General features: G+C 72.0%; 54 protein-coding genes (2 of these 54 only partly in view). 30 read left to right on the top strand and 24 right to left on the bottom strand.

From position 1 onward, the window contains the following. The 3 genes in view from BMZ18_RS03465 to rfbD are tightly spaced (at most 10 nt apart) and all read right to left on the bottom strand, a layout consistent with a single transcriptional unit that may run on beyond the window. Positions 1-380, bottom strand: partial view of a mannose-1-phosphate guanylyltransferase ManB gene (locus BMZ18_RS03465; RefSeq protein WP_068362464.1) — the 5' end (the start) only. Its footprint begins 697 nt before the window's first position; 380 of the gene's 1077 nt are visible here — the first part of the coding sequence; it begins with the start codon at positions 378-380; its stop codon lies beyond the left edge, outside the window. Positions 381-386: 6 nt separating this feature from the next. Beyond that, on the bottom strand, positions 387-1319 hold the full coding sequence (locus tag BMZ18_RS03460; protein ID WP_068362498.1) for a glycosyltransferase family 2 protein: 933 nt from the start codon (positions 1317-1319) through the stop codon (positions 387-389). A 10-nt stretch (positions 1320-1329) separates the two neighbouring features. After that, positions 1330-2214, bottom strand: a complete 885-nt coding sequence (gene rfbD, locus BMZ18_RS03455) for a dTDP-4-dehydrorhamnose reductase (RefSeq protein ID WP_068362466.1) — start codon at positions 2212-2214, stop codon at positions 1330-1332. A gap of 260 nt (positions 2215-2474) precedes the next feature. Here rfbD and BMZ18_RS03450 point away from each other — a divergent pair, with 260 nt between their 5' ends. Further along, the gene (locus tag BMZ18_RS03450; protein WP_068105847.1) at positions 2475-3911 is read left to right on the top strand and encodes an LCP family protein; all 1437 of its coding nucleotides are present in this window, start codon (positions 2475-2477) and stop codon (positions 3909-3911) included. A 52-nt stretch (positions 3912-3963) separates the two neighbouring features. Further along, entirely contained in the window at positions 3964-4677 is a 714-nt protein-coding gene (locus BMZ18_RS03445; RefSeq protein ID WP_068362499.1) for a TIGR03089 family protein, read from the top strand. Between the two features lie 13 nt (positions 4678-4690). Here the strand turns inward: BMZ18_RS03445 and BMZ18_RS03440 are convergent, their stop codons facing one another. Genes BMZ18_RS03440 through BMZ18_RS03430 form a run of 3 tightly spaced genes read right to left on the bottom strand, consistent with a single transcriptional unit; the run spans position 4691 to position 6886 of the window. After that, positions 4691-5107 (bottom strand): hypothetical protein, encoded by a 417-nt coding sequence (locus BMZ18_RS03440; RefSeq protein ID WP_170851436.1) that lies wholly within the window; start codon positions 5105-5107, stop codon positions 4691-4693. Beyond that, positions 5104-5619 (bottom strand): 5-(carboxyamino)imidazole ribonucleotide mutase, encoded by a 516-nt coding sequence (gene purE, locus BMZ18_RS03435; RefSeq protein ID WP_169817715.1) that lies wholly within the window; start codon positions 5617-5619, stop codon positions 5104-5106. Before purE ends, BMZ18_RS03440 begins: the two co-directional genes overlap by 4 nt. After that, positions 5612-6886, bottom strand: coding sequence for a 5-(carboxyamino)imidazole ribonucleotide synthase (locus tag BMZ18_RS03430; RefSeq protein ID WP_371828477.1), 1275 nt, complete (start codon positions 6884-6886; stop codon positions 5612-5614). Before BMZ18_RS03430 ends, purE begins: the two co-directional genes overlap by 8 nt. A gap of 93 nt (positions 6887-6979) precedes the next feature. Here BMZ18_RS03430 and BMZ18_RS03425 point away from each other — a divergent pair, with 93 nt between their 5' ends. Beyond that, positions 6980-7585: a GtrA family protein gene (locus BMZ18_RS03425; protein WP_139203809.1), complete on the top strand. Its 606-nt coding sequence runs from the start codon at positions 6980-6982 to the stop codon at positions 7583-7585. Between the two features lie 91 nt (positions 7586-7676). Here the strand turns inward: BMZ18_RS03425 and BMZ18_RS03420 are convergent, their stop codons facing one another. Genes BMZ18_RS03420 through BMZ18_RS03405 form a run of 4 tightly spaced genes read right to left on the bottom strand, consistent with a single transcriptional unit; the run spans position 7677 to position 11098 of the window. After that, a complete protein-coding gene (locus BMZ18_RS03420) occupies positions 7677-8981 on the bottom strand; it encodes a sensor histidine kinase (RefSeq protein ID WP_068362468.1) in 1305 nt (434 codons plus the stop codon). Between the two features lie 4 nt (positions 8982-8985). Continuing rightward, positions 8986-9669, bottom strand: a complete 684-nt coding sequence (locus tag BMZ18_RS03415; RefSeq protein WP_068101942.1) for a response regulator transcription factor — start codon at positions 9667-9669, stop codon at positions 8986-8988. Beyond that, positions 9666-10205, bottom strand: coding sequence for a PH domain-containing protein (locus BMZ18_RS03410; RefSeq protein ID WP_068362508.1), 540 nt, complete (start codon positions 10203-10205; stop codon positions 9666-9668). Before BMZ18_RS03410 ends, BMZ18_RS03415 begins: the two co-directional genes overlap by 4 nt. A 2-nt stretch (positions 10206-10207) precedes the next feature. After that, positions 10208-11098 carry a biotin--[acetyl-CoA-carboxylase] ligase gene (locus BMZ18_RS03405; RefSeq protein ID WP_068362471.1) on the bottom strand — a complete coding sequence of 297 codons (891 nt, stop codon included), beginning with the start codon at positions 11096-11098 and terminating at the stop codon, positions 10208-10210. Between the two features lie 121 nt (positions 11099-11219). On the opposite strand from BMZ18_RS03405, the gene BMZ18_RS03400 reads away from it, so the two are divergent. Continuing rightward, a complete protein-coding gene (locus tag BMZ18_RS03400; RefSeq protein ID WP_068101944.1) occupies positions 11220-12890 on the top strand; it encodes an acyl-CoA carboxylase subunit beta in 1671 nt (556 codons plus the stop codon). A gap of 29 nt (positions 12891-12919) precedes the next feature. On the opposite strand, the gene BMZ18_RS03395 is transcribed toward BMZ18_RS03400, so the two are convergent. Genes BMZ18_RS03395 through BMZ18_RS03385 form a run of 3 tightly spaced genes read right to left on the bottom strand, consistent with a single transcriptional unit; the run spans position 12920 to position 16954 of the window. After that, on the bottom strand, positions 12920-14344 hold the full coding sequence (locus BMZ18_RS03395) for a hypothetical protein (RefSeq protein WP_074921775.1): 1425 nt from the start codon (positions 14342-14344) through the stop codon (positions 12920-12922). Beyond that, a complete protein-coding gene (locus tag BMZ18_RS03390) occupies positions 14331-15689 on the bottom strand; it encodes a hypothetical protein (protein ID WP_074921773.1) in 1359 nt (452 codons plus the stop codon). The genes BMZ18_RS03395 and BMZ18_RS03390 overlap by 14 nt, the downstream gene beginning before the upstream one ends. After that, the gene (locus BMZ18_RS03385) at positions 15686-16954 is read right to left on the bottom strand and encodes a glycosyltransferase (RefSeq protein WP_068366619.1); all 1269 of its coding nucleotides are present in this window, start codon (positions 16952-16954) and stop codon (positions 15686-15688) included. Before BMZ18_RS03385 ends, BMZ18_RS03390 begins: the two co-directional genes overlap by 4 nt. A gap of 591 nt (positions 16955-17545) precedes the next feature. Here BMZ18_RS03385 and BMZ18_RS20005 point away from each other — a divergent pair. The 13 genes from BMZ18_RS20005 (at position 17546) to BMZ18_RS03315 (ending at position 31154) form a co-directional block, all read left to right on the top strand. Further along, positions 17546-18859: a glycosyltransferase gene (locus tag BMZ18_RS20005; protein ID WP_068366622.1), complete on the top strand. Its 1314-nt coding sequence runs from the start codon at positions 17546-17548 to the stop codon at positions 18857-18859. Next, positions 18847-19686, top strand: a complete 840-nt coding sequence (locus tag BMZ18_RS03370; protein WP_068101954.1) for a glycosyltransferase family 2 protein — start codon at positions 18847-18849, stop codon at positions 19684-19686. Before BMZ18_RS20005 ends, BMZ18_RS03370 begins: the two co-directional genes overlap by 13 nt. A gap of 68 nt (positions 19687-19754) precedes the next feature. After that, positions 19755-21257: a condensation domain-containing protein gene (locus BMZ18_RS03365; protein WP_068366625.1), complete on the top strand. Its 1503-nt coding sequence runs from the start codon at positions 19755-19757 to the stop codon at positions 21255-21257. Next, the gene (locus BMZ18_RS03360; RefSeq protein ID WP_068366628.1) at positions 21254-22708 is read left to right on the top strand and encodes a condensation domain-containing protein; all 1455 of its coding nucleotides are present in this window, start codon (positions 21254-21256) and stop codon (positions 22706-22708) included. Before BMZ18_RS03365 ends, BMZ18_RS03360 begins: the two co-directional genes overlap by 4 nt. Beyond that, positions 22699-24066, top strand: coding sequence for a hypothetical protein (locus BMZ18_RS03355; protein ID WP_068366631.1), 1368 nt, complete (start codon positions 22699-22701; stop codon positions 24064-24066). The genes BMZ18_RS03360 and BMZ18_RS03355 overlap by 10 nt, the downstream gene beginning before the upstream one ends. Positions 24067-24109: 43 nt before the next feature. Further along, positions 24110-24343 (top strand): acyl-CoA carboxylase epsilon subunit, encoded by a 234-nt coding sequence (locus BMZ18_RS03350; RefSeq protein WP_068366634.1) that lies wholly within the window; start codon positions 24110-24112, stop codon positions 24341-24343. Then, positions 24340-25017 carry a Maf family protein gene (locus tag BMZ18_RS03345; protein ID WP_068101964.1) on the top strand — a complete coding sequence of 226 codons (678 nt, stop codon included), beginning with the start codon at positions 24340-24342 and terminating at the stop codon, positions 25015-25017. The genes BMZ18_RS03350 and BMZ18_RS03345 overlap by 4 nt, the downstream gene beginning before the upstream one ends. A 44-nt stretch (positions 25018-25061) precedes the next feature. Continuing rightward, complete coding sequence (locus BMZ18_RS03340; RefSeq protein WP_068101966.1) at positions 25062-25949, top strand: sulfurtransferase; 888 nt, start codon at positions 25062-25064, stop codon at positions 25947-25949. Further along, positions 25946-26365 carry a SufE family protein gene (locus BMZ18_RS03335; protein ID WP_235606261.1) on the top strand — a complete coding sequence of 140 codons (420 nt, stop codon included), beginning with the start codon at positions 25946-25948 and terminating at the stop codon, positions 26363-26365. Before BMZ18_RS03340 ends, BMZ18_RS03335 begins: the two co-directional genes overlap by 4 nt. Before the next feature lie 189 nt (positions 26366-26554). After that, positions 26555-28084, top strand: coding sequence for a condensation domain-containing protein (locus BMZ18_RS03330; protein WP_074921769.1), 1530 nt, complete (start codon positions 26555-26557; stop codon positions 28082-28084). Between the two features lie 105 nt (positions 28085-28189). Further along, on the top strand, positions 28190-29986 hold the full coding sequence (locus tag BMZ18_RS03325) for an acetyl/propionyl/methylcrotonyl-CoA carboxylase subunit alpha (RefSeq protein WP_068101970.1): 1797 nt from the start codon (positions 28190-28192) through the stop codon (positions 29984-29986). Between the two features lie 44 nt (positions 29987-30030). Then, complete coding sequence (locus tag BMZ18_RS03320) at positions 30031-30435, top strand: DUF1707 SHOCT-like domain-containing protein (protein WP_068365888.1); 405 nt, start codon at positions 30031-30033, stop codon at positions 30433-30435. Next, positions 30435-31154 carry a haloacid dehalogenase type II gene (locus BMZ18_RS03315; protein ID WP_211267516.1) on the top strand — a complete coding sequence of 240 codons (720 nt, stop codon included), beginning with the start codon at positions 30435-30437 and terminating at the stop codon, positions 31152-31154. Before BMZ18_RS03320 ends, BMZ18_RS03315 begins: the two co-directional genes overlap by 1 nt. Here the strand turns inward: BMZ18_RS03315 and BMZ18_RS03310 are convergent. From BMZ18_RS03310 to BMZ18_RS03295, 4 genes are read right to left on the bottom strand one after another with little or no spacing between them, the layout of a single operon-like run. Continuing rightward, positions 31136-31645, bottom strand: coding sequence for a class I SAM-dependent methyltransferase (locus BMZ18_RS03310; RefSeq protein WP_157889542.1), 510 nt, complete (start codon positions 31643-31645; stop codon positions 31136-31138). The genes BMZ18_RS03315 and BMZ18_RS03310 overlap by 19 nt on opposite strands. Before the next feature lie 46 nt (positions 31646-31691). Continuing rightward, the gene (locus BMZ18_RS03305; RefSeq protein WP_068365886.1) at positions 31692-32138 is read right to left on the bottom strand and encodes an Lrp/AsnC family transcriptional regulator; all 447 of its coding nucleotides are present in this window, start codon (positions 32136-32138) and stop codon (positions 31692-31694) included. After that, the gene (locus BMZ18_RS03300; protein WP_068365885.1) at positions 32135-32845 is read right to left on the bottom strand and encodes a CPBP family intramembrane glutamic endopeptidase; all 711 of its coding nucleotides are present in this window, start codon (positions 32843-32845) and stop codon (positions 32135-32137) included. Before BMZ18_RS03300 ends, BMZ18_RS03305 begins: the two co-directional genes overlap by 4 nt. Positions 32846-32870: 25 nt before the next feature. Then, the gene (locus tag BMZ18_RS03295; protein ID WP_068365884.1) at positions 32871-34037 is read right to left on the bottom strand and encodes an NAD(P)H-binding protein; all 1167 of its coding nucleotides are present in this window, start codon (positions 34035-34037) and stop codon (positions 32871-32873) included. Positions 34038-34136: 99 nt separating this feature from the next. Between BMZ18_RS03295 and BMZ18_RS03290 the strand changes: the two genes are divergently transcribed. Genes BMZ18_RS03290 through BMZ18_RS03275 form a run of 4 tightly spaced genes read left to right on the top strand, consistent with a single transcriptional unit; the run spans position 34137 to position 43470 of the window. Further along, positions 34137-34721 carry a hypothetical protein gene (locus BMZ18_RS03290; protein ID WP_068101985.1) on the top strand — a complete coding sequence of 195 codons (585 nt, stop codon included), beginning with the start codon at positions 34137-34139 and terminating at the stop codon, positions 34719-34721. A 36-nt stretch (positions 34722-34757) separates the two neighbouring features. After that, a complete protein-coding gene (locus tag BMZ18_RS03285) occupies positions 34758-39320 on the top strand; it encodes an ATP-dependent helicase (protein ID WP_211267515.1) in 4563 nt (1520 codons plus the stop codon). Beyond that, complete coding sequence (locus BMZ18_RS03280) at positions 39321-40115, top strand: DNA-formamidopyrimidine glycosylase family protein (protein ID WP_068365882.1); 795 nt, start codon at positions 39321-39323, stop codon at positions 40113-40115. It begins immediately after the preceding gene. Between the two features lie 10 nt (positions 40116-40125). Beyond that, positions 40126-43470 (top strand): ATP-binding protein, encoded by a 3345-nt coding sequence (locus tag BMZ18_RS03275; protein ID WP_068365881.1) that lies wholly within the window; start codon positions 40126-40128, stop codon positions 43468-43470. Here BMZ18_RS03275 and BMZ18_RS03270 read toward each other — a convergent pair. Further along, positions 43391-44068, bottom strand: a complete 678-nt coding sequence (locus tag BMZ18_RS03270) for a hemerythrin domain-containing protein (protein WP_068365880.1) — start codon at positions 44066-44068, stop codon at positions 43391-43393. The two genes, BMZ18_RS03275 and BMZ18_RS03270, sit on opposite strands and share 80 nt — an antisense overlap. 147 nt (positions 44069-44215) lie before the next feature. On the opposite strand from BMZ18_RS03270, the gene BMZ18_RS03265 reads away from it, so the two are divergent. Continuing rightward, entirely contained in the window at positions 44216-45286 is a 1071-nt protein-coding gene (locus tag BMZ18_RS03265) for a spore photoproduct lyase family protein (protein ID WP_082895231.1), read from the top strand. Between the two features lie 13 nt (positions 45287-45299). Here BMZ18_RS03265 and BMZ18_RS03260 read toward each other — a convergent pair whose 3' ends face one another. Continuing rightward, positions 45300-46673: a dihydrolipoamide acetyltransferase family protein gene (locus BMZ18_RS03260; protein WP_068365891.1), complete on the bottom strand. Its 1374-nt coding sequence runs from the start codon at positions 46671-46673 to the stop codon at positions 45300-45302. A gap of 253 nt (positions 46674-46926) precedes the next feature. Between BMZ18_RS03260 and BMZ18_RS03255 the strand changes: the two genes are divergently transcribed. Further along, on the top strand, positions 46927-47538 hold the full coding sequence (locus tag BMZ18_RS03255; protein WP_074921768.1) for a GyrI-like domain-containing protein: 612 nt from the start codon (positions 46927-46929) through the stop codon (positions 47536-47538). A gap of 5 nt (positions 47539-47543) precedes the next feature. Here the strand turns inward: BMZ18_RS03255 and BMZ18_RS03250 are convergent, their stop codons facing one another. Continuing rightward, positions 47544-48947, bottom strand: a complete 1404-nt coding sequence (locus BMZ18_RS03250) for an NAD(P)H-quinone dehydrogenase (RefSeq protein WP_068102001.1) — start codon at positions 48945-48947, stop codon at positions 47544-47546. A gap of 132 nt (positions 48948-49079) precedes the next feature. Here BMZ18_RS03250 and BMZ18_RS03245 point away from each other — a divergent pair, with 132 nt between their 5' ends. Then, the gene (locus BMZ18_RS03245) at positions 49080-49544 is read left to right on the top strand and encodes a gamma-glutamylcyclotransferase family protein (protein WP_068102003.1); all 465 of its coding nucleotides are present in this window, start codon (positions 49080-49082) and stop codon (positions 49542-49544) included. Between the two features lie 24 nt (positions 49545-49568). Here BMZ18_RS03245 and BMZ18_RS03240 read toward each other — a convergent pair whose 3' ends face one another. The 3 genes from BMZ18_RS03240 to BMZ18_RS03230 are packed head-to-tail and all read right to left on the bottom strand — an operon-like array spanning position 49569 to position 52652. Then, on the bottom strand, positions 49569-50735 hold the full coding sequence (locus BMZ18_RS03240) for a M20 family metallopeptidase (protein WP_068365878.1): 1167 nt from the start codon (positions 50733-50735) through the stop codon (positions 49569-49571). Continuing rightward, entirely contained in the window at positions 50732-51916 is a 1185-nt protein-coding gene (locus tag BMZ18_RS03235; protein WP_068365877.1) for a M20 family metallopeptidase, read from the bottom strand. Before BMZ18_RS03235 ends, BMZ18_RS03240 begins: the two co-directional genes overlap by 4 nt. Before the next feature lie 34 nt (positions 51917-51950). Beyond that, on the bottom strand, positions 51951-52652 hold the full coding sequence (locus tag BMZ18_RS03230) for an enoyl-CoA hydratase/isomerase family protein (protein ID WP_068365890.1): 702 nt from the start codon (positions 52650-52652) through the stop codon (positions 51951-51953). Positions 52653-52765: 113 nt separating this feature from the next. On the opposite strand from BMZ18_RS03230, the gene BMZ18_RS19590 reads away from it, so the two are divergent. Genes BMZ18_RS19590 through BMZ18_RS03220 form a run of 3 tightly spaced genes read left to right on the top strand, consistent with a single transcriptional unit; the run spans position 52766 to position 55403 of the window. Continuing rightward, positions 52766-52921: a hypothetical protein gene (locus tag BMZ18_RS19590; RefSeq protein ID WP_156511655.1), complete on the top strand. Its 156-nt coding sequence runs from the start codon at positions 52766-52768 to the stop codon at positions 52919-52921. Positions 52922-52947: 26 nt separating this feature from the next. Further along, the gene (locus BMZ18_RS03225) at positions 52948-53772 is read left to right on the top strand and encodes a purine-nucleoside phosphorylase (protein WP_068365889.1); all 825 of its coding nucleotides are present in this window, start codon (positions 52948-52950) and stop codon (positions 53770-53772) included. Then, a complete protein-coding gene (locus BMZ18_RS03220; protein WP_068365876.1) occupies positions 53769-55403 on the top strand; it encodes a phospho-sugar mutase in 1635 nt (544 codons plus the stop codon). Before BMZ18_RS03225 ends, BMZ18_RS03220 begins: the two co-directional genes overlap by 4 nt. Before the next feature lie 3 nt (positions 55404-55406). Here BMZ18_RS03220 and upp read toward each other — a convergent pair whose 3' ends face one another. Continuing rightward, positions 55407-56030 (bottom strand): uracil phosphoribosyltransferase, encoded by a 624-nt coding sequence (gene upp, locus BMZ18_RS03215; protein ID WP_068102012.1) that lies wholly within the window; start codon positions 56028-56030, stop codon positions 55407-55409. Between the two features lie 126 nt (positions 56031-56156). Between upp and BMZ18_RS03210 the strand changes: the two genes are divergently transcribed. The 3 genes in view from BMZ18_RS03210 to BMZ18_RS03200 are tightly spaced (at most 52 nt apart) and all read left to right on the top strand, a layout consistent with a single transcriptional unit that may run on beyond the window. Beyond that, on the top strand, positions 56157-56459 hold the full coding sequence (locus BMZ18_RS03210) for a type VII secretion target (RefSeq protein WP_068365875.1): 303 nt from the start codon (positions 56157-56159) through the stop codon (positions 56457-56459). Next, the gene (locus BMZ18_RS03205) at positions 56456-57544 is read left to right on the top strand and encodes a C40 family peptidase (RefSeq protein ID WP_068365874.1); all 1089 of its coding nucleotides are present in this window, start codon (positions 56456-56458) and stop codon (positions 57542-57544) included. The genes BMZ18_RS03210 and BMZ18_RS03205 overlap by 4 nt, the downstream gene beginning before the upstream one ends. A gap of 52 nt (positions 57545-57596) precedes the next feature. After that, positions 57597-57671: the start of a SatS C-terminal domain-containing protein gene (locus BMZ18_RS03200; protein WP_068365873.1), read on the top strand. Its footprint extends 1239 nt past the window's final position; only the first 75 of its 1314 coding nucleotides appear in the window; its start codon is at positions 57597-57599; its stop codon lies off the right edge, out of view.

Here is a 57671-nt window from a genome sequence, read left to right as displayed (position 1 = left end):
TGATGGGTGTCGAGCACCGCCCGCAGGTCGGTGCCGCCCAGCACGTCTCCGTTGAACACCATGACGTTGTCGGCGCGCAGACGCGGCAGCACGTTGCGAATACCGCCACCGGTGCCGAGCGGCTCGTCCTCGAAGACGTACTCGAGGTCGAGCCCGCGACTGCTGCCGTCGCCGAAGTGCTCCTCGAAGACCTCCGCCTTGAAGGACGTGCCGAGCACGACGTGCTCGATGCCCGCGGCCCTGATACGGGCCAGCAGGTGCTCGAGGAAGGGAAGCCCCGCCGTCGGCAACATCGGTTTCGGGGCGGACAGGGTCAGTGGCCGCAGCCGAGTCCCCTTGCCGCCCACCAGGATCACGGCATCGGTTGCCGGAGCTGTCATCGCGTCCTACCTCTCTCGTCGTTCGCCGGTCCCGACCTGCGTGTGTGGTGCGTCGTCCCCCGGTACCCCATCGGCCCCGTCGCGGCGGCGTAACGCGGATGCCACGACGATGCGCGAGCGCACCGCCAGACCGAGCCGGAGTACCCCGCGCAGGGGGGCCTGCCACGGCGCGGGATGACGATCCGCCTGGAAGCGATAGGCGCTCTCGTGGTGCGCCGGAAGCATCGACTCCGGATGACGGCCCGCCGCATGACCTTTCGCGTGGGTGACGACGGCGTCCGGCACGTAGACGTTGAGCCAGCCGGCCCGGCCCAACCGGTCGCCGAGGTCGACGTCCTCCATGTACATGAAGTAGCGGGAGTCGAACCCGCCCACGGAGTCGAACGCCACGCGACGCAACAGCAGACAGGAGCCGGACAACCAGCCGACGGGGCGCTCGTCCACGGCGTCGGTGTCCTGCCGGTACCGCTGCGTCCACGGGTTGGTCGGCCACACCGAGCCGAGGATCGCGTGCAGCGACCCGGAGGTCAGGTCGGGCACCCGACGGGCCGACGGGTAGCGCGAACCGTCCGGCTCCAGGATGCGGGGACCCAGCGAGCCCGCACGTGGCCACCGCTCCGCGGCCGCGAGCAACGCGTCGATGGATCCGGGCGACCAGCGCACGTCGGGGTTGACCACCATGACGAACTCGGCCGCCGGGTCCGTCAGGGCCACAGCGCGATTGGCGGCACCGCCGTACCCGATGTTCTCCCCCGTACGGACCAGGCGCACGTTCTCGCGCTCGTCCGCCGCGGCCTCGGGCGCCCCGTCGGTGGACCCGTTGTCCGCCAGCAGGACCGTGACCGGTCGGGTGGTGGCCGCCGCGAGACTGTCGAGAAACGTACGCAGGTGCTCGCCGGGCGAGTAGGTGACCGTCACGACGGCGAGAGGGGCGTTCACGCCGGTCACCCTATCGGCCGCCGAACCGACCGCTCTCGTCCGCCCGAGCGGCGAGCGCGGCGTCCAGCGCGTCCCGCCACGGACGCAGCGGCGTCAGACCGGCGCCGATCCAGGACTGCGGCGAGAGCACCGAGTAGGCCGGGCGGGGGGCCGGCCGCGGGAAGGCGTCGCTCGAACAGGGTGCCACCCGGTCGGGGTCGGCCCCGACACCGGCGAAGGCCGCGCGCGCGAGGTCGAACCAGGACGCCGACCCACCGCCGGCCGCGTGCAGCACGGACGGCAGGGTGCCGACGGTACCCGCAGCCTCGATCAGTCCCACCGCCAGATCGGCCGCGTACGTCGGGGACCCGACCTGATCGCTCACCACCGACACGGTGTCGCGCTCCCGTTCGAGCCGCAGCATCGTCGCCACGAAGTCGGAGCCGACGCCCGTGTACACCCAGGCCGTCCGCACCACGGTCGCGCCGGGCAAGGCCGCCAGGACGGCCCGCTCTCCCGCCAGCTTGGTGCGGCCGTAGACCGTGCGTGGGCCCGTCGGGTCGCTCGGCTCGTACGGCGTCCGGGCGTCACCGGGGAACACGTAGTCGGTGGAGACGTGCAGCAGCTGCGCCCCCACCTCGGCGCACCGCTCGGCCAACAGCCGCGGGCCGCGGACGTTCAGTTCCTCGGCAGCGTCGACGTCCGTCTCGGCCGCGTCCACCGCCGTGTGGGCGGCGCAGTTGATCACCACGCACTCGCCGGTGATCGCGGCGGCGATCGACGACGGGTCGGTGATGTCGAGCTCGCTCGACCCGTACCCCACCGCCGCGCCGCCGCTGCGCGCAACCACCTGCCGCCCCAGCTGACCGGCCGCTCCGGTGACGACGATCGGACGGACGGGTGCGGTTGGGGTCACAGGCCAAGAGTGTGGCACGCCGCCGCGGCTTGCGCGGACCACCGCGGCGGGGCCGTTAGCCTGGACCGGTGACGGATTCTGTGACGAACCCCGGGACGCCGCGCGGTCGCCACGAATCCGCGACAGGCCGCGACGCCACCCGGCTCGGCGCACGCCGACCGGGCACCGACGGCCGCGCCCCGAACTCCGGCGCCGGCCGTCGCCCGTCGTCGCGCACGCGTCACCGCTCCCCCGCGACCCCCGGCCGGCCGTGGGGACGCATCGCCGTCGCCTCGCTGTCTGCGGCCGCGTTGCTGGTGACGGGCGTGGCGTGGCGCAGCGTCGACTCCCTGCGCAGCAACCTCGCGACGGTCTCCGACCTCGGTCTCGGCGGCGCCGCCGACGGCGCGGTGGACATCCTCATGGTCGGCACCGACAGCCGTACCGACGCCCACGGCAACCCGCTCTCGGCGAGCGAGCTCGCCTCGCTCCGCGCCGGCGAGGAAGTGGCGAACAACACCGACACGATCCTGCTCATTCGGGTGCCCAACGACGGATCCTCGGCGACGGCGATCTCGATCCCCCGCGATTCCTACGTGGCGGTCCCCGGTCTCGGCAACAGCAAGATCAACGCCGCCTACGGGGCCACCAAGGAAGAGAAGCGCCTCGAGCTCGTTCAGAGCGGGGTGCCCGACGACGAGGCCGATCGCGAATCCACCCAGGCCGGCCGGGAAGCGCTCGTGTCCGCGGTCGCCGGACTGACCGGGGTGACCGTCGACCACTACGCCGAGGTGGGTCTGCTCGGGTTCGTGCTGCTGACCGACGCCGTGGGCGGTGTCGACGTCTGCCTGAACGCCCCGGTGGACGAACCCCTGTCGGGCGCGAACTTCCCGGCCGGCGAGCAGACCCTGAACGGGTCCGACGCGCTCAGCTTCGTCCGGCAACGGCACGATCTCCCGCGCGGCGACCTCGACCGCATCGTCCGTCAGCAGGTGTTCATGGCGTCGCTGGTGCGCAAGGTGCTCAGCGCCGGCACCCTGAGCAATCCCGGAACCCTCGGCCAACTGTCGAACGCCGTCTCGCGGTCCGTGGTCCTCGACGACGACTGGGACGTGTTGCAGTTCGCGACCAACCTGCAGAACCTCGCGGGCGGCAACGTCACCTTCGAGACCATCCCCGTCGCCGACATCAACGGCATGACCGACTACGGCGAGTCCATCGTCGCGGTCGACCCCACCGAGGTGCAGAACTGGGTCCGGGGACTGCTCGGCGACGACGCCCCTCCCGCCACCGATCCCGACGCCCCGGACGTTCCGCAGATCGACCCGTCGACGGTCACGGTGGACGTCGCCAACGATTCGGGAATCAGCGGCCTGGCGTCGTCGGTGTCGTCGACGCTGGGGGCCGAGGGCTTTCGGACGGGCGACGTCGGCAACAACGAGGGCGAGTCGGTCGACACGACCACCGTGTACGCCGGAGCGTCCGACGACGACGCCGCGAAGGCCGTCGCCGCGCGTGTCGGTGCGACGTCGACGGCCGTCGACGACTCGTTGCCGTCGGGCACGGTCCGCATCGTGCTGGCGTCGGACTACTCGGGCACCGGCACGCCGAGCTCCGCCATCACCGGCGTGACCTCGGCGGGCGATGCACCGACTCCGGCTCCCGTCGCGGCCGACCCGATCGACGCCGGATCCACCGGACCCCAGTGCGTGAACTAGTGCGTGCACCAGTGCGTGAACTGGTGCTCGAACGGAGGAGCGACGTCCCGTGATCGACCCCACCCTGACCGACCTGCTGCTCACCCCGATTCTGGGGGCCGACCCCGCCGGCCCGCGCGTCACGTACTACGACGACGCCACCGGCGAGCGCATCGAGCTGTCCGCCCTGACGTTGGCCAACTGGGCCGCGAAGACGGCGAACTTCCTCCGCGACGAGCTGGGCGTGGCCCCCGGTGACGCCGTGCGCGTCGACCTGCCGGCGCACTGGCAGACCGCCGCCGTCCTGCTCGGAGCCTGGTGGGCGGGCGCGCACACCGTCGTCGGCGCGGCCGACGGCACCGCCACCACCGTGGCGCTGGTGACCGCCGCCGGTCTCGACGACGCCGACGAGAGCGAGGTCGCGGCGCTCTCCCTCGACCCCTTCGGGCGTCCGGTCCCGGATCTGCCGATCGGAGTCACCGACTACGCGACGGCGGTGCGTGTGCACGGCGACGCCTTCACGCCGTCGGGCACCGGTCCCGCCCTCGCCGGACGAAGCGCGGCCGACGTCCTGGGCGACGCTCGACGACGCGCGGCGGATCGCTCGTGGGACGCGTCGAGCCGGGTCCTGTCGACGGCTTCGTGGCCGGACGCGGACGCCGTCGTCGACGGACTCGTCGCCGTGCTGGCGGCCGGTGCGTCGCTGGTCCAAGTGTCGAACGCCGATCCGGCCGCGCAGGAGCGTCGGCGGACGACGGAGAAGGTCACCGCGTCCTACCCGGCGTGACGGGCGAGCGCGTCTACGGCCGGTAGCCGCCGTCGGACAGCCCGGCCTCGATCTCGAAGCGGTTGGCCGGTCCCGGTCGGCGCACCTCCTCGACGAGGTAGCGGAGGGCGAACAGCACCCCGTGTCGACGCCATTGCTCGGCGTGGACGGCCTCGTGCGTGAGCAGCGCCCGCCGCCGCCGGGGGTCGGCGAGGGCGCGTCCCGGCGTCACGGGCCCGGTCAGGAAGACCGCACCGACGCAGGTACCGCCGCGGCCGTAGCCGGTCCGCATGCCGTGGCAGATCAGCAGTGCCGACTCCCGGTCCCACTCGACCCGGCCGCCCCACAGGGCGCCCCACAGCAGCGCCACCCGCGTCGCGAACGCCACCTGGCGGCTGCCGCGCGACACCGCGCGGACGGTCTCCCGGGGCACCCGCAGCGGAGCGGTCATCCGAGCAGGGATCGCCGCAGGGCCTCGTCCTTGTCGAGCACCATCTGCTCGAGGCCGCGCTGGAAGTCCGCCATCCGCCCGCGCAGGGCGGGATCCGACGCACCGAGGATGCGCACCGCGAGCAGACCGGCGTTCCGCGCGCCGCCGATGGACACGGTGGCCACCGGCACGCCCGCGGGCATCTGCACGATCGACAGCAACGAGTCCATGCCGTCGAGATACTTCAGGGGCACCGGCACACCGATCACCGGCAGCGGCGTCGCGGAGGCGACCATGCCCGGCAGGTGCGCCGCACCCCCGGCGCCGGCGACGATCACCTCGATGCCGCGGTCGGCGGCGTCGCGGGCGTAGTCGAGCATCCGCTGCGGGGTGCGGTGGGCGGAGACCACGCCCACCTCGAAGCGCACGCCGAACTCGGCCACGGCCTCGGCGGCGGCCTCCATCACGGGCCAGTCCGAGTCGCTGCCCATGACGATGCCCACCCGGGCGCCGGTGGAGGTGCTGTCAGCCATGGTGCGGGTCCCATCCGTCGGTCCACACGCCGTGCGAGAGCCAGTGCGCGGCCCGCTCGGCGCGTTCTCTGATGTCGGCGACGTACGCCGGATCGTCGGGCGACCCACCGGGTGCGCCGACGACGTTCACGTGACCGATCTTGCGATCGGGCCGCTCGCCCTTGTCGTAGAGGTGCACCTTCGCGTCCGGCATGCGGGCGAACAAGTGGTGCAGGCGTTCGTCCATCGACAGCTCGGGCTCGGCCGGCGCGCCGAGGACGTTGGCCATGACCGTGACCGGCGCCGTCGGCGAGCAGTCGCCCAGCGGGTAGTCCAGCACGGCCCGCAGGTGCTGCTCGAACTGCGAGGTCCGCGCGCCGTCCTGCGTCCAGTGACCCGAGTTGTGCGGGCGCATGGCGAGTTCGTTGATCGACACCGAGCCGTCGGCCTTCTCGAACATCTCCACCGCCATGACCCCGACCACGCCGAGTTCCGCGGCCACTCGCAACGCGATGTTCTGAGCGTCCGCGGCCGCGTCGTCGGACAATCCGGGCGCGGGGGCGACGGCCACCGCGCACTGACCCTTGCGCTGCACCGTCTCCACGACCGGCCACGTGGCGCCCTGCCCGAACGGCGACCGCGCGACCATCGCGGACAGTTCGCGGACCATCTCCACCCGCTGCTCGACCATGAGCGGCGCTCCCGCGGCGAGTTGCTCGCGCACCACGGCGGTCGCCTCGTCGGCGGTGTCGGGAAGCCAGACGCCGCGGCCGTCGTACCCGCCGCGGACCGTCTTGATCACGACCTGCCACTGGTGGGCCTCGCCGAACTTCGTCAGGTCGGCCTCGGAGGTCACCGGTGCGAAGTCCGGCACCGGCAGCCCCAGCTCGCGCAGCCGAGCGCGCATCCTCAGCTTGTCCTGCGCGAACACCAGCGCCGACGGCGGCGGCTGCACGTTCACGCCCTCGGCGACGAGAGTGTCCAGGTGCTCGGTGGGTACGTGCTCGTGATCGAAGGTGAGGGCGTGGGCGCCGCGCGCGACCTCGCGCAGCGCGGCCAGATCGGTGTGCGACCCGAGGACGACGTCGGCGCTCGCCCGCGCCGCGGGCTCGCCGGCGGTGCCGGACAACACCCGAAGCGTCTGGCCCAGTTCGATCGCCGCCTGCTGCGTCATCCGGGCAAGCTGACCCCCGCCGACCATCGCGACCACCGGCATCGACGTCATGCGATCGCGGGGCGGTTCCTCACGGGGCGGGACTTCCGTCGGGTTCTCCGTCACGGCCCACATCGTTCCACGAGGCCGTCCCGCGACGGACCGGGGCCGGGATTCGTGCGTGGCAAGATTAGGGATCGCGCCGATCCGTTCGTAAACTAACCAATCGTGCCTGTGATGGATCGTGTGGTAGCCAGCATTCCCCAACCGTTCAGGGATGTCGCGCTGCGCCACTCGGAACTGATCAAGTTCGCCATCGTCGGCGCCACCACCATGGTGTTCGACCTGACGATCTTCTACTCCCTGAGTCTGACGGTCCTCGAGTCCAAGCCCGTCGTGGCCAAGGTGCTCTCCGGCGTGCTGGCCACGATCCTCAGCTACATCCTCAACCGCGAGTGGTCCTTCAAGAACCGCGGCGGACGTGAACGCCACCACGAAGCCCTGCTCTTCTTCACCATCAGCGGCGTCGGTGTCCTCCTCGCAGCTGCGCCCCTCTGGATCGCCAACAACGTCTTCGACATTCGCGAAGGCGCCACCAGCCTCACCGCGCTGGTGATCATCGACTTCGTCCTCAACTACATCATCGGCAACCTGCTGCAGATGGCGTTCCGCTTCTGGGCCCTGCGCCGGTTCGCGTTCCCCGACGAGAACGGTCGCGGCGTGATCGCCAACCCCCTCGACGAGTTCGACCACCACGGCAACCCGCGCGACCCGAACGCTCTCGACGACGCCGACCCCGACGGCCAGCAGGCGCCGTTCATGGGTCACAGCTGAGCCAGGATTCGTCACCGGGCCGAGCGGCGCCCGCGTTCCGAAGCGGCGCCTCCGATTGGGGCCGCCGCATCGAAACAGGGGTGCCGCTCGCCTACCGCGGCTCCGCCGGCGGGCTCGTGACCCGGAGCGTCGTGGCGGGCAGGAAGACCGTGAACATCGCCGGCCGCCGTCGTTGCAGCTCGAGCCGCCCACCGTCGGCCTCGACCAACGCCCGCGCCAGCGCGAGCCCGACGCCGGTGGACCCGGCCCCGGAGAATCCGCGGTCGAAGATGTGCGGCGCGAGCTCGTCGGACACACCCGGACCGGAATCGGCGACGTCCACTCGCACCGTCGGTTCGCGGTGTTCGCGGCCGCCGACGGCGCGCACCGTGACCACGCAGTCCCCGCCGCCGTGGTCGAGAGCGTTGTGGATGAGCACCGAGACGGCTTCTCTGAGCCGGGTGTCGGTGACGGACGCCGTCAGGGCGGGGTCGCCGGTGAGGGTGAGGGTGCGCCCGGCGTCGTCGAACGTCCGTCGCCAGTCCTCCACCACCACCTGCAGTTCGGGCAGCACGGCCACCTCCGCGGCGCCGGCGGACCCGTCGTCGCGCGACGACCGGACCAGGTCGTCGATGGCATCGGTCAGCCGATCCACCTGGGCCATGGCCTCGTTCGCCTCGGTGACCACCTCGGGGTCCGGATGCTCGGACAGCTCGTCGAGGCGCAAGCGCACGGCGGTCAATCGACTGCGCAGTTGGTGGGACACGTCCGCGACCAGGGCGTGCTCGCGCTGCAACCGGCCCACGATCTCGACCGTGGCGGAGTCGAGGACGTCGGACACCCGGTCGAGTTCGGGAATCCCGTGGCGGGTCGCGTCCTTGCGGAAGTCGCCCTCCGCCAGCCGCGCCGCGCGCCCGGCCACCTGCTGCAGCGGGTCGGCGAGACGTCGCGCGGTGAGCACCGCGACGACGGTTCCCGCGGCGATCGACGCCAGCACCACCAGGGCGACGGCGCCGACGGCCTGCGCCTGGGAGGTCCGCATCTGTGCCGACGGGATCTCGAGACGGAGCGATCCCGACGTGCCCATCGACAGCGACTCCTCGATGGGTCGATCGACGGACGCGGGGCCGATGTCGACGCGCGTCGCCGGATTCTCCGGCGTCGGATAGACCACCTCGAGGCGGCCCCCGGTGGGCACCGCGAGCCGCAGCGACGTGGTGTCCAGCTGCCCGTCGACGCGACCGTCGCCGCCCTCCTGCTCGATGATCTCCGCGGCGAGACGGTCCAGACGCAGTCGCATGTCACCGCGGGTGAAGTCCTCGACCCAGAGCCAGGCCGTGTAGGTCAGCGGGATGCCCAGCAGCAGCCCGGTGAGAATGACCACCGCGAGGATGGCCTGGAGGAGGCGGCGGCGCATCGGATCAGTCCGTGTTGATGCGGAAACCCACGCCCCGCACCGTCGCGATGCGCCGCTCCGCGACGGGCCCCTCGTCACCGATCTTCCGACGCAGCCAGGACATGTGCATGTCCAGAGTCTTGGAGCCGCGCAGCTCCACGTCCCCCCACACCTCGCGCAGGATCGTCTCGCGGGAGACCACCTGACCGGCGTGGTCGAGAAGGATCTTCAGCAGCTCGTACTCCTTGTTGGCCAGGCTGATCTCCGTACCGTCCAACAGGACTCGGCGCGCGGCCGGTTCGAGCCGCAGGCCGCCCACCTCGATGGGGGTGTCCTCGGCGGTGGGGCCGCGCCGGCGGAGCAGGGCGCGCACACGGGCCATCAGTTCGGCCAACCGGAACGGCTTGGAGACGTAGTCGTCCGCGCCGGCGTCGAGCCCGACCACGAAGTCGACCTCGTCCGTGCGGGCCGTGAGCATGAGGACGGCCAGCTCGGCGGTCGACGCGCGGATCTGACGACACACCTCGAGGCCGTCCATCCCCGGCAGACCGAGGTCCAGGATCAGCAGGTCGAACGAGCCGCCCAGTGCGCGCGCCAGCGCATCCGGACCCGTCCGTTCGACGGTCACGGTGTAGCCCTCGCGGCCGAGGGCCCGCGACAGTGGTGCGGCGATGGCCTCGTCGTCTTCGGCGAGCAGAACGTCGGTCACCGGACCACCCTACGAGGTTCGAAGCCCTCGTCCGGGCGGTCGTCGGCGTCCGTCACCACGTGGTGGTACAGAAGAGAGTGGACGCGTTCGACGTCGGGCACGTCGTCGAATTCGAGCGGATCGTCCGATCCCGCCACCACCACGAGCGTCCCGGTGCGCAGCAGACGGTCGATCAGCCCGTGACGGAACTGGACGTTGGCGATGCGCGCGAGGGGAATGTCCGTGCCGTGGTGGGCAAGGACGCCCTGGCGCACGATGACCCGCCGATCGGTGACGACGAAGTGGGTCGTACGCCACCGCATCACCGGCACCACCGTCCGCAGGACGACGACGGCGGCCCACGCCACACCGACGGCGGCGATGGCGACCGTGCGCGCCGTGCCCTCGGTGGTGCGCTCGGCGACGCCGGCGAGGAAACCGGCCAGGGCCGTCACGACCAACGCGGTCAGCGCGGGGAGGACGAGCATCTTCCAGTGCGGGTGCCGGTGGAGGGCGACGTCCTCGTCCGGTCCGATCGCGTCACGCGGGAACGCCACGGTCACTCCCCCGCATCGGGGACGGCGCGCAGGTGGGTGACATCGCCCGCGGAGACGGCCACCGGGGCGCACCCGTCCTCGGGAGCGATCACGATGCGCCCGTGTCCGTCGACGTCCGCCGCGGTGCCGACCAGCACCTCGTCGCCGGGCATCGTCACCCGGACGCGGCGCCCCAGCGTGTCGCAACGCGCGCGGTAGAGCTGAGCCAAGCCGGCGGTGTCCCAGCCGCTGTCGCGCCACTCGTCCACGGCGGTGCCGAACGCCCGCAGGAACGCCCGCACGATGGTGCCGCGGTCCAGCACCGCCGCGCCCGCCGCCCGCAGCGAGGTCGCCGTCGGGACCGGAAGTTCCTCCGCCGTCGGCGTGACGTTGATGCCGACGCCGGCCACCACCGTCAGGGCCGGGGTGCTCCCGGCGACCTCCACCAGGATCCCGGCGACCTTGCCCGGTGCGCGGTCGCCGGTCAGCAGGACGTCGTTGGGCCACTTCAGGACGGCGTCCACCTCGCACACCGAGCGCAGCGTGTCCACCACGGTGATGCCCGTGAGCAGCGGCATCCAGCCCACGGCGTCGGGCGGGATCCCCGGCAACCGGACCAACGCCGACACCGTCACCTGCGAGCGAGGCGGAGCGGTGAACGAGCGGGAGTGTCGACCGCGGCCCGCGTCCTGCACGTCGGCGATCACCGCGGTGCGGTCCGCCGCGGTCGCCGCGACGGCCACCAGATCGGCGTTGGTGGACCCGGTGCGGGGCACCACCGTCACCTCCGCCCACGACGCGCGGGGGCCGTTCACCAGGGCGCGGGTGATGGCCCGGCCGTCGAGAGGAGCCCGGTCCAGATCGGTCCAGGGCCCCGCTCCCTGTGCACGCTCCGCGCCACCGTTGTCCGCCATGGGGCCCGAGCATAGAGATGGCGGGCAGGCCGGAGGCCGGTCGCATCGATATCCAGCGGCCCCACGGCGGAGCGTGACCGGGCGCACGGTACGACGGCACGGGTCGTTACAGTGCAGGGCTATGACGAGTGTGCAGGACGCCGCAGCGCAGGAATCCGTTGCTCGGAACGACGCCGACGGAGCGGCCGCGACCGCACCCGACATCCACACCACCGCCGGCAAGCTCGCCGAACTGGCCGCCCGCCGGTCGCAGGCCGAGCTCCCCATGGGCGAGGCGGCCGTGGAGAAGGTGCACGCCAAGGGCAAGCTCACCGCCCGCGAGCGCATCGAGGCGCTTCTCGACGAGGGATCGTTCGTCGAGCTCGACGCCCTCGCCCGCCACCGCAGCGTGAACTTCGGCCTCGCCGAGAACCGCCCGTTCGGTGACGGCGTCGTCACCGGATACGGCACCGTCGACGGCCGCGACGTCTGCGTCTTCTCCCAGGACGCCACCGTCTTCGGCGGCTCCCTCGGCGAGATCTACGGCGAGAAGATCGTCAAGGTCATGGACCTCGCCCTCAAGACCGGCCGTCCCCTCGTCGGCATCAACGAGGGCGCCGGCGCCCGCATCCAGGAGGGCGTGGTCTCCCTCGGCCTCTACGGCGAGATCTTCCACCGCAACGTCCGCATGTCCGGTGTGGTGCCGCAGATCTCGCTCATCATGGGCCCCGCGGCCGGTGGCCACGTCTACTCCCCCGCGCTCACCGACTTCGTCGTCATGGTCGACAAGACCTCGCAGATGTTCGTCACCGGACCCGACGTCATCAAGACCGTGACCGGCGAGACGGTCACCATGGAGGACCTCGGCGGCGCCCACACCCACATGGAGAAGTCGGGTGTCGCGCACTACGTCGCCTCCGACGAGCAGGACGCCCTCGACTACGTCCGCGACCTCCTCGGCTACCTCCCGTCGAACAATCAGGCCACCGCGCCGCGCCTGGCGCCGACGGACCCGGTCGACGGATCCATCGAGGACTCCCTCACCGCCGAGGACCTCGAGCTGGACACGCTGATCCCGGACTCGCCGAACACCCCGTACGACATGCACGAGGTCATCCGCCGCATCCTCGACGACGACGAGTTCCTCGAGGTCCAGGAAGGCCGCGCCCGCAACATCATCGTCGGCTTCGGACGCGTCGACGGCCGCAGCGTCGGCATCGTCGCCAACCAGCCGACGTCGTTCGCCGGCACGCTCGACATCGATGCGTCCGAGAAGGCCGCGCGATTCGTCCGGACCTGCGACTGCTTCAACATCCCCATCATCACGCTCGTCGACGTCCCCGGCTTCCTGCCCGGCACCGGCCAGGAGTTCGACGGCATCATCCGCCGCGGCGCGAAGCTGCTCTACGCCTACGGCGAGGCGACGGTCGGCAAGATCACCGTCATCACCCGCAAGGCCTACGGCGGTGCCTACGACGTCATGGGCTCCAAGCACATGGGCGCCGACATCAACCTCGCGTGGCCGACGGCCCAGATCGCCGTGATGGGCGCCTCCGGCGCCGTCGGCTTCGTCTACCGCAAGCGTCTGCTCGAGGCCGCGAAGAACGGTGACGACGTCGACGCCCTGCGCCTCGAGCTGCAGAACGAGTACGAGGACACCCTGGTCAATCCGTACGTCGCCGCCGAGCGCGGTTACGTCGACGCAGTGATCCCGCCGAGCCACACCCGCGGGCAGATCGTCACCGCCCTGCGTCTGCTCGAACGCAAGTACGTCACCCTGCCCCCGAAGAAGCACGGCAACATCCCGCTCTGATCGACCGGACGGCCGGCGGGGGGGCTCGCTCACCAGAACCGGTGATCGAGCCCCCACCGCGTCAACTCGCTCGACAGGGTGGCCCGCAGAGATGCCGTGTCTCCCACCAGATCCGGGTGGATGCCGAACACCGTGACGGTGACGGTGTCGGCGTACTGCACCGACCACGCCGCCAGCGCGGGACCCTGCGCGCGCCGGTCGGCCGCGGAACGCCCCTGCATCACGGCGCGGATCGCGAACCGCTCGGCAGGCGTCCCCAACGGTGCCACCGACTCCGTCGGCGCCGCACCGAGATTCGACACGGTGACGTCGGGTCCCGGAACGGCCTTCATGAGCCGACCGAGCACGACGTCCGGCATCAGTCGCGCGATCGCCTGAAGGTGATCGACCACCGCGTCGTCCGTCACCGCGTACCGGGCGAAGGCCTCCTTGCTGAGCCGACGGACGGTCGCCAGACCCGTGTCCGGACCCACGGGCCCGGCGAGCCGGATCCACACTCCGCCCGACGCATTCGCGCGGTCGTCGCCGTCGGACCGCGTGTCCACGGCGATGCAGACGCGGGTGCCGCCGGGCGGCATCACGTGTCCGGTCTCGCGCAGCACGCTCGTGAGCACCGCGGTGAACAGGCTGTTGGGTGTGCCGCCCAGTGCGGCGGCCCGCGCCTCCCACTGCTCCCGCGGAATGTCGACGACGGCGAGCGTGGTGTCGGCGTCGCGCTGCGGCGGGGCGGGGCGATCCTCCGCGGCGCCCATCACCTCGGGTGCGTCCGACACCGGGGCCGCCGCGGCCGACCGACCCAGCAGCGCCCGGACCCCCGCCCGACCGATGACGGCGGTCGCGCGGACGATCGCCGGCACCTGCGCGGCGGCGTCGAGCAGATCCCCCCGCACGCCCGACCATCCGGACACCTCGGACGCCGTCGGAAGACCGCGCACCGACCCGAGCCGGTTCTCGGCCGATCGTCGCGCGTCGCGGAGCGCGTCGTGCACGGCGTGACCGTCCGCGATCATGTGGGACACCAACAGTGTCAACACGACTCGTCCCGACCGGGTGTGGGCGTACTCCACCGTGAAGCCCCGCCCCGCACCGGGATCGAGATCGGCGTCCCGCAACCGGCGGTCCAGCCAGGCGCCGACGGCGGTGTCGGTGGCGTCGTTCAGGATCGTCGGCTCCGCGTACACCGTCGGTGGTCGCTCCGCCCGGACCCAACGGTGCCGCGCGACCGGCACGCGCGTGCGCACGATGCGACGACCGAAACCGCCGCGCGCCAACGCCAGTGCCCAGTCGAGCACGGCGTCGTGGCCGGGATCGTCGGCCAGGACCCAGGCGAACTGGATCGGCGCGGTCCACCCGAACAGCCGCTCGGCGAGGTCGTAGGACTCGTCGGCGCCGGCCACCCGGTCCGCCGGGTCGATCACCGTGTCCGTGGTCTTCGCTGCCTCACGCGACGTCACCGCGCACCCCCCACGCTTCCAGTTCGGCCCGCACGGCGTCGCGCAGCGCGGACACGGATCCAACACGGGTCTCGTCGAAACCCGCCACGGCGAACGTCGTTCGGCCCTCGGTCTCGAGCAACCACGATTGCACGCCCTCCCCGAATCGCTCCGGACGGTCGGGTCGGACACCGCGCGCATCACCGCGGAACGACACGGTGGCCGCCGTCGCGTCGCCCACCCGGGCCAGTCCGTCGAATCGGCCGAGGTTCGAGGCCACCGCGTCCGGCATGCCGGAGGGCCCGGCCATGACCACGCGGGTGACCAGGGCGATCGGCAACACCTGCAGCAGCGACTGCAGGTGGTACGCGGCGGGTCGCTCGCCGGCGCCGACGGCGGTGAACGCGGCCCGGCACCGGGCCCGCAGAGGGCCGAGATCGCCACCCGCGGAGGGACGGTCGTCGACGACGACGGTCACCCCTCCGGTCGCGTTGCTGCGCTCGTCGTCGACGGCGTCGGGTCCGCGGAGGCTCACCGGCACGCCGACGCGCACGGGGTCGCCCGGTGCTGCGTATCCGGAGGCATAGAGAGCGCCGGCGACGACGGCCACGAACAACGAATTCGGTGTGCCGCCGAACCGCGCGGCGCGTTCCGCCCAGTGGTCGGTGTCGGTGTCGACGACCACCCACGACGGCTGCGCTCGCGGCGCCCGAAGCGCCGGCGCGGACCGCGCCGGGCGTACGGGGGTCGCAGCGGGAGCCTCCGCGGGCGGCGAGGTCACGGCGGCGCGCACGGCTCGGGCGGTCCCCAGCGCGGCACGGCCCAGTTGCAGGCCGGCGTCCACGAGGTCGTCGACGGGACCGAGGCGGGACACATCGAGCCGGCGGGGCGGGCGGGCCGACGGTGCGGGCGCGGGCGTTCGGGTGGCGACGGCGGCGTCGACCGCCGCCGAGGTGAGGGCGCGCCCGTCGGCCACCAGATGCAGACAAGTCAGCGAGAGGACGGCACCGCCGCGATCGTCCGGGGCGACGTGCACGGCCCAGCAGCGACCCGCCTCGGCGTCGAGGTCGGTGGTGCGCAGCAGCGCCCGCGCCCACTCGTCCCGCTGGTCGGCGGGCACGGGATCGTGTCGAACGGACGGAACGGGGTCGGTGGTCGAGCGCACCCAGTAGGGCCGGGCCAGCGGGACGCGAGGCCGTACGAGCCGTCGATGGAGTCGGCTCGCGGTCAGCGCGTCGGTGAAGGCCTGCAGGGCGGCCGTCCCCGGCGCACGGTCGAACGTCCACGTCAGTTGCAGGACGACGTCCCACCCGAACGCCTCGCGCAGAAACCAGTAGGTGAAGTCCTGATCCTGGAGACGGCTCATCGCGCGACCGGAATTCGGGACTCGACGAGGTCCGCCGCTCGGGCTACCGCGCGCTCCGGGTCGACGAGGGCGTCCTGCATCCGTCGCGCGCCGTCGGAGCGGGCCGCGGCCGCCTCGATCGCGGACGCCAGCGCCGACGGGGTCGGATCGTCCCCCCGCAGCATCACACCGGCGCCGACGTCCTCGAGGCGCCGGCCCCAGAACGGCTGATCCGCCGACACCGGCCGCACGACGGCGGGGCGACCGGCCCGCAGAACCGCCGCGGTGGTGCCCGCCCCGCCGTGGTGGACGACCACCGAGCAGCGCGGGAACAGCGCGGCGTGGTCGACGTGGCCGCTGAGCACCCGCACGTCCGCATCCGGCCCGAACTCCTGCTCGACGTCGCGATCGAGGTCGTTCCATCCCGGCGCGACCAGGGCGCGCAGACCGAGCGACCGCACCGCCTCGCTCACCCGGCGCAGGGACCTCTCGGCAGCCCGCAACGGCATCGAGCCGAACCCGATGTGGACCGGCGGGTCCCCGGCGTCCAACCACGCCGCCAACTCCGAGTGCAACGGCGACGGCGCCGGCGCTCCGCCGAGGAAGCCGACGAGGGGCCGGCGGTCACCGTCGAACCCCGCGGGCGGCGGGCACAGCGCCCGGTCGTACGCCTGGATCTCGACGGCTCCGGCATCCGCGAGTCGGTAGGGCACGGGACGACGCGCGGACGGCAATCCCAACCCGGCGCGCAGCGTGTTCTCCCGGCGCCGGGTGGCGGTCCACAGGACGTTTTCGTAGACGGCCCAGGCGGCCCGGGTCACCGGAGCCGGCAAACCGTCCGCGCCGAAACCGGGCAGATGGACGTCGTTGGTGCGGACCGGCGCGTGGTGCAGACCGACCACCGCGGCCCGCACCGATTCGGCGAGGGGCGCGGCGACCTGCTCCGTGGTGATCCCGGTGACGACGACATCGGGACGGTCGCGGTGGACGAGAGCGGACAGGTCCCGGGTCATCTCGGACCACCCGAGGTTCCACAGTTCGCCGGCCGACCGCACGCGGTCGATCACTGACCCGTGCGAGCCGCGTCGCACCACGTCCGAGGCCAGGTGTGCGCGGGTGTCGTATCCGAACGGCTCGACCGGGACGCCGTGGTCGGTCGCGAGCGAGGTCAGATTGGGTGGGAACGCGGCAACCACGTCGTGCCCGCGGGAGTGCAGCTCCGCCGCCAGATGGGACGCCGGCTGGACGTCCCCCCTCGTGCCGCTCACGGCGACGACTACGCGCATCGGCTCTCCTTCGAGTCTCGACTCGGCTGTGCATTCGGTTGTGCACACCGCTCTGCGGTCGACCGCCCGTCACCGCGCTCGAACACACGTCACTACCGCGGGTTCGGGTTCGGTGATGCCGCGGACGGGTCGATGCGCCGAATTTCCGTCAGGCGACAACGGACGATGCAGTGATCGCTGGATGGTCACAGACCTTGCCGCGTCATCACCAATGAGTATGTCTCACAATGCCTTGCGCCCGTTAACTCGATGTTTCGGCGATGAGTACGTTGCATGTCACCGTCGTTCGCGCCGGTCACGGCCCCGATGAGACCGATCACCCCGCGGCGACGGTGTGATCCGCACCGTCCCGATTGGCGGCCTTCACGATCGTCTGCCATCGTCGCAGAGACGCGACTCGGTACCCGCACGAACGATCCGGCACAAATGAAGACGGCTCGCCCGTCGGCCGGCGCGGCGCGGTCGCGCACCCGGATCGAGCATCGTCGATCCGGTCGATCATCACGCGGGAGAACGGTTTTCGTTACGGGAAGCGGTGAACTGCGGTGCCGACGAGAGCGACGCCGGTGTCGGGACGAGAGGAGGAATCGGATGGTGTCGACCCTGGTGTTCCAGGGCAGCCGAGGGGACGTCGAGCCGGGCGTCGCGCTCGCCGAGGAGCTCGTCCGTCGCGGCCGGACGGTGCGGGTCGCGGTCCCTCCCAACGTCGTCGACGACGTGCGTCGCCGACTGTCCTCCGCGCCGAGGGTCGAGGTGTCGGCCTGCGGGCCGGACACGGCCCGCACCCTGGCGTCCACCGTGGCGACTCGGGAGATCAAGTCTTGCAACCCCTTCCGTCGGCTCCGCGCGGCGACCGCTCTCGCCACCGAGGACGGGATCCGCACCCGTCGCGACCTGCTCGCCGTCGCCGACGGCTCGGACGTCGTGATCGGCTCGAACGTCGGCCAGGAGGCGGCACTCGACGTCGCCGAACGACTGGGGGTGCCGTACGTGCCAGTCCACCTGTGCCCGGTGCGTCCGACGCGCGCGGTCTCCTTCCCCCCGCTGCCCCAGCGAGTTCCCGGTCCGGTCCGCTTGGCCGGCTGGCACGCGCTCGATCGGGCCCTCTGGCACGCCTCCCGCGTGACCGAGGCCGCGCATCGACGCGATCTCGGCCTCCCTCCGGCGTCGTCGTCGGTGGCCCGCCGCCTGCGCCGACTCCGCACGACCGAGATCCAGGCCTACGACCCCGCACTCTTCCCGACGCTGCCGACCGAGTGGGGCGCGCGCCGGCCCCTCGTGGGTTTCCTCCGTCCCACCGGTGATCCCGCCGCGCTCGATCCCGACCTGGAGTCCTGGCTGTCCGCCGGACCGGCGCCGGCCTACGTGGGCTTCGGCAGCATGACCGTTCCCGACGGGCCCGCCGTCGTCGGCGCGATCCTCGACGAGCTCGGGCGGCGGGGCTATCGCGTCCTCGTCGCCGGTGGGTGGTCCGGACTCGGTGCGGCCGAGGGCCTCCGGTCCGAACGCGGTCCGGGCAGCGACGCCGTCGACCGGGTGCGGTGGGTCGACCAGGTGGATCACCGGGCCGTGCTCCCCCGCTGCGCCGCCGTCGTTCACCACGGCGGGGCCGGCACCGTCGCGGCCGGGTTGGGCGCCGGATGCCCCACGCTGGTCTGCTCGGTCGGGGCCGACCAACCGCTGTGGGGCGCCCGCGTCACCGCACTCGGTGCCGGAGCGAGCATGCCCGTGCGGTCCGCTCGCGGCGCCGCCCTCGGCCACGCACTCGATCGCGTTCTGCACCCCGACACCCGCAGCCGCGCCGCCGCAATCGCCCGAGAGCTCGCACCGCCGGACGTCGCGGTCCGAGCAGCGGCCGACGTACTGGAGTCCGCAACCGACAGGAGAATTCCGTGTCCCGACTGACCCTCTCGGTGGTGATCCCCGCCTTCGACGAGGAGGAGTCCATCGGGTCGTGCCTCGACCTGCTGTGCGCCCAGGCGGCCGACATCGACGAGATCATCGTGGTGGACAACAACTCCCGCGATCGCACCGCCGACATCGTGGCCGACCGCGCCGCGCGGTCACCGCTGATCCGGACCGTCACGGAGCATCGCCAGGGACTGGTGTTCGCCCGCAACGCCGGCATGGACGCCGCCCGCGGCGACCTGATCGCGCGCATCGACGCCGACACGCGCGTCGGGCCCGACTGGGCCCGCACCGTCCGCGACTTCGTCACCCGCGACACCGACGGCCACTGGTGGGCCGTCTGCGGTCGCGGCGAGGCGTACGACCTGCCCTACGGCACCGCCGCGGCGCAGGCCAAGAGCCGGTTCTCGCCGTTCGGACGACGGCGCGCTCCGGAGGTGCGGGACGTGCCGGTCCTGTACGGCTCCAACATGATCCTGCGCCGCGCCACCTGGGCGGCCATCCGCGATCGGGTGTCCGACCGTCGCGACGTGTTCGAGGACGTCGACATGGGCCTGTGCGTGCGCGCCGCCGGAGGTCGCAACGGCTTCCTCGCCGATCTCACGGTGGGCGTCTCCCCCCGCCGAATGCACTCGCCCACCGGCGAATTCGTCCGCTACATGGTCTGCCTACCGCGAACGTTGATGCTGCACCGGCGCTTCGGTCTCGCGCTGGCCGCCGCCGCGCTGTACGTCCCGGGCGTGGTGGTCCTGCACGCCGCGCGCCTGATCGTCATCCGCGCGGCCACCCGAGCTCCGATCCCCGCCGCGCGCGGCATGCCCTGACAGTCCGTTCGACGAGTCCCCGCACCACCGGAGACGACCGCCACTCCCCCCAGATCAGGACGGCCGACATGCATTTCACCGAGCTCGCCGACTACCCCCTCCCGGACGGGATGGTGACGGAGTGGACCCCGTCCGTGTCGAACACCGCGGCGTGGCGTCCGGACGCGCGCCCGTTGGCGTTCACCCACGAAGCCCACCTGCGCCACAGCCTCCGGCGGACCCGCTCGCTGGACACCACCGGCCCGGCCGGTGACGCCGAATGGATCGGCGCCGTGCTCGAGATCGACCGGACCTACGATCCCGAGGCGTTGCGACGAACGCTGCAGCGGTGGATCGCTCGGCACGAGGCGCTGCGCACCACCGTCGACGCGGTGGGCGACTCCCTGACCCGGCGGACGATCGAGGAGTCCGCGGTCACGGTGACCGACCGCGTCGTCGGGCTGCGGTCGGGTGCGGACGCGCACGACCATCTGCTGTCCTACCTCGGGCGCGGCCTGTCGCCGTTCCGCTGGCCGCACGTGCTGATCGCCACGGTGTCCGAGACCGGGTTCCTCCACGTGGATCACGGCCGCTTCCTGGTGGTGTTCGGCGCCGACCACTCCGTCATGGACGCCTACTCCATGCTCCTGTCGGTCGGCGAGATCCGCCGCCTCTACGACCACGAGCTCGACGCCCGCGATCACGACCTGCCCGGAATCGGCAGCCATCTCGACTACAGCGTGCACGACCGCCGGACCGGCGACGACGTCACCGCCGATTCCGAGGCCGTCGCCCTCTGGGACCGCTTCCTGGGGGACGGCCCGTTCCCCGCCTTCCCGTCGCTCGCGGCGGAGGCCGGCGTTGCCGCGGGGTCACCCGACGCGACCCGGCAAGGCGCACTGTCGGTCTCGATCGCGTCGCCGGAGACCACCGCCGAGTTCGCTGCCCGATGCCGACGCAGCGACGCCTCGCTCACGGCGGGGATCGCGGCCGTCGTCGCCCTCGCCGGGCGCACCACCGCGCCCGGGCCCGGCGCCGACACCGACACCGACACGGCCGGTCCGTGCCGGTTCGTCATGCCGATGCACACCCGGTACGCGCCCGAATTCGCCCGCGCCGTCGGCTGGTTCGTCGGCGTCGTGCCGGTCACCGTGGAGCTGGACTCCGACCACGCTGACACCGCACTCGTGACCGCCGCCGACAGCCTGCGCGCCGTGGCCGGCGCGGAGAGTCGGCCGTGGTCCGCCATCGCCGCGCTCCTCGGCGTCGTCGACGTCCCCCGCTTCGTCGTCAGCTATCTCGACCTGCGCCACGTCCCCGACGCGGACTCGTGGTGCGCGTGGCGGGTACAACCGCTCCGCAGCGCCACGTACTCGGACACCGAGGTCTACCTCTGGTTCCTGCGCACCCGGGAGGGGCTGTTCCTCTCGGCGCGCTTCCCCGGCACGGACGCGGCCACTACCGCGGTACACCGGTTCGTCACCCGCTGCCGCGGTGTCGTCGACGCCCTGGCGGCCGGCGCCGAGACCGTCGCCGAGTCGACTCCCGTGACGAGAACGAACGGCGCCGTGCGGCAGGAGGTTCGGGCATGATCATCACGGCGATGGCGAACTGGCGGCCGGCCCCCGGCGAGATGCTCGAGTGGCGTCCGACCATCCCCGACACCCCCGACCGCGCCCGGGCCGTCGGGGTTCACGCGGTCCCGGCGTCCTTCCTGCAGGCCAACCACGTCCGCGGCGTCGACGCCGCGCAGCGCCGCGGCGATCGACACACCGGATTCCTCGGGTCCGCGACGGAGGTCGAGGGCGATCTCGACGCCGCCGCCCTGACCCGGGCCATCGCGGTGTTCCTCGCTCGACACGAGGGGCTGCGGACCTGGTTCTCCGTCCGCGACGGGGCCGTGCAGCGCCACCGCGCGCCGGCCGACGCGGCCCTGGTCCCCGTCGAGGCCGGAGCGGCGGCGACGACCGACAGTGCGCGAGAGGCCGTGCGCGACAGGCTCTCTCGTGACGCCACGCCCCTGTCGTGGCCCCCGGTGGCGATCGGCGCCATCCGCCGCCACGGCAGCTTCTCGCTGTACTACGGTGCGGACCACGCGTTCTCCGACGGCGCGTCCCAGGTCACCGTGATCGCCGAACTGGCGGACCTCTACCGCGCCGAGGTCACGGGGACCCCGGCCCTCGATCTCACCGAGCACGAGGGCAGCTTCCTCGATCACGTCCGGATCGAGGAGGAGGTCTCCCCGTCGTACGATCTTCACTCCCCCGAACTCGCCGACTGGATCGACGTGGTGTCCCGGCACGACGGCGGCCTCCCCCGTTTCCCGCTCGATCTCGGACTGGCCCCGGGTGAGACCGCACCGATGGAACCGGTGGAACGCGACCTCCTCACCGCGGCCGAGGCCGACGTGTTCGAGCAGGTGTGCCGCGACGCCGGCGGGTCGTTCACCAGCGGACTTTTCGCCGCCTGCGCCCTGGTCGAACACGAACTGGCCGGAACCGGCCGATACGACGGGATCGCCGTGCTCTCCACTCGGCACCGCGGTCCGTTCGCGTTGTCCCAGGGGTGGTTCTGTGCCTTTTCTCCGGTCACGTTCCCCGTGGACGACGCGGACGAGTTCGCCGACGTGCTTCGCTCGGCGACCGCCGCGTACGCGCGGGCCAAGACAGCGGCCTCCGTTCCCATCGGCCGTGTCCTCGAGCTGTTGGCCACGGGCGGTGTCGGCGGTGCGGGCCTCGCCCGCAGCCCACAGCTGTTGTCCTACCTCGATTTCCGCCGGTTCCCGGGTTCCGGCACACCGGCGGACGAGTGCGCCGTGTTGTTCACGGGTGAGGGCCGCACGGCCAATGCGTCCATGTGGTTCAACCGCGACCATCGGCACTTCTACGTCGGCGCGCAGATCCCCTCGACGCCGACGGCCCGCCGGGCGGTGCGGCGCTACCACGATCGCCTGATCGACCTGCTGGTGAGCGTCGTGCGGTCGCACGACACAGCGGATCCGGCCGTGCGGTCGCACGACACAGCGGACGTGCGATGCGCCTGATCGGATCCGACGACCTGCTGCCTCGGCCGGGCACGATCCTGCTGTGGTCGGTGTCGGCGGATCCGGCGGCCGCTCGGGTGCAGGAGGCGCCGCCGTCGTTCAATCAGCGCACCCACCTCGCCGGGACCGGTCGGCTCACCTGGCTGGCCGTCGCCGCCGAGGTGCCGGGGCCGATCCAGCGCGCCGATCTCGCTCGGGCCGTCCTCGGTCTGCTCGCCCGTCACGAGTCGCTGCGGACGTCGTTCCGTCGCACGCCGCACGGGCTGCGCCGCGCCGTTCACCCGGCCGAGTCGCTGACCCTGCGTCCCCGACCGGCCCGTGCCGTGGCCTCCCCCACGCTCGTGCGCGACGTCGTCACCGACTTCGTGAGCGAGTCGTGCTCCCGGCCGTGGTCGGCACCGGCCGTCGCCGTCGCGGCGGTGGATCGACCGGACCGGTCGACCATCGTGATCGGGATCGATCACGCGCTCGGCGACGCGTGGTCGCTGACCGTGCTGCTCGACGACCTGGTGCAGCTCTATCGGGGCGCACCCGCCGATCCGGTCGCGTCCCCGGCCTTCGGCCTGCACTGCGCCCGCGAGGCGGCCACCGTGGTCGAGCCGGGCGATTCGCGCCTCGCCGACTGGCTGCGGTTTCTCCGAGCGCACGGAGACGCGCCGCCGGCGTTCCCCGGCCCCACGGGCGTGCCGGCGGGGGAGGTTCGGCGGGCCGTTCTGCGGACCGACGTGCTGGTCGGCGGGGACGACGCCGACGCGGCCGAGGCGTCGTGCCGCGCGCTCGGTGCCGGTCCCTTCGCCGGCGCCCTGGCCGCCCTCGCTCACGCCGTCGCCGACGAGCCCGACGGCCACCACCGACCCCGATCGCTGTCCCTGCTGTTCCCGCTGCACACACGAACGCTGCCGGACGAGAACCGCGCCGTCGGGTGGTACGTCACCAACGCCCCGGTCACCGTGGCGGTGTCGAACGACATCCGGTCCACCACCCGGGGCGCCGGATTCGCCCTGCGGGCAGCACTTCCGCTGGGGGCGGTCCCGATCGACACCGTCGTCCGGGCTCTGGGCGAACTCCGCCGTCCGCGACACGACGTGTTCATGGCGTCCTACGTCGACTACCGGCGGCTGCCCGGGCACGCGACGCACGGGCCGCTCGACGCCCGGCACGTCTCCGCCGTCACCGACGCCGACGACGTGCAGATCTGGTTCACCCGCACCGACACCGGCCTCGCGGTGCGGACACGGGTCCCCGACACCGTCATCGCCCGCGCCACCGTCGATCGGCTGATCGAGCGGATGCGCGTGCATCTGACCGCGCTCGCGCGCCCGGCGATCCTCGCTGCCGATCCGGCCCCGGTACAGTGACGGCTCGACCGGTCGACCGGATGGAACGCAGCGAGGAGATCACGTGAGCGCAGCGGACGAGACAGCGACGGCCCCCGCCGTTCGTGTCGTACGGGGCAACCCGTCCGACGAGGAACTGGCCGCGCTGGTGACCGTCCTCGCCGCCGCGTCCTCGGCGGCGGCGCCGGCCGAGCCGCCCGTGGTCGACACCTGGGGGCACCCCACCCGTCTGCATCGCGACTTGCGGGCCTTCTCGCCGTATGCCTTCGGCAACGGTATCGCTCGACCGCCCCGATGACCTCGGCGAGCCCGGCGCACCCCGTGCGTCTGGTCCTCGCGTCCCGCTCCCCCGCACGCCTGGCCCTGTTGCGGGCCGCGGGCGTCGACCCGGTCGTGCGGGTCTCGGACGTCGACGAGGACGCCGTCGTGACGTCCCTCGGTCCCGGTGTCGCCCACACGGTGGTGGTCACCGAACTCGCCACGGCCAAGGCCGAGGTGATCGCCGACGCCGTGGCCGCCGAGCCCGAATTCGCCGTCGGCACCGTCGTGATCGTCGGCTGCGATTCGATGCTCTCGATCGGCGGCAGCCTGGTCGGCAAGCCGCACGACGTCGACACCGCCCGGAACCGGTGGTCCGTGATGGCCGGATCGGCGGGCGAACTGCTCACCGGTCACTGCGTCCTCCGGCTCGACGACGGCCGGATCACCGCGAGGGCGGCCCGCCACTCGGGCACCGTGGTGCGCTTCGGCACACCCGATCCGGACGACCTGGAGGCGTACCTGGCCAGCGGCGAACCCCTCGCAGTCGCAGGGGCTTTCACGCTCGACGGGCTGGGGGGCTGGTTCGTCGACGGCATCGACGGCGACCCGTCGTCGGTGGTGGGCCTCGGCCTCCCGCTCGTGCGGCGACTCCTCGCCGAGGTGAACGTCGGCATCTCGGCGTTGTGGGCGGGTCGGGGCGGCGACACCTAGGATCGCGGAAGGCAAGTCCATCCCGATCAGCTCAGGAGACGCACGTGTCCGTCGCGCCCGATCCCCATCCCGCCTTCGCGTCGTTCGCTCACCCCGAACGGCTCGTCACGACCCAGTGGCTGTCCGCCAACATCGGCACACCCGGCCTCAAGGTCGTCGAATCCGACGAGGACGTGCTGCTCTACGACGTCGGCCACATTCCCGGTGCGGTGAAGATCGACTGGCACCTCGATCTGAACGATCCCGTCACCCGCGACTACATCGACGGCGAGCAGTTCGCGGCGCTGATGAGCCGCAAGGGCATCTCCCGCGACGACACCATCGTCGTCTACGGCGACAAGAGCAACTGGTGGGCCGCCTACGCGCTGTGGGTGTTCACGCTGTTCGGGCACGAGGACGTCCGCCTGCTGGACGGCGGGCGCGATGCCTGGCTCGCCGAGAACCGCGACACCACCCTCGACGTTCCCGACGTCACCCCCACCGACTACCCCGTCGTCGAGCGTGACGACGCCGCCATCCGCGCGTTCAGGGACGACGTCCTGGCCCACCTCGGGTCGGGCCCGCTGGTCGACGTCCGCTCCCCCGCCGAGTACACCGGCGAGCGGACCCACATGCCGGACTACCCGGACGAGGGCGCCCTCCGCGGCGGTCACATCCCCACCGCCGTCTCCATCCCCTGGGCCAAGGCCGCCGCACCCGACGGCCGATTCAAGTCCCGCGCGGAACTCGACGAGGTCTACAAGGATGTGGACACCGACGCGGACGTGGTCGCCTACTGCCGCATCGGTGAGCGGTCGAGCCACACCTGGTTCGTGCTGACCCACCTGCTCGGTCACGAGAAGGTGCGAAACTACGACGGCTCGTGGACCGAGTGGGGCAACGCCGTGCGGACGCCGATCGTGCGCGGCGAGGACCCCGGGGCCGCTCCGTGACCGACGTGTTGCCGCCGCCGCTCGCCGAGATCGTCGACGACTTCAAGGCCGTCGACGGGCAGGACAAGATCACGCTGCTGCTCGAGTTCAGCCAGGACCTACCGGCACTGCCCGCCGGCCTCGAACAGGCCGCGATGGAACCGGTGCCGGAGTGCCAGTCGCCGCTCTTCCTGTCGGTGGACGCCGAAGATCGGTCCGCGGTGCGGCTGTTCTTCAGCGCGCCGCCCGAGGCGCCGACCACGCGCGGGTTCGCCTCGATCCTCGCGCAGGGTCTCGACGGACTGCCGGCCGACGAGATCCTCGGGGTGCCGGACGACTTCTACACCGAGCTGGGACTGGCCGACGCGGTGAGTCCCCTTCGCCTGCGCGGCATGTCGGCGATGCTGGCCCGCGTCAAACGGCACCTGCGCGGCTGATCGGTCGCTGCGGCCGGCCCGCCCGAGACCAGGGCACGCAACCTTTGTCCTGACATCGGCGGGACGGCCGCTAGACTGGGGGCGATTCGGCGTTGCCCGCCGACCATCCCCGGCGGGCCGCGTGCAGCCCTCCGGTCTCGGCTCCCACCCCGATCGAGACCGACGCCTCGACAAGGACGGTCGTCACCCGTGGAATTCACCGAACTGGTCGACTACCCGGTCTCCGCCGGCACGATCACCGAGTGGATTCCCAGCGTCGGCCCGCACGCGTCGACCCCGGAGAACGCCGGCTGGCATCGGGACGATCGACCCACGTCCTTCGTCCACGAGGCGCATCTGCGTCGGACCCTCGCGCATCCCTCGGCGGGCAAGGAGTCCTGGCTCGGGACGGCGTTCGACATCGCGGGCCCGCTGAACGTCGATGCGTTCCGTGCTGCGGTGCTCGCGTGGATCGACCGGCACGAACCGATGCGCACCAACGCCACCGTCGACCCGCACACCGGCGAGTTGTCGCGCGTGACCGCGCCGGTGGGGGCCACCGACGTCTGGGTCATCCGACAGGACGAGTGCACCCGCGGCGACGAGGTGTACGAGCATCTGCAGCACCTCTTCGACGAGTACACCTCGCCACTGGCCTGGCCGTCCTACGCCTTCGCGACCGTGGAGCCGTCGGACACGGACGGTGCCGAGCGGTTCACCGTGTTCTTCGCCGCCGACCACTCGATCATCGACGGCCTGTCGATCGTGCTCATCGCCCACGAGTTGACCCGGCTCTACACCGAGCAGCTCACGGGCGCACCCGCCGGACTGTTCCCCACGGCGAGCTACCTCGACTTCGGTGTCGCCGAGCGGGAACGGTGTGCCGATCCCGACGCCGTCGCCGCGGCCGCGGCGGAATGGAGCGACTTCCTCACCGAGGAGGACGGCCTCTTCCCGGCCTTCCCCGTCGCCATCGGCGACGAGCCGCCCCAGCGCGTCGTGCAGAGCGGTCTCTCGGCCTGGATCATGGACGCCGACGAGGCCGAGGCCTTCACCCTCGCCTGCCGTCGGGCCGGGCCGGGGTTCCTGGCGGGATTGACGGCATCGATGGCCGCGGCGGCGCACTCGACGTCCGGCGCGGAACGCTTCCGCACGGTCACCCCGATGCACACCCGCCACGATCCGTCGTGGGCCGCCTCCCTCGGGTGGTTCGTCGGGTTGGGTCCGGTCGACGTCGAGGTCGCGGCGGGTGACTCGTTCGCCGACCTCGTGCTCCGCGCCGGCACCGAGCTGACCCGCACCCGCGCAGTCTCGCGGGTGCCGATGGACGTCGTCGGCCGTGCGGCGGGCATCGACACCGAGCCGCGCTTCGTCGTGTCGTTCATGGACGTGCGGTTCGCGCCCGACGCCGAGACGTGGCCCGACGTCCGGGCGCGGGCGCTGCGGAGCCGCAAGTACGACCACGACGTCTACCTGTGGTTCCACCGGACCCCGCAGGGCGTGAACGTCGCGGCGCGGTTCCCGGGGACAGAGCAGGCCACGGCGGCCGTGCACTCCTACCTCGCCGCCCTGCGCGCCGAGCTCGCCCGCGTGGTGCGGGACGGCACGTTCGTGGTCGGCGAGGACACGTCACAGGGTCGCGACGTGGACATTTCACAGGGTCGCGACGTGGACACGTCACAGGGTCGCGACGTGGACACGTCACAGGGTCACTGTGTCGGAGAAATGTCGCACACCTAGACTTCGATACAAGGACGTCCATTCGACGTGGCGCCCGCGTTCGCTCGGGTGCGTACGTCCACGTCCGGACGCGTCCGTGACCCTTCGACCCCCACAGGAGGCTTCGTGCCCAGCCATGCCACGTCTCGTATCAGCAAGGTCCTCGTCGCCAACCGCGGCGAGATCGCCGTTCGAGTGATCCGAGCTGCGGCCGATGCCGGCTACACCTCCGTCGCGGTCTACGCCGATCCCGACGCCGATGCCCCCTTCGTCCGACTGGCGGACGAGGCGTTCGCGCTCGGTGGCCAGACTTCCGCCGAGTCGTACCTCGACATCGCCAAGATCGTCGACGCGGCGACCAAGTCCGGTGCGGATGCGGTGCACCCCGGCTACGGCTTCCTCTCCGAGAACGCGGACTTCGCTCAGGCCGTGATCGACGCCGGGCTCATCTGGATCGGGCCGTCCCCCCAGTCCATCCGCGATCTGGGCGACAAGGTCACCGCCCGTCACATCGCCGCGCGCGCGAAGGCGCCGTCGGTCCCCGGCACGTCGGAGCCGGTGAAGGACGCCGACGAGATCCTCGCGTTCGCCGACGAGCACGGCCTGCCGATCGCCATCAAGGCGGCGTTCGGTGGCGGTGGCCGCGGGATGAAGGTCGCCCGCACCCGCGAGGAGATCCCCGAACTGTTCGACTCCGCCACTCGCGAGGCCGTGGCCGCGTTCGGTCGCGGTGAGTGCTTCGTCGAGCGCTACCTCGACAAGCCCCGCCACGTCGAGGCGCAGGTCATCGCGGACCAGCACGGCAACGTCGTCGTCGCCGGCACGCGCGACTGCTCGCTGCAGCGTCGGTTCCAGAAGCTCGTCGAGGAGGCCCCCGCACCGTTCCTCACCGACGAGCAGCGCGAGGCGATCCACAGCTCCGCCAAGGCCATCTGCCGCGAGGCCGGGTACTACGGCGCCGGCACGGTCGAGTACCTGGTGGGCCAGGACGGTCTGGTTTCCTTCCTCGAGGTCAACACCCGTCTGCAGGTCGAACACCCCGTCACCGAGGAGACCTCCGGTATCGACCTGGTGCTGCAGCAGTTCCGCATCGCCAACGGCGACGAGCTCTCCATCTCCGAGGACCCGACCCCGCGCGGGCACTCGTTCGAGTTCCGCATCAACGGCGAGGACGCCGGCCGCGGCTTCCTCCCCGCCCCCGGCCCCGTCACCAGGTTCGTCGCCCCGGAGGGCCCCGGCGTGCGCGTCGATTCCGGTGTCGAGTCGGGCTCGGTCATCGGCGGACAGTTCGACTCCATGCTGGCCAAGCTGATCGTCACCGGCGCCACGCGTGAGGAAGCGTTGGCCCGCTCCCGTCGCGCCCTCGCCGAGTTCACGGTCGAGGGCCTCGCCACGGTGATCCCGTTCCACCGCGCCGTCGTCTCCGACCCTGCCTTCATCGGCACCGAGGACGGCTTCGACGTGCACACCCGGTGGATCGAGACGGAGTGGAACAACACCGTCGAACCCTTCACCGCCGGCGCCCCGATCGAGGAGGGCGACGACGCTCCCCGGCAGAACGTCGTGGTCGAGGTCGGTGGCCGTCGCCTCGAGGTGTCGCTGCCGGGAGCGTTCTCGATCGGTACCGGCGGAGCAGCCGCCGCCGGCGGTGCCGTGCGCCGCAAGCCGACGCCGCGCAAGCGGGGCGGCGGCGGCGGGGGTGCCGCATCCGGTGACGCCGTCACCGCTCCCATGCAGGGCACCGTCGTCAAGGTCGCGGTCACCGAGGGTCAGGAGGTCTCCGCGGGCGACCTCATCGCCGTCCTCGAGGCCATGAAGATGGAGAACCCCGTCAACGCCCACAAGGACGGTGTGGTGACCGGCCTGTCGGTCGAGCCCGGCGCTGCCATCACCCAGGGCACGGTGCTCGCCGAACTGAAGTGACGCGTGCGCCCCGCGGTATCGGGCGGACGGTCTAGGCTCGCGGCATGGCCGACAGTCCGGACGTGCGTATCGGTACCGCGGAGCGCGAACGTGCATTCTCGCTGCTCGGGGAGCATTTCGCCGCCGGACGCCTCTCGCCCGCCGAGTTCGACGAGCGGTCGGCGGCGGCCGGTCGCGCCGTGACCCGGGGCGAGTTGGTCCCCCTGTTCGCCGATCTCCCCGGCGCCGCAGCGGACCTGGTGCCCTCGGCGACGGCAGCGTCTGCGCCGTCCGTCTCGTCCGAGACGGGTGCGCCGAAGACCGACGCCGGCCGCGACTGGCGACGCGCTGTCATGGCCCTGGTGCCGATCGCGGCGCTGGTGCTGTTCTTCGTGACCGGCACCTGGCTGTGGTTCCTCGCGATCCCGGCGGCGGGGGCGATCCTCTTCGCCGGCCGCGACGACCGATGATGGACGTCCGCGTCGCGCTGTTCGACGTCTTCGGCACCGTCGTGGACTGGCGGTCCGGCATCGCGTCGGACGCACGTCATTGGTTCGCGGCTCACGCACCCGATCGCGTCGACCTCGATCCGTTCGAGTTCGCGGACCGGTGGCGCGCCCGGTATCAGCCGTCGATGCAGCCGATCCGGGACGGCACGCGGGGTTTCACCGCCCTCGACGTCCTGCATCGGGAGAACTTGGTGGAGCTGCTGTCCGAACTCGACCTCGATGCGGACGACGAGGCCGTCGACGCGCTGAACGCGGCCTGGCACGCGCTCCCGCCGTGGCCGGATTCGGTCGCCGGTCTCGCGGCGATCCGGCAGCTGATGCCGGTGGCTCCGCTGTCCAACGGCAACGTCTCCCTGCTGCTGAACATGGCCCGGAACGCGGGGTTGCCGTGGGACACGATTCTCGGCGCGCAGGTCGTCCGGGCGTACAAGCCGACGCCGGAGAGCTATCTACGGACCGCCGAGCTCCTCGACCTCGAGCCGGGCCGCTGCCTGATGGTCGCAGCGCACAACGACGATCTTGCGGCGGCGCAGGCCTGCGGCCTGCGGACGGCGTTCGTGCGCCGCCCGCTCGAACACGGGCCCGACGGTGCGGATCCGGGACCGACGGGCGACTGGGACATCGTGGTCCGCGACCTCGTGGAGCTCGGCGCCGTGCTCGCTCAGACCCGTCGTTCGTAGACGCCGACCTCGCTGCCGAGTTCCCACGCGCCGATGCCGGTGAACGAGGCGAGAACGCGCTCGTGGTTCCAATCCTCGTCCACGTGGATCTCGTGCGGATTGCCCTCGATCTCGTGCTGTGGGTAGTGCACGATCGGGATGGAGAGGTACACGGCCTTGCCCGCCGCCTCCGCGCAGCGCTCCCACAGCGTGAGTGCGTCCGCCTCCGTCATGTGTTCGGCGACGTCACCGACGATCACCACGTCCGCCTTCGGAAGGTCGACCTTCCGGGCGTCGCCGACGACGATCTCGTCGTAGTACTCGTGCAGCCGGTAGGTGTCGACGTAGGGCTGCCAGATCTCGATGCCCGTCAGCCGGCTCACGTGCTGACCGGCCAGCAGCTTGGCGTACGTTCCCACTCCCGGTCCGATGTCCAGCACGGATACCGGACCCTCCTCGGCCAGCGCGAAGACGCGATCGCGGGTCCAGGACTTACCTTCTGTCGAACTCATCGGCATGGGGGCTGTATGCCCCCACGGCCGGTCCGTCTAACCCGTCTCATTCGTCGTAGAAGGTCTGCAGGACGATGGTGCTGCGCGTGTTCACCCCGGCGGTGGTGCGAATCCGCTGCAGCAGGTGTTCGAGGTCCCGAGAGGATCCCACCCGGACCAGCAGGACGTAGCTGTCCTCGCCGGCCACGGAATGGCAGGCGCGGACCCCGTCGAGCTCACGCAGCCGCGCCGGGGCGTCGTCCGGCGCCGTGGGGTCGAGCGGGGTGATGGCCACGAACGCCGTCAGCGGCGTCCCGAGCACCTCGTGGTCGACGCGCGCGGTGTAGCCCAGCACGACGCCCGACGCCTCGAGTCGGCGCACGCGCGCCTGCACCGCGGACACCGACAGACCCGCTCTCTCCGCGAGATGGGCGAGCGTGGCCCGCCCGTCCCGGACCAGTTCCGCGACGATCACCGTGTCGACGGCGTCCAGCGTGGTCCGCGGTGCGTTCATGCGAACAGCGGGGGCATGGCGAACACCATGACCGTCGACCACGAGACGTGGGTCAGGATGGGCGCGAGGATGCCGCCCGACGCCCGCCGTTCGAGACCCAGGACGAACCCGAGCGTGATGGCGGCAAACCCCAGCATCGGGTTGCCCGTCGCGAGGGTGGCGATGGTGTAGACGATCGTCGAGATCAGCACCGGGCGCCCGCGACCGATGGCCGCGAACAGCGCGCCGCGGAAGAAGATCTCCTCGGCCAGGCCGTTGAAGAGCGTGATGAACACGATCAGGGCCAACGGACCGACGCGCGCGTGGTCGAGGACGTTCGCGGTGAAGTCCCGCAGCGGGGGGATCTCCCGCACGATCAGCGCGCCGACGACGAACACCCCACCCGCGGCGAGCCCGATCGCGATCGGGGTCAGGATCGGGCGGCGCAGGTGCCCGCGGAACGGTATGCGCCCGAGATGCAGCGGGCCGGAGAGGAACCCGCCCACGATCCACACCAGCGCGAGCGCGATGGTCAGCGTGTAGAACAGCGGATCGCCCGGCTTCACCGACAGCGAGATCCCGAGCAGCGTCGCCCCGACCACCAGCACGATCCCGACGACGATGCGACGTCGCAGGAAGGCGCGATCGGTCTCGGTGTGATCGCGATCGACCTTGTCGACCAGCGCCGACCGGACGACGCTCTCCATCCGGGTCTGCCAGGACACCATGGGCGAACCTCACCGTCCTTTCGGGTCAGCGGTGCAGGAGGGACCGTACCCGTGCGGAGACGGTGCCAACCACGCTCGCGGCCACGTCGAGGTTGGTGCGGACCACCGGCGCGATCGGCCACGAGTACAGGACGGCGCCCGCACCGAGCGACTCCATCAACTTCCAGCCGTCCTCGCCGAACAGGTCGGCACCGTAGCGACGAATGGTCCGGACGTCACCGCCCGTCCACTCGGCGTCGGAGTCCGCGAGGCGCAGTGAATCCGGGTTGCGGCTCACCGACCGCGGGTGCCCGGCGCCCAGCAGACTGCGACGCATCGCGTCGTCGACGCCGGTGAGTCCCCCGTCCGGATCGGGAACGTAGCGCTCGATGCGCTTCTCCGACGCCGTCATCGAGTTCACCAGCGACTGCACCAGATCGTCGGCGAGAAGCCCGGGGACGGGAATCAACCGACCGATGACGAACCCGGCCAGCTTGGTGGGCACGGGCGGCGTCGGCACACCCAGACGGTGCAGGCGCGCGGCACGCACGTAGGCGAAGACGAGGTCGCGGTACGGCAGCACCTCGGGACCGGCGATGTCGTACGCCCCGGCCGGCACCGACTCGTCCGCCGTCGCCCGCAGGTAGTACACGACGTCGTCGACCGCGATGGGCTGCACGGGCTTGTCCAACCACGTCGGCAGCGGCAGGACCGGCAGTCGATCCGCGAGGTAGCGCATCATCTCGAACGACGTCGAGCCGGCGCCGATCACGATCGCGGCCCGCAGCCACACCACCTCGATCCCGTCGACCTGCAACGCCTCTCCGACCTCGGCGCGGCTGGCGAGGTGCTCGGACAGCTCCTCGCCCTCGGGCACGAACCCGCCCAGGTAGACGATGCGACCGACGCCGGCGCCGCGCGCCGCCTCCGCGAAGTGCCGGGCCGAGTCGAGGTCCGTGCGGCGGTACCCCGACTCCCCGATGGCGTGGACCAGGTAGTAGGCGACGTCGACGGACGACGCGCCGAGGGCGTCCCGGCAGGAGTCGGCGTCGGTGACGTCGAGGCGGACCGTGGTGACGGAGTCGTGCCAGTCGAACGTCCGCAACCGGTCCGGCGTCCGCGAGCCCACGACCACCTCGGCGCCGTCCGTGACCAGGGATGCGACCAGCCGAGAGCCGATGTAGCCGCTGGCACCCGTGACGAAGACCTTCATGGAACCGAGGTTACGGACCTCCCGCGGCGGAGCCCGGTCCTGTGATACCCCTCACGCGCCCGGAACGAACTCGGGGACGCGGGATGACATAGTTGGACGATGACGGCGGACCGAGAAGTCGAGGTACGAACCGTGCGACTGCCGGTACCGTCCGTGGGCACCGCCGTCGCGCTGATGCGGGCGACGGTGTCCTGGTCGGTGGACACCGTGGTTCTCGTCGCCGCTCTGCCGTCGCGTATCGACGACCTGTTCTCCCGGGTCGACGCGCTGATCACGTCCATCGAGGAGATCACCGCCCGCGCCGGCGGGGTGATCGAGGCAGCCGCACGGACCACGGACGACGCGGCGGGGGTGATCGTCGGGGCCGGCGACGCGTCGGAGCGAGCGCGGGCCATGATCGCCGACATCCAGCCGATCGCGGACCGCGGCATTCCCCTCGGTCGACGTTTCGTGGACAACTTCTCCGAGCAGGAGCTCGACGCGTCCATCCGCATGGTCGACCAACTTCCCGAGCTCATGGAGCGGATGGAGGCGATCATGCCCATCCTGGCCACCATGGACACCGTCGCGCCGGAGATCCACCAGCTGCTCGAGGTGACCAAGGACGTGCGCAAGGCCGTCATCGGGATCCCCGGGTTCAAGTTCTTCCGCAACCGCGGCGAGGAGAAGCTCGAGGACATCTGACGCGGCCGTGTCGGTGGGTCGGTGCACTATGGACCGGTGAGCACTCCCCCGTCGGACGAGGTTCTGGCCCGGTTCTCCGCGCCCACCCGCGCGTGGTTCGAGGGTGCGTTCCCCGCACCCACCGGAGCCCAGCTCGGCGCATGGGACTCCATCTCGAGCGGGGCCCACACTCTGGTCGTGGCCCCCACCGGCTCGGGCAAGACCCTCTCGGCGTTCCTCTGGGCGCTCGATCGGCTGGTCCAGCGCGGCGCCGGTACCGACGACGACGCGGAGCGGGGTACACGCGTGCTGTACGTCTCGCCGCTCAAGGCGCTGGCCGTCGACGTCGAGCGGAACCTGCGCTCCCCCCTCGTCGGGATCACGCAGACCGCCAAGCTGCAGGGGGTCGCACCGCCGGAGATCTCGGTGGGCGTTCGCTCCGGTGACACCAGCCCCGCCGATCGGCGCGCCATGCTCAAGACGCCGCCGGACATCCTCATCACCACGCCGGAGTCGCTGTTTCTCATGCTGACCTCGGCCGCCCGGGAGACGCTGCAGACGGTCGACACCGTCATCGTCGACGAGGTGCACGCCGTGGCCGGGACCAAGCGCGGCGCCCACCTCGCCCTCTCGCTCGAGCGGCTCGACGCCGCGTTGGAGCGTCCCGCGCAGCGCATCGGACTCTCGGCCACCGTGCGTCCCCACGAGGAGGTCGGACGGTTCCTCACCGGCAGCGCACCCATCCGCATCGTCGCCCCGACGTCCCCCAAGACCTTCGACCTCTCCGTGCGGGTGCCGGTGGAGGACATGACCGAGCTCGGCACGTCCGAGCCGCAGGAGGGCTCCGCCTCGGCGGCGCCGCAGCAGGGGTCGATCTGGCCGCACGTCGAGGCGCAGATCGTCGACCTCGTGCTCGAACACCGGTCGTCGATCGTGTTCGCCAACTCCCGGCGCCTGTCGGAACGGCTCACCGCCCGCCTCAACGAGGTGTACGCCGAACGGCTCGGCGAGGGGGTGCCCACGGACCACGCGCCGCCGTCGCAGATCGGCTCCTCCGGCGAGGTGGTCCACGGATCGGAACCCCTGCTCGCGCGCGCCCATCACGGCAGCGTCAGCAAGGATCAGCGTGCCCTGATCGAGGACGACCTGAAGTCCGGCCGCCTCAAGTGCGTCGTGGCCACCAGCAGCCTCGAGCTCGGCATCGACATGGGTGCAGTCGATCTCGTGGTCCAGGTGGAGGCGCCGCCGTCGGTGGCCAGCGGCCTGCAGCGGGTGGGCCGCGCGGGGCACCAGGTCGGCGAGATCTCCCGCGGTGTGCTCTTTCCGAAGCACCGCACCGATCTCATCCACTGCGCCGTCACGGTCCAGCGGATGACCGAGGGTCACATCGAGGCCCTGCAGGTACCGGCCAATCCGCTCGACATTCTCGCCCAGCAGACCGTCGCCGCCTGCGCGCTCGAACCGATCGACGCCGACGAGTGGTTCGACACCGTCCGTCGCACCGGCAATTTCGCGACGCTGCCCCGGTCCGCCTTCGAGTCGACCCTGGATCTGTTGTCCGGGCGGTATCCCTCGGACGAGTTCGCCGAGCTCCGCCCGCGCCTGGTCTGGGACCGCGACGGCGGCTCGCTGACCGGCCGGCCCGGCGCTCAACGGTTGGCCGTCACCTCCGGTGGCGCGATCCCGGACCGCGGACTCTTCGGTGTCTTCATGGTCGGCGAGAAGGCCAGCCGGGTGGGCGAACTGGACGAGGAGATGGTCTACGAGTCCCGCGTGGGCGACGTGTTCGCCCTCGGCGCGACCAGTTGGCGCATCGAGGAGATCACGCACGATCGGGTGTTGGTCAGCCCCGCGTACGGCCAACCCGGCCGGCTCCCGTTCTGGCACGGGGACGGGCTGGGGCGTCCGGCCGAGCTCGGTGAGGCCCTCGGTGGCTTCCTGCGGTCCGCGACGGACGACGACGCGATGCGCGAGAGGTTGTCTGCCGGCGGTCTGGACGACAACGCCGTGACGAATCTGCTGGCGCTGTTGGCCGAACAGCGCACGGCGACCGGCCATCTGCCGACCGACCGCACGCTCGTGGTGGAGCGGTTCCGGGACGAGCTGGGCGACTGGCGGTTGGTGCTGCACTCGCCCTACGGCCAGCAGGTGCACGCGCCGTGGGCGCTGGCCGTCGGCGCGCGGCTGATCGAGCGGTTCGGCATCGACTCCCAGCCGACGGCGTCGGACGACGGGATCATCGTCCGGCTCCCCGACACCGAGGACGAACCGCCCGGCGCCGATCTGTTCGTGTTCGATCGCGACGAGATCGCCGACATCGTCACCGAGCAGGTGGGCGGGTCCGCCCTGTTCGCGTCTCGGTTCCGCGAATGTGCCGCGCGCGCACTGCTTCTCCCGCGTCGTAACCCCGGAAAGCGGGCGCCGCTGTGGCAACAGCGCCAGCGCGCCGCCCAGCTGCTGGACGTCGCGCGGAAGTACCCGACGTTCCCGATCCTGCTCGAGACGGTCCGCGAGTGCCTGCAGGACGTGTACGACCTCCCGTCGCTGGAGGCGCTGAGCACCCGTATCGCCCGGCGCCAGATCCGGGTGCTGACGGTCGACACGGACACGCCGTCGCCGTTCGCAGCGTCGCTGCTGTTCTCGTACGTGGGTCAGTTCATGTACGAGGGCGATTCGCCGCTGGCCGAACGTCGCGCTGCCGCCCTGTCTCTCGACGCCTCGCTGCTCGCCGAGCTGCTCGGCCGGGTGGAGCTGCGGGACCTGCTCGACGCCGCCGTGGTCGCCGACACCGAGACCGAACTGCAGCGGCTCGCGGCGGATCGGAAGGCGCGCGACAAGGAGGGCGTGGCCGACCTGCTGCGGTTGCTCGGTCCGCTCACGACCGCCGAGCTCGAGGCACGGTGCGAGACCCCGGAGGCCGCGGCCGGATGGGTGGCGGACCTGGTGTCGGACCGGCGTGCCCTCGAGGTGTCGTTCGCCGGGTCGTCGTGGTGGGTGGCCATCGAGGACGCGAGCCGGCTGCGCGACGCCCTCGGGGTTCCGCTCCCGATCGGCGTTCCGGACGCGTTCGTCGAACCCGTCGAGGATCCGATGGGCGATCTCGTGAGCCGGTACGCCCGCACCCACGGCCCCTTCTCGGTGGCCGACGTCGCCGGCCGGTTCGGTGTCGGCTCCGCCGTGGCGCGTGACGTCCTGCTCCGCCTCGCCGCGGCGAAACGGGTGGTCGAGGGCGAGTTCCGTCCCGGCGGGTCGGGCAGCGAATGGTGTGACGCCGAGGTGCTCCGCCGACTGCGACGGCGCTCCCTCGCCGCGGCCCGTCAGGACGTCGAGCCGGTGCCGACGCACGTGCTCGGCCGGTTCCTTCCGCGCTGGCAGCACGTGGGCGGCACGTTGCGCGGACTCGACGGCGTGGTCACCGTGATCGACCAGCTCGCCGGTGTCCCGATTCCTGCGTCGGCCTGGGAGTCGCTGATCCTGCCGCAGCGGGTGCGGGACTACTCCCCCGCCCTGCTCGACGAACTCACGGCCACCGGCGAAGTGGTGTGGTCCGGCCACGGGTCCATCTCGTCGAAGGACGGCTGGGTGTGTCTGCATCCCGCCGACGCCGCGCCGGTCACGCTTCCCCTTCCCCGCGGCGACGAGCTGAGCGATCTCCAACACGCCGTCCTGCAGGCACTGTCGGGCGGCGGTGCGTTCTTCTTCCGGCAGCTCTCCGACACCGTCGGGACGGTGCTGCGCGAACGCGCGGTCGACCCGCCGGACGACACGACGCTCGCGGCGGCACTGTGGGACCTCGTGTGGACCGGGCACCTGACCAACGACACGTTCGCGCCGCTGCGGGCGCTACTGCACGGCACCGCGCGGTCGGCGCCGAGTCACCGCCCCGCCCGGCGTTCCCCCCGCGCGCGGTCGTATCAGCGCTACGCCCGGCCGACCCTGCCCAAGCGCACCGGACCACCCACCGTCGGGGGTCGGTGGGCGCTGGTCCCCGAGGTCGACACCGATCCCACGGTGCGCGCCCACGCGACGGCGGAGATCCTGCTCGAGCGCTACGGCGTCGTCACGCGGGGGTCGGTGATGGACGAGGGCATCCCCGGTGGTTTCGGCGGGGTCTACAAGGTGCTCACCGGTTTCGAGGATTCGGGTCGCGCCCGGCGTGGCTACTTCGTCGACTCCCTCGGCGGCGCTCAGTTCTCGACGTCGGACGTGGTCGATCGTCTGCGCAGCGAATCCGAACGCAGCATCGGTGCCGTCGCGTTGGCGGCGACGGATCCGGCCAACCCCTACGGCGCGGCCCTCCCGTGGCCCAAGAGCGAGATCGAGGGCGCGTCCGGCCACCGCCCGGGACGCAAGGCGGGCGCCCTCGTCGTGCTGGTGGACGGCCACCTGGTGCTCTTCGTCGAGCGGGGCGGCAAGTCGATCCTGACCTTCACCGCCGACCGCGACGCACTGTCCGCTGCCGGTGCGGCGCTCGGGTCCCTGGTGACCACGAGGTCGGTGGACCGCCTGCTGGTCGAACGCACCGACGGCGAGGACATCCACGGAACCGTGCTCGCGTCCGTGCTCGCCGAGTCGGGGTTCACCGCCACCCCGCGCGGACTGCGGATCAGGGTCACCTGAATGCCCGAAGGCGACACCGTCTGGCGCACCGCCAACACCCTTCGCGACGCGCTCGACGGCAAGGTTCTCACCGTCTGCGACGTCCGCGTGCCGAGGTACGCCACCGTCGACTTCTCCGGTCACCGGGTGCAGGCCGTGCACTCGGTGGGCAAACACCTGGCCATCGAGGTCGCGCATCACGTCATCCACTCGCACCTGAAGATGGAGGGCGCCTGGCACGTGTACCGGCCCGGAACCCGCTGGCGTCGCCCCGCGTACCAGGCGCGCATCGTCCTCGCCACGGACGACCGCGTGGCCGTCGGGTTCGAGCTCGGCGTGGTCGAGATCCTGGACACCCTGGACGAGGCCGTGGGCTATCTCGGTCCCGACCTGCTGGGACCGAGCTGGGATGCCGCACTCGCGGTCGCGAACCTGGCCGCGGACCCGAATCGACCGATCGGACTCGCGTTGTTGGATCAACGCAACCTCGCCGGTCTGGGCAACGTCTATCGCAACGAGATCTGCTTCGTCCGCGGGGTCGACCCCCGCACGCCCGTCCGCGAGGTCGAGCTCGCGCCGATGGTCGACCTGTCGTACCGCAGCATCGTCGCCAACAAGGATCGGAACGCCCGCACGTTCACCGGGGATCTCCGCGCCGGGCGTCACTTCTGGGTCTACGGCCGGGACGGCAAGCCGTGCCGTCGATGCGGCACGGCCGTGCGATTCGGTCTCCTCGGCGACGACCCCACCGAGGAGCGGCAGATCTACTGGTGCCCGCGCTGTCAACCGCCGGTGGGGGTCACCGCGGCGCAGTAGCCTGTCCGGCGTGGCGACGCTGCACCCGGACGCGCTCGGGGACACCGGCTCCGGTCCGGTCACGGTCTCCGTCCTGGGCCCCCTCGTGGTCACGGTCGGCGGGCGCGAGGTCTCGGCGGGCAGCCGCCGCCAGCGAGCATTGCTGCAGCGCTTGGTGATCGGCGGCTCCGACGTGGTTCCGGTGGACACCCTGATCGGCGATCTGTGGACCGCACCTCCCCCGCGTGCACTTGCGGCTCTGCAGGTGCACGTGTCCAACCTGCGCCGCATCCTCGAACCGCACCGCCCGGCCCGTGGCCGTCCGCGGGTGCTGGTCGGGGCGTCCCCGGGCTACGGCCTGATCCTCCCCGAGGACGCGGTGGACACCCGCCGCGTCGACGGCGCGCTGATCCGCGCCCGCACGGCCGCCGACGCGGCCGACGCACGGCGGATTCTCGCCGACGCGCTGGGGCTCTGGCGCGGCGCCGCCTACGCCGAGGTGCGCGACTTCCCCTGGGCGACCGCGGAAGCGGCTCGGCTCGACGATCTCCGCCTCGTCGCCCGCGAGATGCACGCCGCGTGCGGTCTCCGCCTCGCGGACCACGCGGCGGTCGTCGCGGAACTCACGGGCATCGTGCGGGATCGGCCGGACCGCGAGGAGAGCGTGCGTCTGCTCGCGACCGCGCTGTACCGCTCGGGCCGCCAACTGGACGCCCTGGACGTGCTCGCGCGCAGCCGACGCCATCTGGCCGACGAGTTCGGCGTCGATCCTGCGCCGCGGCTGCGGTCCCTGGAATCCGACATTCTCGCGCACCGGGACGTCGACGTCCCGGCGCTCCCACCCGACCGGGAGGAACCGTCGACCACGCCCGTGGCCACCGTGGAGGCGCCCCGCGCGAGACCGTCCGCCGAGCCCGCGGTCGACGCACGCCCTGCCGAGTCGGCCCGGCTGCAGGAGTTGCTCGCGCGAACGAGGGTGCAGTCGCGCGCCACCACGATCTGGGTGACGGGCGAGGCCGGCGACGGCAAGACCACCCTGGCCGGCCGCGCGGCCGACGAGGTCCGCGCCCACGGGACGACCGTCGCGACGGGACGGTGCTCGGAAGTGCCGGGGGCGCCGCCCGGATGGCCCTGGGAGCGGATCGAGCAGGAGCTGGCCGGGCAGGACCCCACGGCACCGCAGGACCCCACGGCGACACGGGTCCCCACGAGGTCGGCCTTCGAGCGCGCTCACCACCTCGAGGAGATCTGCGAGCGGCACCTGGCCGGTGGCGGCGCTCTGGTTCTCGTCCTGGACGACCTGCACCGCGCCGACGAGACCACGGTGCACGTCCTGCGCCACCTCGTCGCCGCGTTCTGGGACCGGCCGTTCGCCGTCGTCGCCACCTATCGGCCGTCCGAAGTGACTCCGACGCTGCTTCCGGCGCTGGCCCCGGGTCGACACCGGTCGGACACCGTCGCGTTGGCAGGGGTGGGTTCCGAGGGCGTTCGGGCGGTGGCCCGCGCCGTCGGGGTCGTCCTGTCGCAGGACGTCGCGGACCGCATCGCCCGTCGCAGCGGTGGCAACCCGCTCTTCGCCCGCGAACTCGCCCGACTGGTGGGCTCGCACGGACCGCGGCAGGCGGACGTCGCGGTGCCCGACGGCATCGACGCCGTCCTGCGGGCACGGCTAGCTCGTCTCCCCGAGAACACGACGGTACTGCTGGGGCGCGCCGCCGTCCTCGGCCGCGACGTCGATCTCGACGTTCTCGCCGACATCACGGACGAGGAGGACTGGCTCGACGCCCTCGAGCCGGCAATCGTCGACGGCGTTCTCGAGGACGTCGCACCGACGCGGGTCCGCTTCTCGCACACACTGTTTCGAGACGTGCTCTACGCGGACCAGCCGCGGCTGCGACGCGCTCGGGTGCACGCGCGGGTCGCCGCCGCCCTGCGCCGTCGGCCGCAGCCCGAGACGACGGCGGTCGCTCACCACGCACTCGCCTCGGCGACGGCGGCCACGGCAGCCGACAGCGTCGCCCTCGCCCTCGCCGCGGCACGCGACGCGGACGAGGCCGGAGCGTGGTCGACGTCGTTGGATCTTCGGCGCCGAGCTCGCGAGGTCGCCGAGACCGCGGATCCACCCGACCCGGCCCTGCTGCACGACGTGCTGGTTCCGCTGATCGGGTCGGCGGCGCGCGCGGGCGACGCCACCGGCGCGCGTCGACTGCGCCGCGAGGCCATCGAGCTCGCGGACCGCCTAGGCCGGTCACCGTTCGCGGCGGCCACGGGGTGGACCGCGCCCCCGGTGTGGTCGCTCCGCGACTCGGCCGAGCCGGACCGGCCGATGATCGCCGTGCTCGACCGGTTGCTCGACGAAACCGTCGATCCCGGTGATCGCGCTCGCCTGCACGCCGCGGCGTTCTTCGAGTGGGAGGGCCTCGACGATGCCGCAGCGGAACGTCACGCCGTCTCCGCCGTGCGCGAGGCGGACCGCAGCGGCGACCCCGAGGCCGTGTGCCGAGCGTTGGGCGCCTTCGGGTACCTCGCCTACGGGCCCGACCACGACGACGCCCGCGAGCCGGCCGCTCGTCGACTGCTCGCGATTGCCGCGGATCGGGAAAGCGGAGACCACGTCGCAGTCGCGTACTTCCAGCTCTTCCTGGCCGCCTGTGCCCGCGCCGACCTCGTCGCCGCGCGGGCCGAGCTCGACCGGGCGCTGGCGGCGGCCGCAGGCACTCAGCTGCTCGAACTCGTCGGGGTCGCCGAACTGTTCGACGCCCTGGTCCACGCCCTCGCCGGCGACGTCGACGAGGCCGTCCGCCGCTACGACGCCCTGTCCCGAGACATGGCCGAGCAGGGACTTTCGCTCGCCTCGGTGTTCGGCCTGATCAGCCGGGTGATGCGGGCGCAGGCCACCGGCGTCGTCGACGACGACCTGTGGCAGCGAACCCGGCGAGCCGCGAACGACACCTGGTTCCCGGTCGAAGTGCCCACCGCGTTCGTCCACCTCCTCGCCGGCGACCGGGGAACCGCTGCCGCGCTGTATCGACGGAGCCCGAGACCGGCGCGGGACTACGCGTGGCGTGCCCGGACGGTCATGCGCGCCCACCTCGCCGCGGCCGCCGTGGATCTCGAGGAGTGCCGGCTCGTCTACGACGCGCTGCGTCCGTTCACCGGCACGTTCGGCGGGCTCGACGCGGGCTCGTTCTCGGTGGGCACCGTCGACGCCGCGCTGGCGGCGACCGCCGCCGCGCTCGGCCGGGACGACGACGCCGCGGTCCATCGCCGCCGCGCCGAGGAGACGGAGGACCGGGTCAGGCATGCTGCGCGAGCACTGCTGACGGCCCGAACACCGCCCGTTCCCGACGGTGGTGCCGCGACGCCATCACCTTGACCATCAGGCGCGCCGGCAGCGGGAACTCCCGACGAATGGCCGGGCGCTCGGCGTCGGTCAGGCAGTCGAGCGCGCGGGCGATCTCGAAATCGGGCCGGGCACCCTTCTTGGCGGCCTTCTCCACCTGCGCCCACCGATCGAGGGGAACGAACCCGGTGATCATCGGGAAGATGGTCGCCTCCTCCTCCGCGATGTGTTCGGTGAGCAGATCGCGCAACCGACCGAGGTGGCCGGCGAGTGCCGTGGCAGCCGCTCGATCGGGCAACTGCGGGGCGAGCTCACGCACGGCCGCGAGAATCGGATCGAGCGCGTCGTGGTCCTCGGTGAGCTCGGACAGGTCGACGTGCGGGCCGGCGTTCTCGACGAGAATCGGCCACAGGACGTCGTCCTCCGTGCGGTGATGGTGCTCGATGCTGGTGCAGAACAGCTGCAGGTACGCGGCGACGGCCGCGCCGTGCCGGGCATCGGTGGGTGCACCCGCGGCCAGGCCGGCCAACAGATCGGTGAGTCGACTCGCGTCGGCGATCATCGCGCGGTGCGACAGCCGCATTCCGAGGGTGTCGTCGTACGTGGTGGGGCGGGCGGGGCTGGTGCCCATGGCGGTTCCTCTCGTCGGGGCCGGACCCGGGAGGTCGGGTCGGCCGTCACGAGGACTGTGCGCGGCGCCGCTTGCAGTTCGCTTGTACTCGACTTCTCGGGGCGGTACCGACGGTCCGGTGTCGGTGGGCCGTGATAGCCCGGGGAGGTGACTATCCGCACCCACGCCCTGATCGATCCTCGCCGCATCTGGGCCGAACCGGAGGCGATCGCGGACCTGCGCGGCCAGGAGGTGTTGGCCCGCTTCCCCTCCGCCGAGTTGATCGAGGTCGACTCGCACTGGCAGATTCCGTCGCTGCACGGCAACGAGGGCAACATCGACCGATGGGTGCGGGTCAAGACCGAGGACCTGGTGCTCGGGGTCAAGAAGTCGCTGACCGCGCGGCCGAACGGACGGTCGGCGGACTGGATCGCGCCGTCCACGGCCAACGGGTGCGCGATGGCATGCGCCTACTGCTACGTGCCCCGCCGCAAGGGCTACGCCAACCCGATCACGGTGTTCACCAACATCGACAGGATCGTCGGCTACCTCGGCCGCCACGTGACACGGCAGGGTCCCAAGCCCGCGCCGAATCAGTGCGATCCGACGGATTGGGTCTACGACATCGGGGAGAACAGTGATTGCAGTGTCGACGCCACGGTGAGCGACAACGTCGCCGACCTCATCCGTGCCTTCGCGGGGTGGGACGGCGCGAAAGCCAGTTTCGCCACCAAGTACGTCAACCGGGACCTGCTGTCACTGGACCCGCGCCGGGGCACCCGCATCCGCTTCTCGCTGATGCCGGAGCAGGAGTCGCGCCTGCTCGACATCCGCACCTCCCCCATCGCGGAGCGACTGGCCGCGCTCGACGACTTCGTGGCCGCCGGCTACGAGGTCCATCTGAACTTCTCCCCGGTCGTGCTCGTCGAGGGGTGGGAGGACCGGTGGACGACGTTGATCGACTCCGTCGCCGCCGCAACGGGTGACGACTTCAAGAAGCAGGCCGCAGTGGAGGTCATCATGCTGACCCACAACCGTGACCTGCACCAGGTGAACCTCGGCTGGCACCCGAAGGCGGAACGGGTGCTGTGGACCCCGGGGACGCAACAGGCCAAGCGATCCCAGAACGGTGCGCTCAACGTCCGCTATCGGAACGACGTCAAGGCCGCCGCGGTCGCGCGGTTGACGGACATCATCGCCGACCGCGCACCCTGGCTCACCGTGCGGTACGCGTTCTAGGCCGCCCGAGCCGTCAGCCGAGAGCGACCAGCGCCACGGGATCCGACAGCATCGCGGCGACGTCGGCCAGGAACCGCGACCCCTGCTCGCCGTCGACCAATCGGTGGTCGAAGGACACGGCGAGCGTCGTCACCTGCCGCAGGGCGATCTCGCCCTCGAACTCCCACGGCTGCCGCCGGATCGCGCCCATGCACAGAATCGCGGCCTCACCCGGATTGAGGATCGGGGTGCCGGCGTCGACGCCGAACACGCCGACGTTGGTGATCGTGATGGTGCCGTCCTCGAGGTCGCGCGGACCCGTCTTGCCCTCCTTGGCGACGGCGGTCAGATCGGCGAGGGCGACCGCCAGGTCGCGCAGGCTCATCCGGTCGGCGTCCTTGACGTTCGGCACCATGAGTCCGCGCGGGGTCGCGGCGGCGATGCCGAGATTCACGTAGTGCTTGGTGACGATCTCCCGGGTTTCCTCGTCCCAGGCGGAGTTCAACGACGGGTTCCGACGGACCGCGGCGAGCACGGCCTTCGCCACCAGAACGAGGGGCGTGATCCGCACACCGGCGAGGTGCCTGGACTCGCGCAGGCGGTCGAGCAACTCCATCGTCGGCGTGACGTCGAGCGTGACGAACTCCGTCACGTGTGGCGCGGTGAAGGCACTGCGCACCATGGCGTCGGCCGTGTGCTTGCGTACGCCCTTGATCGGCGTCCGGGTCTCCCGTGTCGGGGTGCCCAGCGGCGCGGTGTCGGCCGGGTGGGCGTTCCGGTCGAGATACGCGGTCACGTCCTCGCGGGTCACCTCGCCGTGTGGGCCGGTCGGCGGCACGTCCGCCAGATCGATTCCCTCCTGTCGCGCGAGGAAGCGCACCGGCGGAGCCGCGAGCGGCCGGGACGACTCCGCCGACGGAGCGGGGTGGTCGCTCGGCCCCGCATCGGCCACGGACCCGGTCGCCGGACGGCCTCCGCGGCGGCCGGCCGTCTCCCCCGTGACGCCGTAGCCGACCAGCACCGGCACCCGGCCCCCCGTCGCCTCGTGTCCGTTCGTGGCAGGAGGAGCCGTCGAGGCGTCGGTCGGCGCCTCGCTCGGGGCGGCGCTCGGGGCCTCGGCCGGCTCGGCGGTGGCCGGCACGGTGGCGTCCGGCACGGCCTCGTCCTGGCCGTCGCCGATGTCGATGATCGGCGTGCCCACCTCGACGGTGCTGCCGGCCTCGACGTGCAGCGCCAGGACGGTGCCGGCGTAGGGGGACGGCAGTTCGACCGACGCCTTGGCCGTTTCCACCTCGGCGATGACCTGGTTCAGTTCAACCGTGTCACCCGGGCCGACCGACCAACTGATCAACTCGGCTTCGGTGAGACCTTCGCCGAGGTCGGGGAGAAGGAAACTGCGGGCGCCCATGGTGGGGTCCTCTCGTCGTCGGTCGTCACCCGGCGAGATCGTCTCCGGTGTGATCCACACAACTCCAGCACCGGGACGCAGTTCGCGCAACAGATGTGCAGCGGATTGCGCACGATGCCCGATGGCTGGCCCGAAGGATGCGACCCGACGTACCGTCTGCGTCACATCACCGCGGGCACGAGGCGGCCCGTCGCCGGACGACCACCGTCGACACCCGGACTCGGCCCGCGCACCGTCTCGTTCGGAGGAGCCCGTGCCGTTCGACCCCCGCCGCGAACTCGTCGGGTACTCCGCCCGCCGCTGCCGCGTCGACCTGCTCGAGCTACCCGCGCGTCACTACCTCGCCGTCGACGGTTCGGGCGACCCGAACACGTCGTCGTCCTACGCCGACGCCCTCGCGTCGCTCTATCCCGTCACCTACGGACTGAAATTTCTGTCCTCCCGAGAGCTGGGCCGCGCATACCGCGTGCCACCGCTCGAGGCGTTGTGGTGGGCCGACGACATGGAGGCGTTCACCGCGGGCCGGAACAAGGATCGGTGGCACTGGACGGTGCTCACCGTCGTCCCCGAGTGGATCACCGCCGAGCACCTCGAAACCGTGCTCGGCCGGGTGCGGGACCGCGCCGGCGGGCCGCCGCCACGCACGGTCGACCTGCGCACCGTCGAGGAAGGCACAATCGTGCAGACCCTCCACGTCGGTCCGTACGACGACGAGGGACCGGTCATCGCGGCGATGCACGACGACGCAGCGGCACGCGGCCGGTCGCTCACCGGCCGCCACCACGAGATCTACCTCAACGACGCCCGTCGTACCGCCCCCGAGCGCCTGCGAACGATCCTGCGCCAACCGGTCACCGGGAGTTGACGGGCTCAGTCCAGATCGTCGTGACTGATGAGCTGACGCGCGGCCTCGGTGATGGACCCGGTGAGCGACGGGTAGACCGAGAAGGTCTGGGCGAGATCGCGAACGGTGAGGTTGTTCTGCACGGCGATCGCGATGGGCAGGATCAACTCCGACGCGGTGGGCGCGACCACGACGCCACCGATCACCACACCGGTGGCCGGGCGGCAGAAGATCTTCACGAAACCGCGCCGCAGACCGGACATCTTGGCGCGCGGGTTGGTGTTGAGCGGCAGCATCACCGTGCGGGCCGGCACCTCGCCGTTGTCGATGGCCGACTGACCGACGCCGACCGTGGCGATCTCGGGGCGGGTGAAGACGGCAGAGGCGACGGTCTTGAGCTTGATCGGGCTGACGCCCTCACCGAGCGCGTGGTACATCGCGATGCGACCCTGCATCGCCGCGACCGACGCGAGCGGGAGCAGGCCGGTGCAGTCACCGGCGGCGTAGATGCCGGGCACGCTGGTGCGCGACACGCGGTCGACGCGGAGGTATCCCCCACGGTCCAGTTCGAGGCCGACGTTCTCGAGCCCCAGTTCCGCGGTGTTGGGCACGGACCCGACGGTCATGAGCGCGTGCGAGCCCTCGACCGTCTGCCCGTCGGAGAGCGTGACCACGATGCCGTCCTCGGTGCGCGTCACCGAATCGGCGCGCGCCTGCTTGACCAGCGTGACACCACGCTCGGACAGCACGTCCTCGAGCACGAGGGCGGCGTCGGCGTCCTCGCCGGGGAGCACGCGGTCACGGCTCGACACCACCGTCACCTTGACGCCCATCTCGGTGTACGCCGAGACGAACTCCGCACCGGTCACGCCGGATCCGACGACGATCAGATGCGACGGGAGCTCGTGCAGGTCGTAGAGCTGGCGCCAGGTCAGGATGCGTTCGCCGTCCGGCTGGGCACCCGGCAGCACCCGGGGGCTCGCGCCGGTGGCGACGAGCACCACCTCGGCGTCCATGCGCTCGGTCTGCCCCGTCGACAGGGCCGCCTCGACGGTGTGCGCGGCGAGTCCCGGCTGCGTGTCCACCACCTTCGCCGTGCCGGAGAGCACGCGCACTCCGACGGTCTGCAGTCGGGCGCGGATGTCCGAACTTTGAGCTTGCGCAAGCGATTTGACGCGATTGTGGATCTGCGGCAGGTCGACGACGGCCGACGACGGATCGAGTTCGATACCGAGGTCCGTCGCGCGGCGCATGTCCGTCCGGATGCCGGTGGAGGCGATGAAGGTCTTGGAGGGGACGCAGTCCCACAGCACGCACGCTCCGCCCACCCCGTCGGAATCGACCAGGGTGACCGACCCGCCGTGTTGTGCGGCGACCAGGGCGGCCTCGTAGCCGGCCGGTCCGCCGCCGATGATCACGATGCGGGTCATGAAGCCTCCGTGGTGGATGTGCGGGAGAAGAAGCGAGCGTGAGGGTCACTCACACCGTCCAACCTAATTCACCGCACCGACGGTCCGCTCCCCGACCCGAGCCCGTCGCGCGGACGGATTAGGCTGACCGCCGTGCCGATCTACGCCGCCTACGGTTCCAACATGCATCCCGAGCAGATGCTCGAGCGGTGCCCCCACTCCCCGGTGGCCGGGACCGGATGGTTGCAGGGTTGGCGCCTGACCTTCGGCGGCGGCGACATCGGGTGGGAAGGCGCGCTGGCCACGGTGGTCGAGGACCCCGACTCGCGCGTGTTCGTCGTTCTCTACGACGTGCCGCCGGAGGACGAGGACCGCCTGGACCGCTGGGAGGGATCCGAGCTCGGCATCCATCGCAAGATCCGCCTCCGCGTGGACACCCCGGACGGGCCGGTCCTGGCGTGGCTCTACGTCCTCGACGCGTACGAGGGCGGCCTGCCCAGTGCGCGCTACCTCGGCGTGATGGCCGAAGCGGCCGAGATCGCCGGCGCCCCCGCCGACTACGTGCGCGATCTGCGCACCCGCAATTCCCGCAACGTGGGGCCGGGCACCGCGCCCTGATCACGCGTCCCGGCCGCCGACGGCTCAGGCGTGCTCGGGGCCTTCGAGTCCGAGGGCCAGTGCGGTCATGACCCGCGTCCCCACGGCGAGCGCCCGCTCGTCGAGGTCGAACGTCGGTTGGTGGATGTCGAGCTGCGGTCCGTGGCCCGACCACACGCCCAGGCGCGCCATTGCCCCCGGCACGTGCTCGAGGTACCAGGAGAAGTCCTCCCCACCGCCGGACTGGGCCGTGTCCGCGAGCGCGTCCGGACCGAGCGTGCGGATGGCCGCCTCGAAGCGGCGCGTCGCGTGCTCGTCGTTGACGACGGGCGGGACGCCGCGGCGGTAGTCGACCTCGAACTTCACCCCGGTGGGTGCCAGCACCCCGGCCACGATCTCGCGCACGAGCGGTTCGAGGAGTTCCCACGTCTGGTGGTCGCCGGTGCGGACGGTGCCGGTCAGCATGCCCGTCTGCGGAATTGCGTTCGGCGCCTGGCCCGCGACCACCGCACCCCACACCATGACGGTGCTGGTCCGCGGATCCACGCGGCGGCTCAACAGTCCCGGCAGCGCCGTGACGACCGACCCCAGCGCGTACACGAGGTCGGAGGTCAGGTGCGGGCGGGAGGTGTGCCCGCCGGCCGAGTGCAGTCGCAGTTCGACCGTGTCCGCGGCCGAGGTGATCGCACCGACACGGATGCCCACCTTCCCCACCTCGAGCCGGGGGTCGCAGTGCAGGGCGTGGATCTGGGTGACGCCGTCGAGCACCCCGGCCGCCACCAGGTCCAGCGCACCGCCGGGCATGACCTCCTCGGCGGGCTGGAAGATCAGCCGGACCCCGTGCGGGAGACTCGGCAGCGACGCGAGCACCACGCCCGTCGCCAGCAGGACCGTCGTGTGCGCGTCGTGACCGCAGGCGTGGGACACCCCCGGCACCGTCGACGAGTACTCCGCGCCCGTGAACTCGGTGAGCGGGAGCGCATCCATGTCCGCCCGCAGCGCGATCCGCGGACCCGCGGGACCGATGTCGCACACCACGCCGGTACCCCCCGGCATCACCGTCGGCGACAGCCCGACCGCGCGGAGGGTGTCGACCACCAGCGCCGTGGTCGCGAACTCCTGCCGCGCCAGCTCCGGATGCGCATGGATGCGACGACGCCACGGCACCAGATCCGCACCGTGTGCATCGATCCAGGCGTCGGCGGGATTCATGGTCGTCTCGTCCTTTCGTGTGCCGCCGCGACGAGGCGGTCGCGGTGGTGCGTGTCGGTGGCCGCGAGCGCGGCGACCCGCGCCAGAGCTCGGGCACCGTCCACCACGGCGCGGTCGGCGGACTCGGTCACGCACGCCGCAGCGAACTGTGGTTGGTGGGTGACGGATCCCTGCGAATCCAACCCGATCACCGGGTGGATGCCCGGGACGCGCGCAGTCACGTTACCCATGTCCGTACTGCCGAACGGCCGCGACGTCTCGAACTCGCGGGGCGCGGCGGTGCGCCCGAGGTCGCCGACCACGTCGCGGTAGCGCTCGACCAGCCACGGGTCCGGCGTCAGTTCCGTGTACGTCGGCGACACCGTCACCACGTCGTGGGTGCACCCGGTGGCCACCGCACCGGCCTCGAAGCACCCGCGTGCTCGCCGGTCCAGATCGGCCAACTCGTCCGCGGTGTCGGCCCGCAGGTAGTACAGGAGTTCCGCCGACCCGGGGACGATGTTGGGCGCCGTTCCCGCGTGGCCGACGATGCCGTGCACCTGCTGACCCGGCCGCAGATGTTGTCGGAGAAGGCCGATGCTCACCTGCGCGACGGTGGCGGCGTCGGCGGCGTTGATCCCCCACTCGGGTGCCGCGGACGCGTGCGCCTCCCGGCCGGTGTAGCGCACCGCGATGTCCGCCAGGGCGAGCGAGCGCGCCGCGACGATGTCGAACGGGCCGGGATGCACCATCATCGCCGCGCCCACGTCGTCGAACAGTCCGGCCTCGAGCATGACCACCTTGCCGCCGCCGGTCTCCTCGGCCGGCGTGCCGAGGACCCGGACGGTCAGGCCCAACTCGTCCGCGACGGAAGCGAGCGCCAGCCCCGCCCCCACCGCCGACGCCGCGATGACGTTGTGCCCGCACGCGTGGCCGATCTCCGGCAACGCGTCGTACTCCGCGCACAGGGCGATCACCAGCTCTCCGGAGCCGAACCGCGCGTCGAACGCCGTCGGCAGACCCGCCACGCCGCGGTCGACCTCGAAACCGCCGGAGGCGAGGAGATCGGCCGTGGCCGCCGAGGCGAACGTCTCCTCGAACGCCAGCTCCGGGCGGGCGTGAATCGCGTGCGACAGCGCGAGGAGGTCCGAAGCGGCAGCGGTGACGACGCCGTCGAGAGCGTCGGCCGGGGAGGAGGTCACGCCGGACAGTCTGTCACCGGTCGAGTGCCACCCGTCAGGAGCCGAAGGAGAACGAGCTCTCGCCGGTCTGCACCGACAGCGCGGCGAGCGTCCGCGTGTGGATGCTGTCCTTGATCGACGTCAGGTTCGGGCCGTGCGTCGCGGTGCGCGCGGCGGCGATTTCGACCGCCCGGGCGACGACGGCGTCCTCGGCCGCGCTCTCGCCGACGATGTGGTGCTCGACCGCGTCCGCGGCCCCGTACCGGCGGCCGGTCGTCATGGCCTCCACGGCCGTGGCGTTCGGCAACCGTTCGAGCAGCAACGTGGACATGCCCTCGGTGAACGGCATACCGAGACTCACCTCGGGCAGGCAGAAGAAGCCGCGGTCGGCGCGCATGACGGACGTGTCGTGGCACAACGCGAGCATGGCTCCGGCCCCGAAGGCGTGACCGTTGATCGCGGCGACGGTGGCCATCGGGAACCGCAGCAACCGTGTGTAGACGGTGTGCACGAGGTCGAGGTACTCCGGGATGCGGTCGGCGTGCGCGAACAGGTAGTCCGTGTCGAGTCCGTTGGAGTAGAACTTGCCCGCCCCGACCGTCACCAGAGCAGCCGGCCCCTCGGTCGCGTCGACCTCGTCGAGCAGGGCGTGCACCTGCTCGATCCAGTCCGGATGGAAGCGGTTCTCCGGATTGACACCGTCGGCATGGGCAAGCGTGAGGACGAAGACGTCCCCGTCGCGCTCGAGTGCAGGCATGATCGGATGGTACTCATCGGTAACCTCGGGCCGTCGGGCGCTGGCCCACGGCGACCGGACCACCGGCCCGTTCACGAGGTGCGCCGACCCCGATCGAAGGGAACGATGTCCGGGTGGACCTCGCCGCCGTGCTGCAGACCGTCGCGATCGTCCTTCTCGTGGCGGCGTCGGCGATGTTGGTGTCGGTGGGCGCCTACGGTTCCGGTGTGGTCCTCGGATCGGCATCCGCGGTGTGGTTCTGGCGGCTCTACCGGACCTTCTCGGATTGACGGTCCGGGGCATTAGGGTCGACGTGGTGAGCACCCCCAGCGCAGTCGCCGACCCGGAACTCGACCCCACCACCGCCGCCGAGGCCGCCGCGGCAGCCCTCGTGCAGATCACGGGCGTCGAGCGTCATCCCGTCGCCGTCGTGCTCGGGTCGGGGTGGCAGCAGGCCGCCGAGCAGTTCGGCGAGCCGGACCACGTCGTCCCGATGTCCGAACTGCCGGGCTTCGCGGCTCCGCGCGCGCTGGGTCATGCGAACGCCATGTGGTCGGTCCGGGTCGGCGAGACGCCGGTGTTGATCCTGCTGGGCCGCACACACGCCTACGAGGGGCATCACCTCGCGCGCGTCGTCCATCCGGTGCGGACGGCGGCTGCGGCGGGCGCGCGGACGGTGGTGCTGACCAATGCCGCGGGCGGTATCCGGGACGGGATGGCCGTGGGCGACCCCGTTCTCATCTCCGACCACCTGAACCTGACGGGCCGCTCCCCGATGATCGGGGCGCAGTTCGTGAACCTCGTCGACGCCTATTCCGCCGAGTTGCGCGCGGTGGCCCGGTCCATCGACCCGACGCTCGCCGAGGGTGTCTACGCCGGACTGCCGGGCCCGCACTACGAGACGCCCGCCGAGATCCGCATGCTCCGGACCCTGGGCGCGGACCTGGTGGGGATGTCGACGGTCCACGAGACCATCGCCGCGCGGGCCGTGGGAGCCCGCGTGCTGGGTATCTCGTTGGTGACCAATCTGGCCGCGGGCATCACCGGTGAGCCGTTGGACGGCGAGGAGGTCATCGCCGCCGGCGCCGCGTCGGCAGTCCGGATGGGCACGCTGCTGCGCGAGCTGGTTCCGCACCTGTGACCGCCCCGGACCAGGACCGCCGGGACCTCCGGGACCTCCGGGACCGCCTGGAACGCTGGCTCGCCGACGATCCCGATCCGGACGCGCGCGCCGAGCTGCTGAGCGTGTCCGACGACGACCTGGCCGATCGTTTCGCCGCCACTCTCGCTTTCGGCACCGCCGGTCTGCGCGGTCCGGTCCGCGCCGGCCCGAACGGCATGAACGTCGCCGTCGTCGTCCGCGCGAGCGCCGGTGTCGCCGCGTACCTGGCGGCGCGCCACGAGCCGGGGTCGGAGATCGTGGTCGGTCGCGACGCGCGACACGGTTCGGCGGCGTTCGCCACCGCCGCCGCGGAGGTGTTCGCGGCGAGCGGTTTTCGCGTGACCTTGCTCCCGGACCCGCTGCCGACGCCGATCCTGGCGTTCACCACCAGGGCGCGCGGCGCCGTCGCGGGCGTCCAGATCACGGCCTCGCACAATCCGCCCGCCGACAACGGCTACAAGCTCTATCTCGACGGCGGAGCGCAGTTGGTCTCCCCCGCCGACCGGGAGATCGAGGCCCTCATCCGAGCGGCGGACGGCGCGGCCCGCATCCCCCGGACCGCCGTCACCCCGACCACCGACGACGTGGTCGGCCCCTACCTCGACCGGCTCCGGGACCGCGTACCCCCGCGAGACGGCCACTCCCGCATCAGGATCGCGCTGACACCCCTGCACGGTGTCGGCGGCGCCATCGCGGTCGAGGCGCTGGGCCGGGCAGGCTTCACCGACGTCGTCACGGTCGACGAGCAGTTCGACCCCGACCCCGACTTCCCGACGGTCACGTTCCCGAATCCCGAGGAAGCGGGAGCCGCCGACCTCCTGCTCGCACTGGCCGAGCGCACCGGGGCGACCCTCGCCGTGGCCCTGGACCCCGACGCGGACCGGTGCGCCGTCGGCGTCCGAGGCCCCGGCGGGTGGCGGATGCTCAGCGGCGACGAAACGGGCGCCGTGCTGGCCGACCACATTCTGCGCACGAGCGCACCGGGCGCCCTGGTGGCCACCACCATCGTCTCGTCCACGCTGCTCGGTCCGCTGGCCGCGGCCCGCGGCGCACGCCACCGCCGGACGCTGACCGGATTCAAGTGGCTCGTGCGTGCCGGCGACGGACTGGTCTACGCGTACGAGGAAGCCATCGGCCACTGCGTCGACCCGGACGCGGTGCGCGACAAGGACGGGATCTCCGCTGCCGTCCTGCTCGCCCACCTCGCGGCGGACCTCGCCGAGCAGGGCCGCACCGTCCTCGACGTCCTGGACGACCTCGACGTCGAGTTCGGTGCCCGCGTCGGCGCGCAGGTGTCCCGACGGGTCGATGACCTCGCCGAGATCGGCGCCATGACCACGCGGCTGCGGCGGAACCCGCCGACCACCCTGGCCGGGTCCCCCGTCACGACGTCGGACATGAACGATCGCACCGACGAACTCCGCACCGACGCACTGGAACTCGTCGGCGATCGCTTCCGGGTGGTGGTGCGGCCGTCGGGAACCGAACCGAAACTCAAGGCCTACCTCGAGGTGATCGAGCCCGTGGACGGCCGGGCGGACCTCGACTCGGCGCGGGCACGCGCGCGCACCGTGCTCACCGAGCTCGAGGAGTTCGCCCGAACGTTCTGACCGTCAGCGCGGTCCGAACTGCCGATCCCCCGCATCGCCCAGACCGGGAACGATGTAGGCGTTCTCGTTCAGGCCCTCGTCGACGGCGGCCGCGATCAAACGGACGGGCAATCCCGCCGCGCCGAGTGTCTCGACGCCCTCCGGGGCCGCGACGACGCAGATCGCCGTGACGTCGTCGGCGCCGCGTTGGACGAGCAGTTCGATGGTGTGCACCATCGACCCGCCGGTGGCGAGCATGGGGTCGAGGACGTAGACCGGGTAGCCGGCCAGGTCGTCGGGCAGCGATTCCATGTAGGGCGTCGGCTGGTGAGTCTTCTCGTCGCGGGCGATGCCGACGAATCCGACGCGCGACTGCGGGATGAGCGAGCTCGCCTTCTCCACCATGCCGAGCCCGGCGCGCAGGACCGGGACCAGCAGGGGCGGCGAGGCCAGGCGGTAGCCCGTGGTCGTCGCGACGGGGGTGTCGACGTCGAAGGTCTCGAGGGGTGCGTCCCGCAACGCCTCGTACACCAGCATCTGGGTGAGCTGTCGGAGCGCCGACCGGAAACCGGGGTTGTCGGTGGCCCGGTCACGCATCTGGGTCAACAGCGCGGACGCGAGGGGGTGGTCGAGGACGATCGTCTCCATACCGGGGGTGGTGGTCACGCCGTCGACCCTAGAGGGCGGAACCGGAACCGGCGGCGCGGCGTCCAAGACGACAGCGGCCGCTCCGTGCGCGGGCGGTGCCGCGACCGTTCGAGAAAGGACACGCCCATGACCACCCCCGCCGTCCACGTCGACCCGGAGCATCTGCTCGCCCTGGCTGCCGCGTTGCACCGCACCGCCGCGACCACGGCGGACGTCGCCGGAGCCGGGCGCGCGGCCGCCGTCGTGGGTCCTGCCCTGGGCCCGATCGGGGGCGCCTTCGCCGCCGTCTTCGGCGAGGCCGTCGGCCGCCACTGCGCGTCGCTCGATTCGCTCGGCGAGGTGGTCGACGCCGTCGGCGCGCGGGTCGGGGCGGCCGCGCACGCGTACACCGAGGGTGACGACGCCACGGCCGCGGACCTGCGCGGATGAGGGCGACCGCCGAGCCGGCACCGGACACGATCACCGTCACCCTGACGGTGCCCGGCCTCGACTCCCTGCTCGCCCCGATCGACGGGGTGCTCGCCCAGATGGGCCGTGGCGTCCTGCCGCCCGGCTCCGTGGACACCGTCCTCGCGGCCGGCGCGCAGGCCGCCGATGCCGTCGGCTCCGCGCTGCGGACCGCGGTCGACGACGTCGACTGGTCCGGTCCCGCCGCCACCGCCGCCGGTGACCTGGTGGCCCGCGCCGCCGAGGCCGCGACGGCGTTGGCGCGCGAATCCGAGGCGCTGGCGTCGCTCGCCGCTCGGGCCTGCGAGGTGGTCGCGCGCGGAACCGCCGAGGTCGGGGCAATCGCGTCCTCGTTCGTCGCGGCCGCGACGCCGTTGCTGCCGACCGCCGTGACCCCGGCCGGGGCCGCGGCCGTGGCGACACTCGCGGACACGGCCCTCGCGCAGGCGGCCGCCGTCGCCGCTCGGGTCCGCGCGGAACTGGATGCGCTGGGCGGTGAGGTGGCGGCTCTGGTTCCGCCGGTCGTGCCCTCCCTGCCGGGCCCACCGTCCCTCGTCACCGACGTCGAGCGGTTCCTCCAGCGCACGCTCGACCCGATGCCCGGCACGCCGGACGCCGGACCCGCCGAGTCCGCACCCGGACACCGGGCCTACGACCCCGCCGCCGGAGGTACGGGCCGCGAGGTCGTGCTGCCGGACGGCTCCACCGCGCTGGCGCCCAACGCCCGAGCGGCCGAGGCCGTCCGATTCGCCCTCGCGCAGCAGGGCACCCCGTACGTCTGGGGCGGCACCACGCCCGGCCAAGGGCTGGACTGCAGCGGCCTGACGCAGAGCGCGTACGGCCAGGCCGGAGTGGATCTCCCCCGCCTCGCGGCCGAGCAGTCGGTCGGGAGCCCGGTGTCGGTGGAGAACCTCATGCCCGGAGATCTCGCCGTCTGGGACGGCCACGTCGCCATGGTGGTGGGCAACGGGCAACTCGTCGAGGCGGGCGACCCGGTGTCCGTCTCACCCGTCCGAACCACCAACGCGGGCATGGCCTTTCACGGGTTCTATCGGCCCACGGAATGAGGCCTCGGTGCGCGGACCGCCACCGCCCCGGCGCTGAGATAGGCTCGCGCGCATGGCACAGGACATCGTCCCGATCGAGCTCGGAGTCACCGCCGGCGACCTGGTCACCCTGTGGGCGCCGGAATGG

This window comes from Rhodococcoides kroppenstedtii (genome assembly GCF_900111805.1).
In the GTDB taxonomy this organism is placed as follows: Bacteria; Actinomycetota; Actinomycetes; order Mycobacteriales; family Mycobacteriaceae; genus Rhodococcoides; species Rhodococcoides kroppenstedtii.
This window is presented reverse-complemented; position numbering and strand designations above follow the sequence as displayed.

Coding starts and splice junctions, on each gene's coding strand:
- BMZ18_RS03305 (WP_068365886.1), bottom strand. CDS start 32,138: ATGAACGCACCGCGGACCACGCTGGACGCCGTCGACACGGTGATCGTC.
- BMZ18_RS03430 (WP_371828477.1), bottom strand. CDS start 6,886: ATGTGGGCCGTGACGGAGAACCCGACGGAAGTCCCGCCCCGTGAGGAA.
- BMZ18_RS03230 (WP_068365890.1), bottom strand. CDS start 52,652: ATGCCTGCACTCGAGCGCGACGGGGACGTCTTCGTCCTCACGCTTGCC.
- BMZ18_RS03390 (WP_074921773.1), bottom strand. CDS start 15,689: ATGAGCCGTCTCCAGGATCAGGACTTCACCTACTGGTTTCTGCGCGAG.
- BMZ18_RS03295 (WP_068365884.1), bottom strand. CDS start 34,037: ATGAAGGTCTTCGTCACGGGTGCCAGCGGCTACATCGGCTCTCGGCTG.
- BMZ18_RS03315 (WP_211267516.1), top strand. CDS start 30,435: ATGGACGTCCGCGTCGCGCTGTTCGACGTCTTCGGCACCGTCGTGGAC.
- BMZ18_RS03210 (WP_068365875.1), top strand. CDS start 56,157: ATGACCACCCCCGCCGTCCACGTCGACCCGGAGCATCTGCTCGCCCTG.
- BMZ18_RS03205 (WP_068365874.1), top strand. CDS start 56,456: ATGAGGGCGACCGCCGAGCCGGCACCGGACACGATCACCGTCACCCTG.
- BMZ18_RS03260 (WP_068365891.1), bottom strand. CDS start 46,673: ATGGGCGCCCGCAGTTTCCTTCTCCCCGACCTCGGCGAAGGTCTCACC.
- BMZ18_RS03270 (WP_068365880.1), bottom strand. CDS start 44,068: ATGGGCACCAGCCCCGCCCGCCCCACCACGTACGACGACACCCTCGGA.
- BMZ18_RS03320 (WP_068365888.1), top strand. CDS start 30,031: ATGGCCGACAGTCCGGACGTGCGTATCGGTACCGCGGAGCGCGAACGT.
- BMZ18_RS03300 (WP_068365885.1), bottom strand. CDS start 32,845: ATGGTGTCCTGGCAGACCCGGATGGAGAGCGTCGTCCGGTCGGCGCTG.
- BMZ18_RS03250 (WP_068102001.1), bottom strand. CDS start 48,947: ATGACCCGCATCGTGATCATCGGCGGCGGACCGGCCGGCTACGAGGCC.
- BMZ18_RS03345 (WP_068101964.1), top strand. CDS start 24,340: ATGACCTCGGCGAGCCCGGCGCACCCCGTGCGTCTGGTCCTCGCGTCC.
- purE (WP_169817715.1), bottom strand. CDS start 5,619: ATGGCTGACAGCACCTCCACCGGCGCCCGGGTGGGCATCGTCATGGGC.
- BMZ18_RS03440 (WP_170851436.1), bottom strand. CDS start 5,107: ATGACCGCTCCGCTGCGGGTGCCCCGGGAGACCGTCCGCGCGGTGTCG.
- BMZ18_RS03310 (WP_157889542.1), bottom strand. CDS start 31,645: ATGAGTTCGACAGAAGGTAAGTCCTGGACCCGCGATCGCGTCTTCGCG.
- BMZ18_RS03400 (WP_068101944.1), top strand. CDS start 11,220: ATGACGAGTGTGCAGGACGCCGCAGCGCAGGAATCCGTTGCTCGGAAC.
- BMZ18_RS03420 (WP_068362468.1), bottom strand. CDS start 8,981: ATGCGCCGCCGCCTCCTCCAGGCCATCCTCGCGGTGGTCATTCTCACC.
- BMZ18_RS03355 (WP_068366631.1), top strand. CDS start 22,699: ATGCGCCTGATCGGATCCGACGACCTGCTGCCTCGGCCGGGCACGATC.
- BMZ18_RS03385 (WP_068366619.1), bottom strand. CDS start 16,954: ATGCGCGTAGTCGTCGCCGTGAGCGGCACGAGGGGGGACGTCCAGCCG.
- BMZ18_RS03280 (WP_068365882.1), top strand. CDS start 39,321: ATGCCCGAAGGCGACACCGTCTGGCGCACCGCCAACACCCTTCGCGAC.
- upp (WP_068102012.1), bottom strand. CDS start 56,030: ATGGAGACGATCGTCCTCGACCACCCCCTCGCGTCCGCGCTGTTGACC.
- BMZ18_RS03365 (WP_068366625.1), top strand. CDS start 19,755: ATGCATTTCACCGAGCTCGCCGACTACCCCCTCCCGGACGGGATGGTG.
- BMZ18_RS03360 (WP_068366628.1), top strand. CDS start 21,254: ATGATCATCACGGCGATGGCGAACTGGCGGCCGGCCCCCGGCGAGATG.
- BMZ18_RS03405 (WP_068362471.1), bottom strand. CDS start 11,098: ATGGCGGACAACGGTGGCGCGGAGCGTGCACAGGGAGCGGGGCCCTGG.
- BMZ18_RS20005 (WP_068366622.1), top strand. CDS start 17,546: ATGGTGTCGACCCTGGTGTTCCAGGGCAGCCGAGGGGACGTCGAGCCG.
- BMZ18_RS03240 (WP_068365878.1), bottom strand. CDS start 50,735: ATGAATCCCGCCGACGCCTGGATCGATGCACACGGTGCGGATCTGGTG.
- BMZ18_RS03290 (WP_068101985.1), top strand. CDS start 34,137: ATGACGGCGGACCGAGAAGTCGAGGTACGAACCGTGCGACTGCCGGTA.